47 protein-coding genes and 1 pseudogene are annotated in these 57671 nt (G+C 64.8%); 30 read left to right on the top strand and 18 right to left on the bottom strand.

Translation table 11 applies throughout. The annotated features are described in order from the left end of the window. Window positions 1-181 precede the first annotated feature (181 nt). On the bottom strand, window positions 182-2881 hold the full coding sequence (locus tag IB273_RS31210; RefSeq protein ID WP_192225858.1) for a LuxR C-terminal-related transcriptional regulator: 2700 nt from the start codon (window positions 2879-2881) through the stop codon (window positions 182-184). Window positions 2882-3136: 255 nt separating this feature from the next. Here IB273_RS31210 and IB273_RS31205 point away from each other — a divergent pair, with 255 nt between their 5' ends. Continuing rightward, on the top strand, window positions 3137-3883 hold the full coding sequence (locus IB273_RS31205; RefSeq protein WP_192225857.1) for an SDR family NAD(P)-dependent oxidoreductase: 747 nt from the start codon (window positions 3137-3139) through the stop codon (window positions 3881-3883). A 216-nt stretch (window positions 3884-4099) separates the two neighbouring features. Here IB273_RS31205 and IB273_RS31200 read toward each other — a convergent pair whose 3' ends face one another. Further along, entirely contained in the window at window positions 4100-5206 is a 1107-nt protein-coding gene (locus IB273_RS31200) for an MBL fold metallo-hydrolase (RefSeq protein ID WP_192225856.1), read from the bottom strand. A 201-nt stretch (window positions 5207-5407) separates the two neighbouring features. Here IB273_RS31200 and IB273_RS31195 point away from each other — a divergent pair, with 201 nt between their 5' ends. The 11 genes from IB273_RS31195 (at window position 5408) to IB273_RS31145 (ending at window position 20745) form a co-directional block, all read left to right on the top strand. After that, a complete protein-coding gene (locus tag IB273_RS31195) occupies window positions 5408-7099 on the top strand; it encodes a DUF1302 domain-containing protein (RefSeq protein WP_192225855.1) in 1692 nt (563 codons plus the stop codon). Between the two features lie 169 nt (window positions 7100-7268). Beyond that, window positions 7269-8330 carry a WD40/YVTN/BNR-like repeat-containing protein gene (locus IB273_RS31190; RefSeq protein ID WP_192225854.1) on the top strand — a complete coding sequence of 354 codons (1062 nt, stop codon included), beginning with the start codon at window positions 7269-7271 and terminating at the stop codon, window positions 8328-8330. A gap of 25 nt (window positions 8331-8355) precedes the next feature. Continuing rightward, window positions 8356-10815 (top strand): efflux RND transporter permease subunit, encoded by a 2460-nt coding sequence (locus IB273_RS31185; RefSeq protein ID WP_192225853.1) that lies wholly within the window; start codon window positions 8356-8358, stop codon window positions 10813-10815. Window positions 10816-10884: 69 nt separating this feature from the next. Next, a complete protein-coding gene (locus IB273_RS31180; protein ID WP_192225852.1) occupies window positions 10885-12033 on the top strand; it encodes an acyl-CoA dehydrogenase family protein in 1149 nt (382 codons plus the stop codon). 109 nt (window positions 12034-12142) lie between these two features. Beyond that, window positions 12143-13264, top strand: coding sequence for an acyl-CoA dehydrogenase family protein (locus IB273_RS31175; protein WP_138212000.1), 1122 nt, complete (start codon window positions 12143-12145; stop codon window positions 13262-13264). Continuing rightward, the gene (locus tag IB273_RS31170) at window positions 13261-13983 is read left to right on the top strand and encodes a TetR/AcrR family transcriptional regulator (RefSeq protein WP_151187134.1); all 723 of its coding nucleotides are present in this window, start codon (window positions 13261-13263) and stop codon (window positions 13981-13983) included. Before IB273_RS31175 ends, IB273_RS31170 begins: the two co-directional genes overlap by 4 nt. A 170-nt stretch (window positions 13984-14153) precedes the next feature. Then, window positions 14154-15584 (top strand): hypothetical protein, encoded by a 1431-nt coding sequence (locus IB273_RS31165; RefSeq protein WP_192225851.1) that lies wholly within the window; start codon window positions 14154-14156, stop codon window positions 15582-15584. Window positions 15585-15587: 3 nt separating this feature from the next. Further along, entirely contained in the window at window positions 15588-17045 is a 1458-nt protein-coding gene (locus tag IB273_RS31160; RefSeq protein WP_192225850.1) for an acyl-CoA reductase, read from the top strand. 139 nt (window positions 17046-17184) lie between these two features. Next, a complete protein-coding gene (locus IB273_RS31155; protein WP_192225849.1) occupies window positions 17185-18234 on the top strand; it encodes an NAD(P)-dependent alcohol dehydrogenase in 1050 nt (349 codons plus the stop codon). 79 nt (window positions 18235-18313) lie between these two features. After that, window positions 18314-19639, top strand: coding sequence for a DUF1214 domain-containing protein (locus IB273_RS31150; protein WP_192225848.1), 1326 nt, complete (start codon window positions 18314-18316; stop codon window positions 19637-19639). Between the two features lie 68 nt (window positions 19640-19707). Then, complete coding sequence (locus IB273_RS31145) at window positions 19708-20745, top strand: DUF1254 domain-containing protein (RefSeq protein WP_192225847.1); 1038 nt, start codon at window positions 19708-19710, stop codon at window positions 20743-20745. Between the two features lie 384 nt (window positions 20746-21129). On the opposite strand, the gene IB273_RS31140 is transcribed toward IB273_RS31145, so the two are convergent. The 4 genes from IB273_RS31140 to IB273_RS31125 all read right to left on the bottom strand — a co-directional run bounded on the left by IB273_RS31140 (window position 21130) and on the right by IB273_RS31125 (window position 25921). Further along, complete coding sequence (locus tag IB273_RS31140; protein ID WP_192225846.1) at window positions 21130-22692, bottom strand: AMP-binding protein; 1563 nt, start codon at window positions 22690-22692, stop codon at window positions 21130-21132. 187 nt (window positions 22693-22879) lie between these two features. Continuing rightward, on the bottom strand, window positions 22880-23791 hold the full coding sequence (locus IB273_RS31135) for an SDR family NAD(P)-dependent oxidoreductase (RefSeq protein ID WP_192225845.1): 912 nt from the start codon (window positions 23789-23791) through the stop codon (window positions 22880-22882). Between the two features lie 82 nt (window positions 23792-23873). After that, window positions 23874-25118, bottom strand: a complete 1245-nt coding sequence (locus IB273_RS31130) for a thiolase family protein (protein ID WP_192225844.1) — start codon at window positions 25116-25118, stop codon at window positions 23874-23876. A gap of 29 nt (window positions 25119-25147) precedes the next feature. Then, complete coding sequence (locus tag IB273_RS31125; protein ID WP_138212010.1) at window positions 25148-25921, bottom strand: enoyl-CoA hydratase/isomerase family protein; 774 nt, start codon at window positions 25919-25921, stop codon at window positions 25148-25150. Window positions 25922-26167: 246 nt separating this feature from the next. Between IB273_RS31125 and IB273_RS31120 the strand changes: the two genes are divergently transcribed. The 8 genes from IB273_RS31120 (at window position 26168) to IB273_RS31085 (ending at window position 37104) form a co-directional block, all read left to right on the top strand. Continuing rightward, window positions 26168-28873 carry a LuxR C-terminal-related transcriptional regulator gene (locus IB273_RS31120; protein ID WP_192225843.1) on the top strand — a complete coding sequence of 902 codons (2706 nt, stop codon included), beginning with the start codon at window positions 26168-26170 and terminating at the stop codon, window positions 28871-28873. A gap of 161 nt (window positions 28874-29034) precedes the next feature. After that, window positions 29035-30183: an acyl-CoA dehydrogenase family protein gene (locus IB273_RS31115; protein WP_192225842.1), complete on the top strand. Its 1149-nt coding sequence runs from the start codon at window positions 29035-29037 to the stop codon at window positions 30181-30183. Between the two features lie 56 nt (window positions 30184-30239). Continuing rightward, window positions 30240-31040: an enoyl-CoA hydratase/isomerase family protein gene (locus IB273_RS31110; protein WP_192225841.1), complete on the top strand. Its 801-nt coding sequence runs from the start codon at window positions 30240-30242 to the stop codon at window positions 31038-31040. 273 nt (window positions 31041-31313) lie between these two features. After that, window positions 31314-32501 (top strand): lipid-transfer protein, encoded by a 1188-nt coding sequence (locus tag IB273_RS31105; protein WP_138212014.1) that lies wholly within the window; start codon window positions 31314-31316, stop codon window positions 32499-32501. 12 nt (window positions 32502-32513) lie between these two features. Continuing rightward, the gene (locus IB273_RS31100) at window positions 32514-33707 is read left to right on the top strand and encodes an acyl-CoA dehydrogenase family protein (RefSeq protein ID WP_138212015.1); all 1194 of its coding nucleotides are present in this window, start codon (window positions 32514-32516) and stop codon (window positions 33705-33707) included. Between the two features lie 14 nt (window positions 33708-33721). Beyond that, complete coding sequence (locus IB273_RS31095) at window positions 33722-34861, top strand: acyl-CoA dehydrogenase family protein (RefSeq protein ID WP_192225840.1); 1140 nt, start codon at window positions 33722-33724, stop codon at window positions 34859-34861. Between the two features lie 31 nt (window positions 34862-34892). Then, entirely contained in the window at window positions 34893-35348 is a 456-nt protein-coding gene (locus IB273_RS31090) for a MaoC family dehydratase (protein ID WP_192225839.1), read from the top strand. A gap of 403 nt (window positions 35349-35751) precedes the next feature. Further along, window positions 35752-37104, top strand: coding sequence for a DUF1329 domain-containing protein (locus tag IB273_RS31085; RefSeq protein WP_192225838.1), 1353 nt, complete (start codon window positions 35752-35754; stop codon window positions 37102-37104). Window positions 37105-37204: 100 nt separating this feature from the next. Here IB273_RS31085 and IB273_RS31080 read toward each other — a convergent pair whose 3' ends face one another. The 5 genes from IB273_RS31080 to IB273_RS31060 all read right to left on the bottom strand — a co-directional run bounded on the left by IB273_RS31080 (window position 37205) and on the right by IB273_RS31060 (window position 44844). Beyond that, window positions 37205-38782, bottom strand: coding sequence for a class I adenylate-forming enzyme family protein (locus tag IB273_RS31080; protein ID WP_138212019.1), 1578 nt, complete (start codon window positions 38780-38782; stop codon window positions 37205-37207). A gap of 112 nt (window positions 38783-38894) precedes the next feature. Further along, window positions 38895-39668 carry an SDR family NAD(P)-dependent oxidoreductase gene (locus tag IB273_RS31075; protein ID WP_138212020.1) on the bottom strand — a complete coding sequence of 258 codons (774 nt, stop codon included), beginning with the start codon at window positions 39666-39668 and terminating at the stop codon, window positions 38895-38897. Further along, complete coding sequence (locus IB273_RS31070) at window positions 39668-40852, bottom strand: acetyl-CoA C-acyltransferase (RefSeq protein WP_192225837.1); 1185 nt, start codon at window positions 40850-40852, stop codon at window positions 39668-39670. Before IB273_RS31070 ends, IB273_RS31075 begins: the two co-directional genes overlap by 1 nt. Window positions 40853-40901: 49 nt before the next feature. Then, window positions 40902-43013 (bottom strand): 3-hydroxyacyl-CoA dehydrogenase NAD-binding domain-containing protein, encoded by a 2112-nt coding sequence (locus tag IB273_RS31065; RefSeq protein WP_192225836.1) that lies wholly within the window; start codon window positions 43011-43013, stop codon window positions 40902-40904. 28 nt (window positions 43014-43041) lie between these two features. Beyond that, window positions 43042-44844, bottom strand: a complete 1803-nt coding sequence (locus tag IB273_RS31060; RefSeq protein WP_192225835.1) for an acyl-CoA dehydrogenase — start codon at window positions 44842-44844, stop codon at window positions 43042-43044. A 430-nt stretch (window positions 44845-45274) separates the two neighbouring features. Here IB273_RS31060 and IB273_RS31055 point away from each other — a divergent pair. The 3 genes and pseudogenes from IB273_RS31055 to IB273_RS31045 form a co-directional block, all read left to right on the top strand. Further along, window positions 45275-45472, top strand: a pseudogene (locus IB273_RS31055) (sulfatase-like hydrolase/transferase); the annotation flags it as partial. Window positions 45473-45662: 190 nt separating this feature from the next. Then, a complete protein-coding gene (locus tag IB273_RS31050) occupies window positions 45663-46412 on the top strand; it encodes an electron transfer flavoprotein subunit beta/FixA family protein (RefSeq protein ID WP_138212024.1) in 750 nt (249 codons plus the stop codon). Further along, window positions 46412-47341: an electron transfer flavoprotein subunit alpha/FixB family protein gene (locus IB273_RS31045; protein WP_192225834.1), complete on the top strand. Its 930-nt coding sequence runs from the start codon at window positions 46412-46414 to the stop codon at window positions 47339-47341. Before IB273_RS31050 ends, IB273_RS31045 begins: the two co-directional genes overlap by 1 nt. A gap of 720 nt (window positions 47342-48061) precedes the next feature. Here the strand turns inward: IB273_RS31045 and IB273_RS31040 are convergent. Continuing rightward, complete coding sequence (locus IB273_RS31040) at window positions 48062-49069, bottom strand: nucleotidyl transferase AbiEii/AbiGii toxin family protein (protein ID WP_192225833.1); 1008 nt, start codon at window positions 49067-49069, stop codon at window positions 48062-48064. Beyond that, on the bottom strand, window positions 49062-49652 hold the full coding sequence (locus IB273_RS31035; RefSeq protein ID WP_192225832.1) for a DUF6088 family protein: 591 nt from the start codon (window positions 49650-49652) through the stop codon (window positions 49062-49064). The genes IB273_RS31040 and IB273_RS31035 overlap by 8 nt, the downstream gene beginning before the upstream one ends. A gap of 311 nt (window positions 49653-49963) precedes the next feature. On the opposite strand from IB273_RS31035, the gene IB273_RS31030 reads away from it, so the two are divergent. The 4 genes from IB273_RS31030 (at window position 49964) to IB273_RS31015 (ending at window position 53252) form a co-directional block, all read left to right on the top strand. Beyond that, window positions 49964-50281 (top strand): hypothetical protein, encoded by a 318-nt coding sequence (locus IB273_RS31030; RefSeq protein WP_192225831.1) that lies wholly within the window; start codon window positions 49964-49966, stop codon window positions 50279-50281. 484 nt (window positions 50282-50765) lie between these two features. After that, on the top strand, window positions 50766-52271 hold the full coding sequence (locus IB273_RS31025) for a UvrD-helicase domain-containing protein (RefSeq protein ID WP_192225830.1): 1506 nt from the start codon (window positions 50766-50768) through the stop codon (window positions 52269-52271). A gap of 63 nt (window positions 52272-52334) precedes the next feature. After that, window positions 52335-52595, top strand: a complete 261-nt coding sequence (locus tag IB273_RS31020) for a hypothetical protein (protein WP_192225829.1) — start codon at window positions 52335-52337, stop codon at window positions 52593-52595. Window positions 52596-52706: 111 nt separating this feature from the next. Next, window positions 52707-53252 (top strand): hypothetical protein, encoded by a 546-nt coding sequence (locus IB273_RS31015; RefSeq protein ID WP_192225828.1) that lies wholly within the window; start codon window positions 52707-52709, stop codon window positions 53250-53252. A gap of 79 nt (window positions 53253-53331) precedes the next feature. On the opposite strand, the gene IB273_RS31010 is transcribed toward IB273_RS31015, so the two are convergent. Next, entirely contained in the window at window positions 53332-53601 is a 270-nt protein-coding gene (locus IB273_RS31010; protein ID WP_192225827.1) for a helix-turn-helix domain-containing protein, read from the bottom strand. 121 nt (window positions 53602-53722) lie between these two features. Here IB273_RS31010 and IB273_RS31005 point away from each other — a divergent pair, with 121 nt between their 5' ends. Further along, on the top strand, window positions 53723-54142 hold the full coding sequence (locus tag IB273_RS31005) for a hypothetical protein (RefSeq protein ID WP_192225826.1): 420 nt from the start codon (window positions 53723-53725) through the stop codon (window positions 54140-54142). Between the two features lie 120 nt (window positions 54143-54262). Here the strand turns inward: IB273_RS31005 and IB273_RS31000 are convergent, their stop codons facing one another. Both IB273_RS31000 and IB273_RS30995 read right to left on the bottom strand, forming a co-directional pair. After that, a complete protein-coding gene (locus IB273_RS31000) occupies window positions 54263-54565 on the bottom strand; it encodes a hypothetical protein (protein ID WP_192225825.1) in 303 nt (100 codons plus the stop codon). Between the two features lie 65 nt (window positions 54566-54630). Then, window positions 54631-55170, bottom strand: a complete 540-nt coding sequence (locus tag IB273_RS30995; protein ID WP_225610353.1) for a phospholipase D family protein — start codon at window positions 55168-55170, stop codon at window positions 54631-54633. 208 nt (window positions 55171-55378) lie between these two features. Between IB273_RS30995 and IB273_RS30990 the strand changes: the two genes are divergently transcribed. Next, window positions 55379-55876 carry a hypothetical protein gene (locus IB273_RS30990; protein WP_192225823.1) on the top strand — a complete coding sequence of 166 codons (498 nt, stop codon included), beginning with the start codon at window positions 55379-55381 and terminating at the stop codon, window positions 55874-55876. A 63-nt stretch (window positions 55877-55939) separates the two neighbouring features. On the opposite strand, the gene IB273_RS30985 is transcribed toward IB273_RS30990, so the two are convergent. Next, on the bottom strand, window positions 55940-56323 hold the full coding sequence (locus IB273_RS30985; protein ID WP_318652519.1) for a hypothetical protein: 384 nt from the start codon (window positions 56321-56323) through the stop codon (window positions 55940-55942). A gap of 115 nt (window positions 56324-56438) precedes the next feature. On the opposite strand from IB273_RS30985, the gene IB273_RS30980 reads away from it, so the two are divergent. Beyond that, window positions 56439-57125, top strand: a complete 687-nt coding sequence (locus IB273_RS30980) for a DUF5677 domain-containing protein (protein WP_225610352.1) — start codon at window positions 56439-56441, stop codon at window positions 57123-57125. A 207-nt stretch (window positions 57126-57332) separates the two neighbouring features. Here IB273_RS30980 and IB273_RS30975 read toward each other — a convergent pair whose 3' ends face one another. Next, window positions 57333-57596, bottom strand: coding sequence for a hypothetical protein (locus IB273_RS30975; RefSeq protein WP_225610351.1), 264 nt, complete (start codon window positions 57594-57596; stop codon window positions 57333-57335). Between the last annotated feature and the right edge of the window lie 75 nt (window positions 57597-57671).

Here is a 57671-nt window from a genome sequence, read left to right as displayed (position 1 = left end):
ACCTCGTCTATTGGCTCATCCCACATCGGACGGTCATGCCGTGTGGCCCGCCAGCAGAGCGGATGCCAGGAGCCTCGACGCAATTTGAATGGAGTGGGGGTACGGGGATGCGAGCGTGGTTGGGCGTATTGGCATCAGGAGCGTCGCACCCATCATGGCACGACGCAGGCGAGAGGCGGCGCTAGTCGATTAGGTTGTGGTTCTTCGCCCAGACCATGGCGTCGTAGCGGCTGGAGACGCCAAGCTTGGCGAAGATGTTGCGCAGGTTCCACTTCACCGTTTCCAGGGTGATGTCCAGGGTAAGTGCGATGCGTTTGCTCGACATGGCCTGGGCCACCAGAGCGAGGATCTCGATCTCGCGCTTGGTCAGCACCGCCTGGGTCTTAGCCGGCTGGACGCGGCGCGTGCGCGGCTGGCTGGCGTTGACGGCGAACGGATCGTTGAGCTTGCCGAGCAGCTCCTCGGCGTAGGCCAGCACTTCGCCCTCGACGGCCTGTTCTTCGACCAGGCGAGCGAGCAGCTTCTCCGACAGTGCGCCTTCGTCGATGAAGGTCCGGACTAGGCCGAAGCGTTGTCCGGCGGTTACCGCCTGGCGCAGGTGCTGCATTGCTTCCTCTGGACGCTTGAGGTCGTCTAGGGCGGAGGCGGTGAGCAGCTCGACGAGTGTCAGCAGGCGGCCGCGGTCGAACGCTTGCGCATACGCTCGGACGATCTGCAGCTGGGCAAGCGTCTGTGTCGAATCCTCTGTCTTCAGGTAGCGGGCGCGGGCGAGCGCGGCGATCGCCGGCAACTCGGCGCGGGCGCCACGCTCGCTCGCGTGCCGGCGCACCAGGTCATCGAGGGTTTCCAGCAGTTCGCCGGCGCGGTTGCGGCTACCCTTGAGCAGCAGCACGCGAATCTGTTCGGCCACTAGGTGGGCCACAGGGCGGACCTGGCCGAGGCAGCGCAGATGGGCGATCTGCTGTTCGAGGAAGCTCAGTGCGGCCTCGGTGCCTTTCTGCAACAAGTCGAGGCGGACGCGGGTGAGGTTGGTGCGCACTATCACGTCCGGCACCGAGGAGTGCAGCAGGCCGAAACGGTTGGCGATGGTCTCGCGGGAGTCGTCGATGCGGTCGAGTTCGTAGAAGGCCTCGGTCAGGGCGCTGGCGCACAGGTTCGCGCAGATGGAGCGGCTGCCGCCCTCGCGGGTGGCATGTTCGAGCAACTGCGAGGCGACCGTCGCGAACTCGCGGACATAGCCGGCGGCGATCAGGTTGGTGGTGTTGGTGAACTCGGCAACCATCGCCGTGTCGTTACCGCGGTCCTCCGGCGGAATGGGGTATTGGTCGTGCAGGCGGCGGGCATCGGCGTAGCGCCCGGCAGCTGTGTAGGCGACCGTCAGGGCGAGCAGCAGCACATAGCGCAGGAATGGGTTTTCCAGGCTGGCATCGCGTACCGGTTCGAGCACTTCAATGGCCAGTTCGGTGTCGTCGTCCTGCACGGCGATTGCGCCACGAATCAGCGGGAGGCCGCTGGCGATGTCCGGATGGGCTCGCAGGTCGCTGTTCTGTAGATGCTGCAGCCAGGCCTTCGCCCGCGCCGGACGGGATGTCAGTGACACAGTCAGGCAGGCAAGGAAGAGCAGGCGCTGGTGGCGGAACAGCACGTCCTCTGGCAGGCGCTCCAGCAAGTGCAGCGTCGGGCTCAGGTATTCCAGGCTCCAGGTGGCTGGCGCGGAACGCTCAATGACCTGGGTGGCGAAGTCGATGTCCTCGCCCAGGCTGGCGTGGCGTAGCGCCTCGGTCAGGCAGCGATGCTCGGCAAACCAGCGCGCGCCGCGCCGGTGCAACTGCTGCAGGTCGCCACCGTGGCGTGCCAGGCGGCTGGTGAGAAATTCGCCGAACAGCGGGTGGAAGCGGTACCAGGGCAGGCGATCATCCGAGTCGACCCGGTAGATCAGCAGGTTTTCGTCTTCCATGCGCTTGATCAGCCTGCCGGCCTCTTCGCTGTCAGTGACCGCTTTGGCCATGGGGGCGTTGAAGCGGCGGAAGATCGAAAGCGCCTCGGCGAACGCAACGAGTTCGGCCGGTAAGTGCTCCACCACTTCCTCGCTAAGGTAGGTCTGCAGGTCGCTGGAACGCCAGACCAAGTCGTGGAGGATGGCGCGAGAGTCCGGGCGGTTCTTCAGCATGATCACGATTAGCTGCAGGCAGGACGGCCAGCCGCTGGTCAGCTCATGGATCAGACTCAGTTCGTCGGCGTTGAGCTTGTCTCGCCCCAGGTTCTCCTCGATGAAGGCGCGGGTTTCGGTGGCGTCGAACGGCAGGGTGACACTCTCGATCTCCACAACCTGTTGCATCACCCGCAGCCGCGACAGGCTCAGCGGCGGTGCTACCCGAGAGGCGATCACCAGGTGCAGGTTGCCCGGCCCATGGTCGAGCAGTTTCTGGATCAGCTTGTGGGCCAGCGGTACCTCGACGTGGTGGTAGTCGTCGAGGATCAGGTAGAGCTCCTTCGACAGGTTTTCCGCGCCCTCGACAACGGCGGCGACCATGGCGTCCATTGCCGAGGCCGTGCCGTCCTCCTGCAGCAGGTCGAAGTCCAGGGCGATGCCCAGGCGGCGCAGGGCCTCGATGAGCGCCGTGCAGAACGGAGCATAGCCCTTGTCGTCGCTCGTCAGCGATATCCAGGCGACTTCCGCGCCGGCCTTCAGGCGGTCCTGACGCCATTGCGCGAGCAGGGTCGTCTTGCCGTAGCCGGCGGCGCCGGTGATCAGCGCGAGCCGGCATTCGTGCATCTGGTCCAGCTGAGCGATCAAGTTGTTGCGCGGCACGTGCTTGGTACCGATGCGCGGCGGCGAAAACTTGGTCGAAGCCAGGTGGCGGGCGGGATTAATTGTCATTTTTTCCCTGGAAATACTAGTGGCCGGGAGCGCGAACGGAACTCGGCGGCATTCGCGGGCAGGCATGAAAACGGCTATTCGAGTGACCGTACTGGAGTGCCAAAAGTGCGTCAAGAACCTCTAATACAGCGCACTTCCGAGGCGTTGGCAGGCGTCCGCAAGGGGAGGGGACGCGCCGAAAACACCCTGCTTATGCTCGTTGATCCGCGCCCATTGGGCGCCCATTCAATGGGTAAGCGTAGGAGAAACAAGCGCATGAAGCTGGACAACAAGGTAGCGATCGTCACTGGGGCTGCTTCTGGGCTCGGGCTGGCCACCTGCAGGGCGTTGGCCACTGCAGGTGCACGTGTGGTGGGCCTGGATCTCGACCAGGCTCGCCTGAACGAGGCGCTGGGAGAGGGCGTCCGCGGCATCAGTGTGGACGTTTCCAGCGAGGAGAGCGTCAAGTCGGCGATCGACACCGTGGTCGCCGAGTTTGGCGCCATCCATGTCGCGGTCAACTGCGCCGGCATCCTCGGCCCGTGCAAAACCCTCTCCAAGGGCCAGCCGTTCCCCAGCGACCTGTGGAGCCGCGTGCTGGCGGTCAATTTGACCGGCACCTTCAACATCATTCGCTACGCTGCCCTAGCGATGACCGCCAACCAGCCCGAGGACACTGGCGAGCGTGGGGTGATCATCAACACCGCATCCGGCGCTGCCCGCGAAGGGCAGATGGGCCAGGCGGCCTACAGTGCGAGCAAGGCTGGGGTGATCGGCATGACCCTTCCGATCGCCCGCGACCTGGCCGAGCACGGCATCCGCGTGGTGACGTTGGCGCCGGGGCTGTTCGAGTCCGGCATGTCGGCCGGTATGCCGGCGAAGGTCTCCGAGAGCATTGTCAGCAGTCTGCTGTTCCCGCGGCGCATGGGGCAGCCGAGCGAGTTCGCCGCGTTGGTCCGTCACGTGGCCGAGAACCCCTACTTGAACGCGCTGACCCTCGATATCCAGTGCGGCACCCGCTGACACAGGCCTGAATGGCCTGTATCCCGATGTTCTGGGGGCGGGCTGTTTCGCCCGGACGGCGCCGCGAGGCGCCGTTTTCGTTGGCCTAGGTAGGCTCTATTGCAGCAGACAGTTTCCTTAGCGCCTGGAGCAATGCCGGTGGCATCGTCATCGGGCGGCGCGTCGGGATCGCCTGGGCGTAGGCAGAGGTGTCGAGAGACCCGGGTTCGGGGTTGCTCATCCTTGTTCGTTATCTCGAACCAGCGATTCGGTGACCCGGGGAGTCAATCGATACCAGACGACGCCGTGCTGATCGGTTTCCGTACATAGTTCGCCGCGCTGCTGCAGGTGATTCAGATGCGCGAGGCTTTCGCCGGTGGCGAGGCCCATCAGGCCGATGTCGTTGGCTGGGATCTGCCGGGCGAAGAGCAGCTCGAAGACATCTACCGCTCGCCTTGGACGATCCAGTCCTCGACGCACCCGATCGAGCGCGCGTTGCAGGCTGGACTCCAGCTGGGCCAGGCGCGCATGCAGGCCGCGGAAGGGTTCGCCATGTGCCGGTAGCACCAGCACCTCGTCGCTGACGCGTTCGCGCAGCATGGCCAGCGAATCGAGCCAATCGCTGATGGGGTCGGCATCCGGCTCGCCGGGATGTACCGAAATATTGGAGGAGATCTGCGGCAGCACTTGGTCGCCGGATATCAGCAGCTTGCGTTTGGCTTCGTAAAGACAAGCGTGTTCCGGCGAATGGCCTGCCCCAACCACGACTTCCCATTCGTGCTCACCAATACGCAGGCGCTCGCCATCGCTCACGCGGCGGAAGCTCTCCGGAAGCGGCCAGAGCATATGGCCGAAAGTGTTGGCGCGCTCCCGGTTCAGCGCAAGCGCGGCTTCGCTCCAGCCGGCGCGCTGGAGGAACGCCTGGGTTTCCTTGGAGGGGCCGAGGCCGCTATCGCCTGCAAGCATCCGGCATTGCAGGTACTCCAGGCGCGTCATCCATAGACGGCAGGCGAAGCGCTCGCCAAGCCAGCCAGCCAGACCGATGTGATCCAGGTGCATATGCGTTCCTAGCACGCGAGTCACCGGCCTGCCACGTAGTACTCCGTCGAACAATCGCTCCCAGGCCTGGCGGGTGTCGTTGCTGTTGATTCCGGTGTCCACCACGGCGACGCCAGGGCCGTCTTCGAGCAGCCACAGATTGATGGTCGGAACGTAGATTGGCAGCGGCATGCAGGTCCAGTGCACGCCCGGAGCCACCTCACACCACTCGCCGATGGCGGGCGGGCTGCCACAGGGAAAGCACAGTGCGTCATCGGCGGCAAGCGGGGCGAACTCTTTGTTCATTGCGGATCCTCCAAAGCGGGCTGGCAAGCCGGCCATGTGACGAGTTTCGCCCGGTAGGGAGGGGGGGACGCCCCCATTTAATAGGGGGGAGAGAATCGGGTCGTCGCTGCACCCTTGCCCCACTCGATCACTGATTGAGCTTCTTCCTGGTTCGGTGCCGTCGGCCCGAGCCTTGGTTAATCGAGGGGAGAGAGGAAAAAAATGGCGAACAAGAAGAACAAGATGAAGCAGAGTCGACCCGTTCCACACAAGCTGAGCACGAGCATCCTGATGGTGTGCGCAATGAGTTGGAGCACCGCGCATGCCGTCGAGATCGACACCGGTAACGACGATCTGAAGCTACGCTTCGACAACACCTTCCGCTACAACCTGGGCAAGCGGGTCGAGAACCAGAGCACTCCGATCCTGAAGAACCCGAACTACGACGACGGCGATCGCAACTTCAAGAAGAACAGCATCGTCAACAACCGCCTGGACATCCTCAGCGAGTCCGACCTGGTCTACAAGGACAAGTACGGTGCCCGCATGAGTGCCGCGCTCTGGTACGACGACGCCTATTCCGGTGGGCTGGACAACGACAGCCTGGCGACGTCGAACCACCTGGGCAGCGACGGCAAGCCGGCCCTGGGCCTGAGCCGCTACGCCAACCGCTACTACGAAGGTCCGTCGGGCGAGATCCTCGACGCCTTCGTCTTCGGCACCTTCAACCTGGGTGACTCGCCGCTGCAGCTGCGTGCCGGTCGGCATACCGTGAACTGGGGCGAGTCGTTGCTGGGCAGCGGCGCGATCAATGGCATTTCCTATGGCCAGGCCCCGCTCGACCAGGGCAAGGCGCTGGCCCTGCCGGGTATCGAGGCGAAGGAACTGTACATCCCGCGCACGCAGCTTTCGGCGCAGTTCCAGGCCACGCCCGAGTGGTCCTTCGGTGCGCAGTACTTCCTCGAATGGCGCCCCACGCGCGTGCCGGAGTCGGGTTCCTACCTGGGCTTCTCCGACATCTATCTGCAGGGCGGCGAGTCCTACATCCTCAGCCCGAAACTGCGTGCCACGCATGGCGACGACATCGAGCCCAAGGATGTCGGCGACTGGGGCCTGATGGCGCGCTGGAGCCCGGAATGGCTCGACGGCACTCTCGGCTTCTACGTGCGCAACTTCTCCGACACCGTCCCGCAGGTCATTCTGTTGCAGGCCAAGCAGCCGCAGTACTTCATGAACTACGCCTCGGACATCGACATGTACGGCATCAGCCTGTCGAAAGAGGTGGCCGGCATCAGCTTCGGCGCGGACCTGAACTACCGCCACAACATGCCGCTGGCCAGCAGTGCGGCGGTGGTCACTTCCTCCAAGGCGCTGCCGGATGACGGCGACATCCTCGGCGCCCGTGGTGACACCCTGCACGGTGTGGTCAACGCCCTCGGCTCGATCAGCTCCAACCCGCTGTTCGATTCCGCGACCTGGGCCACCGAACTGACCTGGAGCCACTGGGTCTCGGTGAGCTCCGACCCGATGAACCTGTTCAAGGGCAGCTCTAAGTACCGTTCGGTGTCCACCAACATCGATGCCGTCGACCGCAACGCCTACACCATGGCGGTGAACTTCACGCCAACCTGGTACCAGGTGTTCCCCGGCGGCGACCTGTCGATGCCGGTCAGTTACTCGGTAGGTCTGAACGGCAACTCAGCAGTCGCCCTAGGCGGCAGCGAGGACGCCGGCAGCTACGCCGCGGGCTTGGGCCTGGACCTATACAGCCGCTACCGCTTCGACCTGAAGTATGTCGACTACTTCGGCGACTACTCGAAGAACGCCAGCGGTGCGGCGCTCACCCCCAACGGCAGCCAGGCGCTGCTCGAGGACCGCGGCGCCGTCTACTTCACCTTCAAAACCAGCATCTAAGCGCTGGTCCGGGCCGCGTGGCGACGCAAGGCTTTCGTCGCCACACGCTGCGCCCGGATGGCGAAGGAGGCGGACACACGCCTCCTTTCGCTATTGCCAACCTCGGCATTCCCGCCGTCCTGCCATGAGCTGGCCGGCAGCCGAGGCGAATTCGATGTGAGGGCAATCGATGTTCAGAATCACTTTCGCGGCGCCGCTGGCGCTCGGCCTGGCCGTCCTGGCAGGCCAGGTGCAGGCGCAGCCGACCTTCGTTCCGCCGCTCGCGCAGCCGGCCGTGCAGTCGCCGATGGCCGCTCGCGTACCGCTCAACGCCCTGGTGCTGGCCGGCCAGCGCCTGGTTGCCGCTGGTCAGCGTGGCCACATCCTGTATTCGGACGACGGCCAACACTGGAACCAAGCACAGGTGCCGGTGAGCTCGGACCTGACCGCTCTGGCCTTTCCCAGTTCCAGCCAGGGCTGGGCGGTAGGCCACGAGGGCGTGATCCTGCACAGCGACGATGGCGGCCGCACTTGGAGCCGGCAGTTGGACGGTCCACAGATCGCCGATCTGCTGATGCGCCAGTACGGCCACCCAGCCGATCCCGCCGATCCGGAGGCCGCGCGCCTGCAGCGTGACGCCGAGGCCGCCGTGGCGCAGGGCGCCGACAAGCCGCTGCTCGACGTGTGGTTCGAGGACGAGCGCAACGGCTATGCCCTAGGCGCCTTCAACCTGATCCTGCGCACAAGCGATGGCGGCCAGCACTGGACGCCTTGGCTAGAGTACGTCGCCAACCCTCGCGGCATGCACCTGTACGCCATGCGCCCGGCGATGGGCACGCTGTTCGTGGTCGGCGAGCAGGGCCTAGTGCTGAAGTTCGACGCCGCGACGCAACGCTTCCTACCGCTGGAGTTTCCCTACCAGGGCACGCTCTTCGGCCTGGTCGGCAGTGCCGATGCGGTGCTGGTCTACGGCTTGCGCGGCAACGCCTACCGCAGCATCGACGGCGGTGCTAGCTGGCACAAGGTCGAGACCGGCACCGACGCCGGCCTCACCAGTGGCGCGGTGCTCGCCGACGGCACCATCGTGCTAGCCAGCCAGGCCGGCGAACTGCTGCACTCCCGCGATGGCGGAGCAACCTTCCAGCGCGTGAAGCTGGCCCGCGTCGCGCCGAACTTCGCGGTGGCGCCGGCGCCGCAGGCGGGCGTCGCGTTGGCTGGCATCGGTGGTGTGCGCCTAGAGCGCGCGCAGTGAGAACAAAGGTATTCGGGGTAACGTGATGACTGCGACCAATTCCACCGACAAGCTGCTGAGAATCAGCGACCTGCGGGATTTCGACCACGCTTCGGGCAGCCGCCTGGAGCGCCTGATCTTCAACAATCGACTGCTGGTCGTGCTGCTTTGCGTGCTCGTCAGCGGGCTGCTCGGCTGGCAAACGCGCGGGCTGACGCTCAACGCCGCCTTCGAGAAGACCATCCCGCACAACCAGCAGTACATCCGCAACTTCCTGGCTAACCGCGACGAGCTCAAGGGCCTGGGCAACGCGGTGCGGGTGGTGGTCGAGAATCGCAAGGGCGACATCTTCGACCCGGCTTACCTGCAGGTGCTCAAGCACATAAATGACGACCTTTTCCTGACCCCGGGCGTCGACCGTGCCAACGTGAAATCGTTGTGGATGCCGGTGGTGCGCTGGAACGAGGTCACCGAAGAGGGGTTCGCCGGCGGCCCGGTGATGCCGGACAACTATTCCGGCTCGCCCGCCAACATCGAGCAACTGCGGCAGAACATAGGCCGCGCGCAGCTGCTGGGCAACCTGATCGGCAGCGACTACCGCTCGAGCATGGTGTTCGTCCCGCTGCTGGACAGGGATGCCGAGAGCGGCAAGGCCATCGACTACTGGGAACTGTCCAAGCGCCTCGAAGCGATTCGCGCCAAGTACGCCGGCGCCCAAGGCAGCGCCGACATCCAGGTGCACATTGTCGGCTTCTCCAAGGTAGTCGGCGACCTGCTCGACGGCCTCAGCCAGATGATCCTCTACTTCGCTGTGGCTGCGGCCATCGCCGCGGCGATCATCTTCGCCTGGACCCGCTGCCTGCGCAGCACGCTGCTGGTGCTGGGCTGCTCGTGCGCCGCGGTGCTCTGGCAGCTGGGGCTGATCGCGCTGCTGGGCTACGAGCTGGACCCGTATTCGATCCTGGTGCCGTTCCTGGTCTTCGCCATCGGCGTGTCGCACGGCGCGCAGAAGATGAACGGCATCATGCAGGACATCGGTCGCGGCACTCACCGCCTGGTGGCGGCGCGCTATACGTTCCGCCGCCTGTTCCTTGCCGGTCTGACCGCGCTGGCCGCCGACGCCGTGGGCTTCGCCGTGCTCATGCTGATCGATATTCCGGTGATCAAGGACCTGGCGATCACCGCGTCCATCGGCGTCGCGCTGCTGGTGTTCACCAACCTGATCCTGCTGCCGGTGATGTTGTCCTACACCGGCGTCAGCCCCCACGCCGCCGCACGCAGCCTGCGTGCCGAGCAGCGCGAGATCGGCGGTGTCTGGACACTGCTGGAGCGCTTAACCGAGCGGCGCTGGGCCACGCTGCTGCTGGCCGGTGCGGCCGTGCTGGCGGCGGGCGGCTTCGCGGTGAGCACGCACCTGAAGATCGGCGACCTGGACGCCGGCGCTTCCGAGTTGCGCCCGCATTCGCGCTACAACCTGGACAACGCCTACATCACCGGCAAGTACACACTCTCCAGCGACCAGTTCGCGGTGATCGTCAAGACGCCCGCCGAGGGCTGCCTGGACTACAGGACGCTGATCGAGGTCGACCGTCTGGGCTGGACCCTGCAGCAGGTGCCGGGCGTGCAGAGCACCGTTTCGCTGGCCGACGCCGTGCGCAAGATCACCGCCGGTTCCTACGAGGGCAGCAACAAGTGGCTGACCCTGTCGCCGAACCAGGACGTGCTCAACTACGCAGCGCGTACCGCGAGCACCACCAACCCCGAGCTGTTCAACACTGAGTGCTCGATCATGCCGGTGGTGGCCTACCTCGCCGACCACAAGGCCGACACGCTGGAGCGGGTGGTCGATGCGGCCTCGCGCTTCGCCGACGAGCACAGCACGCCGGAGCGCCAGTTCCTTCTCGCTGCCGGCACCGCCGGCATAGAGGCGGCGACCAACATCGTGGTGGAGAAGGCCAACTTCAGCATGTTGCTGTACGTCTACGCGGCTGTGGTGGTGCTGTGCTTCATCACCTTCCGCAGCTGGCGCGCGGTGATAGTCGCGGTCGTGCCGCTGGTGATCACTTCGGTGCTTTGCGAGGCGCTGATGGTACTGCTGGGCATCGGCGTGAAAGTCGCCACACTGCCGGTGATCGCGCTGGGCGTCGGCATTGGCGTCGACTACGCGCTCTACCTGCTGAGCATCCAGCTGGCCAGCCAGCGCAACGGTGCGAGCCTGGCCGAAGCCTACCGCGAAGCCCTGCGCTTCACCGGCAAGGTGGTGGCGCTGGTCGGCGTCACCCTGGCCGCCGGTGTCGTCACCTGGGCCTGGTCGCCGATCAAGTTCCAGGCCGACATGGGCATCCTGCTGACCTTCATGTTCGTCTGGAACATGCTCGGCGCCCTGGTTCTGATCCCCGCGCTCTCGCACTTCCTGCTGCGCGGCCGCGGCGAGCCCGGCCGCCGCGTCGCGGCCTCGCCGGTGCAGGCTGAACGGCACGATCAACCGATAGCCCGTTGCGTTTGACCATCCTGCCGGCGGCGCCCTTGCGCGCCGGCATTCCTGACGATTCACGCTGATTTCGAGGTAAGCACCATGACCGATACATCCGCTGTCTTCCTGAGCGAGCAGGAACTGCTGATCCGCGACTCGGCGCGCAAGGTCGCCGCCGAAGTGGTGGCACCCACCGCCGCCGAGCGCGACCGCACCGCCGCCTGGCCGCGCGCCGAACTGCAAGCCGTGGCCGAGCAGGGCTTCCTGGGCATGCTGGTGCCCGAAGAGTACGGCGGCTCGGGCACCAGCTTCGTCGAGTACTGCCTGGCCATCGAGGAATTCGCTGCCGCCGACACCGGCTTCGCCACCCTGATCCACGTGCACAACTCGGTGGGCATGGCCATCGCCCGCCTGGGTAACGAGGAACAGAAGCGCAAATACCTTCCGGGCATCGCCGACGGCAGCCGCATCGGCGCCTTCCTGCTCAGCGAGCCGCATGCTGGCTCGGACACCGGCGCCTTCCGGACCAGCGCGCGCCGCGACGGCGACAGCTACGTGCTCAACGGCAGCAAGCAATTCATCTCCAACGGCAGCGAGGCCGGGGTCGGCCTGGTGCTGGCGGTGACCGACAAGAATGCCGGCAAGCGCGGCAGCAGCCTGCTGATCGTCGACCCGCAGGAGCATCCTGGCTACGTGGTGGCCTGCGTGGAGCACAAGATGGGCCAGCGCTCGGCGCACGTTGCGCAGATCCAGCTGGACGACTGCCGGATCCCGGCCAATAACCTGCTGGGCGAGGAGGGCAGCGGCTACCGCGCCGTGATGGGTTCGCTGTCCGAAGGGCGCGTGGCCATCGCCGCAGTGGCTACCGGTACGGCCCGAGCCGCGCTGGATGCCGCGGTGAAGTACGCCAAGGAGCGTGAAGCCTACGGCGCGCCGATCATCCAGCTGCAAGGCGTGGCCTTCGACCTGGCTGACATGGCGACCCGCGTGGAGCTTTCGCGCCAGTTCCTGCTGCACGCCGCGCGCCTGTGCGAGGCCGAGGTGCCATGCGCCAAGGAAGCCTCGATGGCCAAGCTGTTCGCCAGCGAGATGGCCGAGCAGGTGTGCTCCGACGCGCTGCAGGTCCACGGCGGCTATGGCTACCTCGCCGATTTCCCGGTGGAGCGCTACTGCCGCGATGTGCGGGTGACCAAGATCTATGAAGGCACCAGCCACATCCAGAAGCTCATCATCTCGCGCAACCTGGCATAAGGCTTACCCCTCCCCGTGGGGGGAGGCGCTCTGCCGCGTGCGCGGCATAGGCTTGCACGATCGCCGCTGCTACGAGTGGCTCCGGCGTAACGGGGACGGGAGAAAGGACATGCACAACGACATGCCGAACGACGCGCAGCGCCTGGCGGTAGCGAGCTTTCGCACCTTCCTCCAGCGCGAGGTGCTGCCGGTGGTCCGGGAATCCCGTGATCGGCCGATCCCCAAGGGGCATATGCGCGAGCTGACCCAGGGTCTTGCCGAGTTCGGACTGCCCGGCGCCAGCCTCAGCGAGGAGCAGGGCGGCCTGGGCCTGGCGCGGCATACTGAGGCGATGCTCTTCGAGGAGCTGGCCAGGGTTTCGGCGGACGTCGCCTTGTGCGTGAAGACCAACAAGGCCATCGCCGCTTTCCTGGCCGCACTGCCGCCTCAACAGGCGGCAGCCGGTGAGCGATATCTGCCCGACATCCTCAGCGGACGGGGCTTCGGCGCCTTCTGCCTCGATGAGGCGGAGACTGCTGGCACGGTGACCGCTCGCCGGGAAGGCGACGAGTTCGTCCTCGATGGTGAGCAGGCCTGGGTGGCCAATGGGCGCTACGCCGACTTTGTCGTGCTTGCGGCTCGTATCGAGGACGGCAGCTGCATTCACCTGCTGGTGGAGCGCCGTGCCCACGGGTTCGTGGCGCGCAACAGCGAGCGGATCGCGTTGAACTCGCATTCCACTGCGCAAATTTGCTTTAGCGGCACGCGGGTGCCGGCCAGCCAGTTGCTGGGCGCCGAGCTGCGGGACAGCCTGCGGGCGCTGACGGCGGCACGCATCGACACCGGCCTGCTTGGCGTCGGCCTGATGCGCGCGGCGCTGGATCTATGTCTGGAGTGCGCCGGACGCCGCGAGGACGCCTCAATGACTTTGGCGGCGCCGCTGGCTCAGATGGCTACGCTGGTGGACGCGGCGCGGCTGCTCTGCCTGCGCGCCTATGAGCTGCTGGATGACGGCCAGGCCTGCGACCTGCAGGTTGCCATGGCGAAGTGGTACGCCGGGGAGATGGCCGTGCGGGTCTGCCGCGACGCCGTGCAATTGCACGGTGCCGATGGCCTGGCCAGGGCCTTCGACGTGGAGCGCCTGGCGCGGGAAGCCATCGCGTTGCCGCTTTGCGAAGGCAGCACCGAATGGCACCAGCGACTGATCGCCCAGTCGCTGCTGGGTGACGCCGCCTCGCTCCAAACACCATGACCCGCAAGTCCGGCAGCAAGCCGCCGCGGGACGTCCCCGGCCCTGCACCGGCGGAAGAGCCGTTGCTGTGCGTCGAATTGCCGGCGCGTCAGCGCAAGCGGCCGCGCCAGGCGCGTTCGGTGGCTCTGGTGGAAGCACTGATGCTCACCGGCCGGCAGATTCTCGAACGCGAGGGCAGGGCGGCGCTCAGCGTGCACCGCCTCGCCGAGCACGCCGGGGTCGCCATCAGCTCCATCTACGAGTACTTCCCGACCATCGAATCGCTGGTCGCGGCGATCTTCGAGGACTACCGTCGCGAGGCGCGCCGCGAGGTGATCACCAGCCTGGAGAAGCTGCCGGTCTCGGCGACCCTGCTGGACGGCATCGAAATGCTCCTGCAGTCCGGCCTCGCCAACCTGCATCGCTGGCTGCAGCTGGACTCCGACCTGAGCGTCAAGGCCGCCTACCACGCGGAGCTGATGCGTCTGGAAATGGTGCGCTCGGAAGGCTTCTGGACCTCCGAGGCGATTCCGGCGCTGGTACGGCGTTTCTCCTCGCAGGTGCTGGTGCGCGACCGCGAGAAGGCGGGGTTCCTGGCCTACCACGCGGTGACCGCGCTGCCGCGGGCGCTGGTCATCGAGCGACCGAACTACCTGGTTGAAGCCGACACCCTGCGACTGCTGGCGCGCATGCTCCATGCGCTGCTCACCGCGGAAGATTTGGAAGCCAAATCAAGTTAGATTAAAAAATCCTTTTAAAACAGATATTTAATCTGAATTTGCAGGTGCCGGAATCCGGAACAGCGCAACCTCTTGCGCCCCTAGACTGGCTGCACCAAGAAGGCAGCCCGCGACGGGCGGCCGGTCCTCCGCGCCTTGGCGCGGACGGGTGAATCGAGGACCCATGCGCCATGACAAGAACAATCGACCAACGGGTGGAGCTGCTGCTCAGCGATCCCGAAGCCCTCGCCAACCACTGCCGCCAGACCTGGGAGCAAATGCCCCGCGCCGAGATCGACGCGCTCCAGCTCGCCGGCCTCCAGCGCCGTTTCGCCGAACTGCGCGAGCGCATCCCGGTGCTGAAGAAGCTCGCCGACGGCGAAGGCGTGGAGCGCATCGAGCAACTCGACGACTTGGTCCCGCTGCTGTTCGAGCACACCGTGTTCAAGTCCTATCCGCCGTCGCTGCTGGAGAAGAACAACTTCACCGCGATCAACAAATGGCTGGCCAAACTGGTCACCCCGGAGGTCGGCGAGGCGATACTCGCGGCTGACGTCAGCGCTTGCAAGGGGCTCGACGACTGGTTCGAGACCATGGATCGCGAGGTGCCGCAGCTGATCATCAGCCATACCTCCGGCACCTCCGGCACCCTGTCGTTCCTGCCATGCAGTGCCCGCGAGTTCGAAAAGGCGGCTCAAGTGCGCCGGCTGTTCGCCTGGAACATGCGAGGCCCGCAGACGCCGCAGCCGGAAATGCACACGGCCTATCCGTACTATGGCAAGGGCTATCTCAGCCACCTGCGCGGCGTGACCGCGATCACCCGCGTACTGCTGCCGGATGCCTCGCACTTCCATCCGGCCTATCCCTCGACCTTGTCCAGCGATGTCCTGCACCTGGGCGCCAAGCTGCGCGCCGCCCATGCCAAGGGCACCCTCGACCGCCTGGTGGTGGCACCGGAGATGCTGGCCAAGAAAGAGGCCTTCGACCGTCAGCAGGCCGAGATGCCGCAGCACCTCGCGACCTTCTTCGAGGACATCGCCACCCGCTTGAAGGGCAAGCGGGTCTACATCGGCGGCACCTGGAACCTGCTCCACAACATGGCCAAGGCGGGCTTGGAGCGCGGATTGGAAGGGGTGTTCGACCGCGAGTCGTACATCATCACCACCGGCGGCGCCAAGGGCGTGGTCCAGCCCGAGGGCTGGCGCGAGGAGGTGATGCGCTTCACCGGCGTGAAGGCGCTGTACGAGTCTTACGCAATGTCCGAGGTGGTCAGTGGTTCGCACCTGCGTTGCGAGCACGGCCACTACCACTTCGCGCATACCGCGATTCCGTGCCTGCTCGACCCCGAAACCAGCAAGCCGCTGCCGCGCAAGGGGCGGCAGACTGGCCGCGCGGCCTTCTTCGACCTGGGCGCTGACGTGCACTGGGGCGGTTTCATCACCGGTGACGAAGTCACCGTCGAGTGGGATGCGCCCTGCGCCTGTGGCCGCCCGAGCCGCTACGTCGTCGGCGCCATCCAGCGCTACAGCGAGAAGAATGGCGGCGACGACAAGATCACCTGCGCCGCGTCCGAACAGTCCCATCGCGAGGCGATGGACTTCCTCAACACCCTGGAGGGCTGAGCCATGACCAATCCCATCGCGCCCCTGGTCATCCGTGGCGAAGTCATCACCGACCACCTGATCGAAGTGGGCGGCCGCGGCGGCGACCTGACCTTCCTCACGCCCGACGCGCATCGCTACATCGACCGCCTGCCACTGGGCAACCCGGCGAAGCTGGCTGACCTGTACAGCCTGAGCTTCGAGGACATCCTCGACTACTGCGTCGCCCTCGGCGAGCGCCTGGACTTCGCCAGCAACCGCTACCTGCAGGAAGCCTGCGAGCTGTCCTACCTGACCGCGCCGACCACTCCGAGCATCGTCCGCGGCTCCTACATGGGCTTGCGTAACCTGCTGACCCGCGAGTCGATCCGCGAGATGGCGGAAGCCACGGTGGGCGTGAACTACCTGGAAGGCTGGGTGAAGCAGCGCCTGCTCGACGGTACCGAACTGGAAGTGCGCTGTTTCGGCGCGCGCACCCTGCACATCGTTGCCGGCAACGCAGTGGCGCTGTCGCTGTGGACCATCATCCGCAACATGGTTCTGCGCAGCGACGCCATCATCAAGGCACCGTCCAACGACCCCTTCACCGCCCTGGCCATCGCCCGCACCATGATCGATATGGAGCCGGACCACCCGCTGACCCTGCACCTGACCGTGGCCTACTGGAAGGGCGGCGACGAGGACTTCGAGCAACGCCTGTACCAGCCGCAGAACCTGGAGAAGATCGTCGCCTGGGGCGGCTTCGCCTCGATGAAGCACGTCACCCGCTATATCCAGCCAGGCCTGGAACTGATCTCGCTAGACCCCAAGCGCAGCGCCAGCATCATCGGCCAGGACACCTTCGCCAGCGAGGCGAGCATGCGCGAGGCAGCGGTGCGCCTAGCCTCCGACATCGGCGCGATCAACCAGAAGGGCTGCGTCTGCGCGCGCACCGTCTACGTGCAGTCGGGCACCGACGAGGCGGGTCTGGAGCGGCTGAATACCTTCGGTAGCTACGTCTACGACGCGATGCTCAAGCTGCCCAATACCCTGAGCACCCACCCCAAGCGCTACGACCAGGGCCTCAAGGCGCACGTCGACGCGTTGCGCCTGGATGACGAGTGGTATCGCGTCATCGGTGGCAAGGACGGCGAAGGCGCGATCATCTGCTCGCAGATTCCCGAGCCAGTGTCCTTCTCGACGCTGCTCGACGACCGCACCGCCAACCTGGTGCCGGTCGACGAACTGGACGAAGTGATGGGCGCGGTGGACGCCTACACCCAGACCGTTGGCATCTACCCGGAAAGCATCAAGGACCAGCTCAAGGACGTACTGCCGCTGTATGGCGCGCAGCGCATCGTCTCGCTGGGCTATGCCGCGGCCATGAAATTCGCCGCCCCGCAGGACTCCATCGAACCCATGCGGCGCATGGGCAAGTGGATCTCCAACCAGATAGCCGCGCCCGAGACTACCCCGGCTCCCTGGCTGCGCCCGTCGATCTGAGGTTTCACCTTCGCGCACGCCAGGAGCGGGCGGACGTCCCGCTGGGGTCCGGTGGCCGCAGCGGCATGAACGACTGCCTGGCGGCGCGAGGGACTTGGCCAGTGCTCCCTGGCCTTTTTCCATTTATCGAGAACCGATCATGACCCACTGCCTTGCCTATGCCGCCCATGAAGCCCGCGCCGAACTGGCGCCGCTGAGCATCGAGCGCCGTGCCCTGCGCGACGACGACGTCGCCATCGAAATCGCCTATTGCGGCGTGTGCCATACCGATGTGCATTACGCGCACAACGACTGGAACAGCACCGTCTTCCCCTGCGTGCCTGGCCACGAGATCGTCGGCCACGTCACTGCTGTCGGTCCGGCGGTCAGCCGCTACAAGGTCGGCGACCGGGTGGCGGTCGGTTGCATGGTGGACAGCTGTCAGCACTGTGCCGCCTGCGAGAGCCACGAGGAACCGCACTGCGAACACGGCATCACCGCGACTTACAATGGCCGCGACCGCGCCACCGGCGAGGTCACCCAGGGCGGCTACGCACAGCACATAGTGGTGCGCGATGCCTTCGTCCTGCGGGTTCCCGAGGCCCTGGACCTGCGTTTCGCCGGCCCGCTGCTGTGCGCCGGTATCACCGTGTGGACCCCGCTGAGCGAGCACAACATCGGCCAGGGCCACCGGGTCGCGGTGGTTGGCCTGGGCGGCCTGGGGCACATGGCGGTCAAACTGGCGGTCGCCCTGGGCGCCGAAGTCACGGTGATTACCACCTCGCCGGGCAAGGCTGACGATGCGCGGGCGCTGGGTGCGCACCACGTGCTGCTGTCCACCGACGCGCAGGCGATGAAGGCCGCGGCCAACCGCTTCGATTTCATCCTCGACACCATCCCGCGCAAGCACAACGTCAACCCCTACCTGATGCTGCTGGGCCGCCACGGCAAGCTGGTCCTGGTCGGCGCGCTGGAGCCGCTGGAGCCGATCCACGGCGCGCTGCTGGCGCTGAACAACCGCTCGATCTCCGGTTCGCTGATCGGCGGCCTGGAGCAGACCCAGGAGCTGCTGGACTTCTGCACCGAGCACAAGGTGCTGCCGATGTGCGAACTGATCGCCATGCAGGACATCAACACGGCATTCGAGCGCCTGGAACGCAACGACGTGAAGTACCGCTTCGTCATCGACATGGCGACGTTGCGCGACTGATCCCCCCACTAAAAAGGGGGCCGGCGCAAGGGAAGGGCGGACTACGCTAGCCCTTTCCTTCCTGCTGGAGAAAAGCGTCATGCGTATACCCCATGCCCTCAGCGCCGTCGCGACGGGGGTGCTGTTGTCGGCCTGTGCCACGGCGGGCGCCGGCGAAACGCCCGCGGCCATCGCCGACCAGGATGTCAGCGATGCCTATGTCTATCTGCTCGGCCGCGCGCTGGTACTGCGCCAGCAGCAACTCGACCTGCAGGAGGGCATGGGCTGGAACCAGCTGCTGCACCGCAAGCCCGGTGCGGTGGACTGGCCCAACCCGAACCTCGACGTCGCCTATTCCGAGGCCTGGCTGGCACTCGACGAGAACAGCTGCACGCTGCTCGGCGTACCGAAGATCCAGGGCCGCTACTACACCGTGCAAGTGCTCAACGGTTGGGGCGAAACGCTGGCCAACGTCAACGAGCGCACCTACGCCGCGCATCCCGCCGGCCCGTTCGCCTTCTGCCTGAAGGATGCGCACGTCAGGTTGCCGGCCGCGACCCAGCGTATTGACCTGCCGGTGCGTTCGGCACGCCTGCTCACGCGCGTCGAGCTGGGCGCCGATCCGCAGCAGGCCGAACGCCTGCAGCAAGCCTTCACCCTGAAGGCGACCGGTTCGCCCCGGCTTCCCGAGGTGCCGCAGACAGCGCCCATCGCCTGGCCGAAGCTGCCGGGCGTGGAGCTCTTCGACACGGCGTCGGCGGCGCTGGCGGAACCCGACCTGAACCCCGGGATGACCGAGGTCCAGGCCAAGGTGCGCGCCATCGCGGCCGTCGTCGGCGATGCGCAGCAGCGCCAGCGCATCGACGCGTTGATCCATTCCCGAGCGTTTGCCGACATCGTCAAGGCCAGCCCCAGCATTGGCGGCGGGACGGTGCGCAACGGCTGGGCGCGTCCGCCGGCGACAGGCACCTACGGCAGCAACTACCTGACCCGCACGCTGGTGGACTACGGCGGCATCTGGGCGAACACCCGCAACGAGGTGAACTACTTCAGGGGCGCCCTCGATGCCGACGGTGTGCCGCTGGATGGCGCCAAGACCTACAGCCTGACCTTTCCGAAGGCGCAGTTGCCGGCGAGCCAGGTGCACTACTTCTGGTCGATCACCGCGACCGACTCGAAGACTTTCCATGTGCTGCCCAATGAGCTGAACCGCTTTCTGCTTAACAACCATTCGAAGCTGACCTACGGCGCGGATGGTTCGCTGACGCTGTACTTCGGCCCGCAGAAACCGGCTGATGCACCGGAGGGCAATTGGCTGCCGACCCGCCCGGGCCTGCCATACCGCCTGATCTTCCGCTACTACGGCGCCCAAGGCGCGGTGGCGGACGGCAGCTACTTCCCGCCGGTGCTGGTCAAGCGTTCCTGAGACCGCCTGGCGGGCCGGGCGCAGTCAGACGGCGCCCGGCCCGCCGGCAATTACCCCGAGGTCCCCTCATGCTCAAGAGTTCCCTTACGCCCCTGGCGTCCGTCCTTTGCCTGCTGCTTGCCGGCGCGGCCCACTCCGAGACCGCGTCCACGACGCCGGTGGCGGTCACTGTCGACAACTTCAGCCGTGCCGAATCCGATCGCTACTTCGGCCTCACGGTGATGCGTGGCGGTTTCGGCCAGTTCACCCATTGGCGCGAGTTGATGCCGGTAGGAACCAAGACTGTGGTCAGGCCCAACCGCGATACCTTGTACTCCACCGCCGTGTTCGACCTGGACGCTGGCCCGGTCACCGTCGAGCTGCCCGACGCCGGCCAGCGCTACCGCTCGCTGGCGATCATCGACGAAGACAACCATGTGCTCGCGATGCATTACCAGGCGGGCCACTACCTCATCAGTCGCCAGATGGCCGGTACCCGCTACGTCCTGGTCGGCGTCCGCACCCTGGTCGATCCGGCCAACCCGCAGGACATGGCGCAGGCCCATGGGCTGCAGGATCGCATAGGTGTCAGCCAGCCCAGCGGGCCGGGGCGCTTCGAGGTGCCGAACTGGGACAAGCAGGGGCAAGAGCGGCTGCGCGCCGCGCTGGTCACGCTCGGCCAGACCATCGGCGACTCCCGCGGCATGTTCGGCAAGCCCGCGGAAGTCGACCCGCTGCGCCACCTGATCGGCAGCGCCATCGCCTGGGGCGGCAACCCCGAGAAGGATGCCTTCTACCAGATCGTCCGTCCGCCCCGCGACGACGGCACCACGGCCTATCGTCTGGATGTGCCGCCGGTACCGGTGGGGGCCTTCTGGTCGATCAGCGTCTACGACGCCGAGGGGAGCTTCCAGCCCAACTCGCTGAATGCCTACACCTTGAACAACCTGACGGCGAAGAAGGGGATGGGCGGCGAGGTCAGCATCCGCTTCGGCGGCTGCACGGCCGACAGCGTCAACTGCCTGCCGATCATGCCGGGTTGGAACTACATGGTGCGCTACTACCTGCCGCAACCGGCGATCCTCGACGGTGGCTGGAAGATGCCGGGGCTGCGTCCGCTGTCCTGAAGCCTAGGGGGCGAATCGCGGCCATGGGCCGCTCCTACGAGTCCGGATTTGCCTCGCGCTACCCTCCCGGGTCGTAGGAGCGGACCCAGTCCGCGAATCGTGGGCATGGCCCGCGCCCACAGGGGCGCCGGTGTGGGGATTCTCGCGGATGAGATCCGCTGCTACAGGATGGTGTCGCCATCTGCGCTCGCGCCGAACAGCACCTGCTACCGTTTGCGGGAGAGGGTGTGGAGTCAACCACCAGCACAGCGGCTCGGGCAGAAATGCCGCTCTTCGTAGGAGCGAGCCTGCTCGCGAACTTCGCTTTGAATGCCCTGAAAGACAAAGCGCCCGGTGCAGGGCACCGGGCGCTTCGGGGGCTTGGAGCTGTTCTTCGCCTGGGGGTCAGGACACCCGGCGCTCACGGTCCTTCCAGTACTTCTCGCGTACCTGGCGGCGCAGGACCTTGCCGACCACGCTGACCGGCAGAGTTTCCACGAAGAGAATTGACTTGGGCACCTTGAAGCGCCCGAGCCGGCCCTTCACATGTGCCTGCAACTCCTCGACGGACACTTGGGCGCCGGCCTTGAGGACCACCTCGGCGTGCACGGCCTCGCCCCATTCCTCGTGGGGGATGCCGACTACCGCGGAGTTGGACACCGCTGGATGGGCGTTCAGGGCTGCCTCGACCTCGACGGCATACACGTTGAAGCCGCCGCTGATGATCATGTCTTTCTTGCGGTCGACCAGGAACAGGAAGCCCTGCTCGTCGATGTAGCCAAGGTCGCCGGATTTCCAGAAGCCGTCGGTGAACTCGGCGACGCTGGCCTCGGGATTGGCGAAGTAGTCGGACACGGTACCGCGCGTGCGGATCCACAGCTCGCCGGTGTTGCCCTGGGCGAGCTCCTGGCCGTGCTCGTCGACGATCATGATCTCCGCAGCCGCGACTATCCGGCCGGCGGAGCCGATCTGCCGGTCGCTGGCCTCCAGGTGGTCGGCCTTGTTCATCAGCGCTACCGCGTGCAGGCATTCGGTGGCGCCATAGATCTGCATGAAGATGTTGCCGAAGCGTTCCTGGGCCTGGCGCAGCTTCGCCGGGCTCATGGGCGCGGCACCGTAGACCAGGGTGCGCAACGACGACAGGTCGATGTCGGGCATCTCCAGCAGGCGGTAGATCATGGTCGGCACCAGCAGGGTCATGGTGACCTTTTCGGCCGCAATGTTGCGACACAGCTGGGCGAGATCGGGAATGTTCTGGGTCAGGGTGCAGCCGCCGCGGAACAAGGTCGGCAGCAAGCCGAGGCTGGACCCATGGCTGATCGGCGCCATGTGCAGGAAACGGGTGTCGGCCTGGTAGGGCTGCTCACCGTCCATGTACATGGAGTCGCGCAGCGACATCCAGTTGTCGGTGGTGTAGGGCACGCACTTGCTGGCGCCGGTGGTGCCGCCGGTGAAGCGGTAGGAGACCACTTCGTTACGGGTGTCGCGGACTACGTCGGGGGTCTGCTCGGAAACGCCTTCGAGCAGGTCCCAGAAGTACAGCAGGCCGTCCTGCGGCTGTGCCGGCGGGTCCATGCAGACCACACGGATGTCCTGGGTGCGAAGCACGTCGAAGTAGTGCTCCAGCAGGGCGTTCTCGAGGAACACCACTTTCGGCCGGATCAGCGTGATCTGCGCGCAATGCTCCTCGAGGGAGTCGCGGAAGTTGGCGTAGGCGCCGGCCGCCTGGCATTTCATGGCGGTCCAGGCGTGCAGCAGGGACAGGTTGTCGTTGTCGAGGATGCACAGGTAGGCGTCGCCGCGCTCCAGCTGCAACTTGTCGTGCAGCATGTTGGCGATGCGGTTGGTCAGTGCGTGCAGTTCACGAAAGGTGTAGCGGCGCTTGCGCTCGATGTTGACCAGCGCCTCGCGCTCGGCGAAGCGGACGGCAAGGTTGCCGAACGTCCGGCCGAAGTTCATCAGTGTCATTCTTGTTCTCCTGCCGTTGACCCAGGCGACGGGCGTTCCAGGTGACGGGCTATCCAGGTGAGCGCGCATGCCGATCAGCATAGGCCGGTCAGGGACGGCAGCGGCTCCGGGCGGGCAGCCGGCATGCCGGCCCAGCAGTTGGGCCGGCATTCTCCGCGATGTGCGGGCGTAGCGGAATCCGCGGCCGTCAGGCGCCCTTGAGGGCCTGCATGGCGGTCTCGATGAAGATCTGCACCTGCTGGTTGGCATCGTTGCGCGGACCGGCGGTGTTCCAGTCGGTGATCTGCGCCAGATGCGCCTGGACGTCTTCGGGCGTCACGTTGGCGCCGACGAACACCGGCGCGGTCTCTTCCATGCGCACGGCGGAGAACACGCCGGCACCGGCGCCCAGCACCAGCTTGGTCGGCGCATCTTCGCTGACCAGGAACAGCGCACCCGGGCTGACCTGCTCGGGACGGCTGGCCTTGAGCAACTCCTCGGGCATCACGTCCTCGGTCATGCGGGTGGCCGCCATCGGAGCCAGGGTGTTGACGTGGATGTTGTTCTTGCGGCCTTCGATGGCGAGCATGTTCATCAGCCCCACCAGCGCCATCTTCGCCGCGCCGTAGTTGGCCTGGCCGAAGTTGCCGAACAGGCCGGCGGCGGAGGTGGTCATCAGGATGCGCCCGTAGTTCTGTTCCTTCATCAGGTCCCAGACAGCCTTGGTGCAGTACAGCGAGCCCATCAGGTGGACATCGAGCACCGCGCGGAAGTCGGCGATCTCCATTTTCGGGAAGGACTTGTCGCGCAGGATGCCGGCGTTGTTGATGAGGACATCGACGCGGCCGAACTCGGCGACGGTCTGCGCCACCAGGGCCTGGACCTGCTCGTAGTCGGCGACGTTGGCGCCGTTGGCGATGGCGCTGCCACCGGCACGACGGATTTCCTCTACCACCGCCAGGGCGGCCTCGGAGGAGCTGCCGCTACCGTCACGGCTGCCGCCGAAATCGTTGATCACCAGCTTGGCGCCACGCTCGGCCAGTTGCAGTGCATGGATGCGGCCCAGGCCATTGCCGGCGCCGGTGACGATGGCCACGCGGCCGTCGAAGCCAATTGTCATTGTTGTTCACCTACGGGTACTAAGGGAAAAAGGTGGAAGTGTCGCCGGGGCGGCACCTCCGCGAAAGTCTCTCCGACCGGCCTCAGGCGCGGGCGAAGATGCCGACGTGCTCGGTGGACTCTTCGACGCGCCAGAGGCCGCCGCCATTGCCTTGCAGGGCAATGCGCGCGCCTTCGACCTGGCGCAGGCCGCAGTTGCCGCGCAGCTGCTCGACCAGCTCGAAGATCTGCCCGATGCCGGTTGCGCCGATCGGGTGGCCCTTGGATTCCAGGCCGCCGGACGGGTTGACCGGCAGACGGCCGCCGAGGGCGCTGTCGCCGCGCTCGGCCATCACGCCGCTCATGCCCGGCTCGCACAGGCCCAGGGCCTCGATGGCGAGCAGCTCGCCGATGGCGGTGGCGTCATGCACCTCGGCCACGTCGACGTCCTGCGGGGAGATGCCGGCCTGCTCGAAGGCGGCCTTGCCCGCCAGGTGCGTGCAGCCCTTGTCGAAGTCCTCGGCGGCGCGAGCGGAGGCCGAGCGCACGACGCTGGCCAGCACCTTGATCGCGCGGCTCTTGTCGAAACCATACTTCTTCAGCGCCGACTCGGTGCAGAGAATCGCTGCCGCCGCGCCGTCGGAGATCGGCGAGCACATCGGCAGGGTGATCGGGTAGGTGATCGGCGGCGCGGCGAGGATTTCCTCGATGCTCATGGCGTTGCGGTACTGAGAACGCACGTTGTGCACCGAGTGGCCGTGGTTCTTCGAGGACACGGCGGCCAGCTGGCGCTGGGTGATGCCGTAGCGCTCCATCAGGCCGCCACGGCCGAGGGCGGCGTAGACGTCCATGAACGGGCTGTAGGGCTTCTCGGACTGCGAGCCGGGCGGCGGCACGATGTTCTTGCCCATGGCGGCCAGGTAGTTCTTGTTCTCCTCGAAGGTCTCGATGTCCCAGGCGGACTCGAAGGCGGAGAACATCTTCATCTTGTCGCTGTAGAACATCTTCTCCGCGCCCACGGCGATTGCGACGTCAGCGGCGCCGGCCTGCAGCTGGGTGACCGCCAGGTTGAAGGCGTGGCTGGAGGAGGCGCAGGCGCCTTCGATGTTGAAGATCGGGATGCCGTCCAGGCCCAGCGGCAGCAGGGCGACCTGGCCGCGGATCATGTGCTGGCCGTCGAAATGGCCCTGGGTGCAGTTGCCGAAGAAGCCGACCTGGATCCACTTGCGGTCGCAGCCCGCATCGTCCAGGGCGTCCTCGACGGCCCAGGCGGTGAGTTGCTTGATGGTCTTGTCGGTGTGGCGGCCGAACGCGGTCATGCCGACGCCGACGATGTATACGTTTTCCATCTGAATTCGCTCTCGGAAAGGGGGCGGGATCAATAGCCCTTGAAGTCGGGCTTGCGCTTCTCGGCGAAGGCGCGCACGCCCTCGGCCATGTCGTAGGAGCGCTGGTGGTTGCGCAGCTCCAGCAGCTCGTGGCGCAGGGCGTCGGCGCGGCTCTTGTCGGTGGCCTCGTCGGCGACCTTCTTCATCTTGCGCAGCACCAGCGGGCTCTTCTCGGCCAGCTTGTCGCCGATGGCCTGGACCCGGCCGACCAGCTCGGCGTCGGCCACCACTTCGCTGACCAGGCCATAGAGCTTCATGTCCTGGGCCGGCAGGGCGTCACCGGTGAACAGCATGTACTTGGCGATGTTCTCCGGAATCTTGCGCGGCAGCACGGCAGCGCCGCCGCCACCGGGGAAGACGCCGAAGTTGGAGTGGGCATCGCCGAAGCGCGCGGTCTCGGCGGCGATCACGAAGTCGCAGCACAGCACCGTTTCCAGGCCGCCGGCCAGGGCCAGGCCGTTGACCGCGGCGATCACCGGCTTGGGGAAGGCGCGCAGGCGGTCGAAGAAGGCGACGATGGTGTCCAGCAGGTCCATCTCGCCGGGCTGGGCACTGCCCGTGGCCTTCAGGTCGGCGCCGGCGCAGAACGCAGTGCCGGTGGCGGTGAGGGCGACGACGCGCACGCCGGCATCGCCTTCCCAGGCCTTCAGGGTCTCGATCATGGCATCGAGCATCTCGCGATTCAGCGCGTTCATCGCCTTCGGACGGGTGAGGGTGATCCAGCCCACCTGGCCTTTCACTTCAAAAGAAACCGACTCGCTCATTTCTGCTCCTCGCTCGTTCACAGCGGTCAATCCAGTCGCAATCGAACTTACGCCAGGGTTTCCCTGGCGCACCCCCCCCCTTGCGGACGGGGCGGGCGGAGATGTGGCTGTTGCAGCATGGCCCTGGCCGTCCAGGCAGCCGAGCGGTCGCAAAGCCGCTCGCCGGGGCTGGCCATTCGTTTAAAGAGCGTTGCAGCGGGGTGTCCTGTGGACTCCGCATGCGCCAGAGCAAGAGTGAACGACAACATGCAAACGTCACTAATGAACGCCGACGACCTGCTGGTCGCGACCAAGTTTTCCCCGCCGCGCCTGAACACCCGGCACATTCCCCGCACGCACCTGCTGGAGCGGCTGCAGGAGGGGCGCCTGGGCTGCGTCACGCTGATCACCGGCGGCGCCGGTTTCGGCAAGACCCTGCTGCTCGCCCAGTGGCGCCAGGCGCTGCTCAAGGATGGCCTGGACGTCGCCTGGCTATCGCTCAGCCACGACGACCGACTGTTTCCCAGCTTCCTGACCTATCTGCTGGCGGCGTTGCGGCGCCTGGACATCGCCATCGAGGCGGAACTGCTGCACGGCGACAGCGGCGAGGCCGCGTTCAATGCGCTGGTCGCGCAGGTCACGCGCATCGCCGAACAACTGGGCCGCGAGCTGTACTTGCTGATCGACGACTACCAGCACGTTGAGGCGCCGCTGGCGCATCGGCTGATGCAGAAGCTGCTCGACCATTGTCCGCCCAACCTGCACCTGGTGATCGCCTCGCGCAGCTCGCCGCCGCTGAGCCTCGGCCGTTTGCGCATGCAGGGCCAGGTGGCGGAAATCGACTTTGCCGAACTGCCGTTCGACCTGGAGGAGACTCGCGTTTTCTTCGAGCACAACCTCGGCAATCTCAAGCTCACCGCCGACGAGGAACAGCTGATTCACGAGCTGACCAGCGGCTGGCCGGCGAGCCTGCAACCCATTGCCACCCTGCTGCGCAACCGCCCGGCCAAGCGTCCCAAGCTGCGCTCGCTGCTGTGGAAGTCGGCGGACCTGCAGGCCTACCTGGCCGAGGACGTGGTGGCGTGCCTGGCGCCCGAACTGCTCGGCCTGATGGAGCAGGTGTCGCCGTTCCGTCGCTTCAACGCCGATCTCGCGGCCTTCGTCACCGGCAATCCGCACGCGGCGGACCTGATCAAGCGCGTCGAGGACGAGAACCTGCTGATCTACCGGGTCGATTCCGACGACCAGACGCCCTGGTACCGATTCCACCCGCTGTTCGGCGAATTTCTCGGCCAGCGCCTGGCACAGCAGGGCTCGGCGGCAGTGGAGGCGTTGCATCGGCGCGCCAGCCAGTGGTTCGCCGAGCATGAGCTGCTAGTCGAATCGGTGCGCCATGCCAACCTCGGCGGCGACCTGGACTTCGCCGTCGCCGCCATGGAGCAGGCCGCCAGCGCCACCTGGAGCATGGCCTACATCAGCCCGATGCTGCACTTGCTCGAACGCCTGCCACAGGAAACCCTGTTCGCTCACCCGCGACTGTTCATCCTGGGTTGCCTGACCTACGCCTTCACCGCCCGTCCGGAGAAGGCCGCGCGCTGGCTGGAGCAGATCCGCCGTACCGAAGCGGCGCGCAATCCTGCGCTGTCGTCGCGCTTCGCCCTGGCCGATGCAGCCATCGCCCTGCAGCTGGACAACCCGCGGCGGGTCATCGGCCTGCTCGAGCCGATGCACCAGGCGCCGCTGGAAAACCGCTCGCTGCGCTACATCAGTCTCTCGGCGCTGGCCAGCGCCTACCTGGCGTTGGGGCGCATCGACGCCGCGCGTCGTCTGCACGACGAAAATCCCATCGATCCGGGCGACCGCGACAACGACATGGCGATGGTCTTCGAGAACACCCAGGCCCAGGCCTGGCTGCGTATCGGCGATGCCCGCGAGGCTGCGCGCCTGGGGGCCAGCCTGCTGGCGCGGGCAGAAGAAGACTACGGGCGCGGTTCGGTCTCGGCGAACCTGTGCGCGGCGAACCTGTGCGACGCCTACTACGAGCTCGATCGCATCGACGAGGCCCTGGCCGTGCTGGCCAATCGCAGCGGCATCCTGCAGTCGTCGATGCCCGATGTGATGGCTCGCGCCTCGATGTGCCGGGCGCGCCTCACCGCGTTGCGCGATACGCCGCAGGCGTTGTTGGAGTTCCTCGAGGCGCAGGCCGCGCATTTCCATGCGCTGGGTCTGGATCGCCTGCTCGCCCTGATGCTCGCCGAACAGGTCAAGGTTCTGCTGGCGCAGGGCGATGCGCGCCGCGCCGGCGAGCGCCTGGGACGTCTCGAAGAACTGCTGGCGCAATACCGTGGCGATTGCCAGGACGAGATTGCCACCATGGTTGCCTTCGCCCGCGCCCGCGTGGCCCTGGCTGGGCACGAGCCGGCGGCGGCGCTGGAGTCGCTGGCCCTGATCGGATGCTTCGCAGAAGGCTACGGTCGCGGTCGCACGCGGGTGAAGGCCTTGCTGCTCTGCGCAGTTGCCCACGATGACCTCGGGCAGGACGAGCAACACCGCGAACGCCTGCGCGAGGCCCTCCGGCTTGGTGCGTGCCTCGGCCTGGTACGCACGCTGCTCGACGAGGGGCCTCGCCTGCTGGATCGGCTCAGGGCACTGCGCGAGGACGAGGGGCTGGACGAGGCCGGGCATGGCTATCTCGACGTGTTGCTGGCGTATGTGGCGCCTGCAGAGAGCGCCGCCGAGCCGGTGCCGGCTCGGCGGGCGGCGGGCGGCGAGCAACGCGCCAGCCTGACCCCGCGCGAGGTGGAAATCCTCGGCCTGATCGCCCAGGCAATGTCCAACAAGCGGATTGCGCTGACCCTGAACATCACCTTCGGCACGGTGAAATGGAACGTGAAGAACATCCTCGCCAAGCTCGGTGTTTCCAGCCGCTACGCCGCCATCAGCCTGGCGCGACAGCATGGGCTGATCCGTTGAGGACGTCGGAGCGGAGGTGCCCGGCAGGGCGCTCCCCTACCAAGAGGGGAGGCGCGCCCCCCTGAAGCGCGTCGGCATCCTGCGGACATTGCGAAGTGCGCCGCCAAGGCCGCGTCGCACGGCAAAGCATCGGCAACCCGATCCCATTCGTGAGGAAGAAAATGAGCGATACATCCGCAGTGTTCCTGAGTGAACAGGAAGTCATGATCCGCGATACCGCCCGCAAGGTGGCTCAGGACGTGGTGGCGGCGACCGCCGCAGAGCGCGACCGTACGGGCGCATGGCCGCGCAATGAGCTGGCGGCGGTAGCGGAGCTGGGCTTCCTTGGCATACACCTGCCGGAAGAGTACGGCGGTTCGGCGATGTCCTTCCCGGAGTATGTGCTGGCCATCGAGGAATTTGCCGCAGCAGATGCCGGTTTCGCCACCATCCTTCACGTACACAATGGCCTGGCCGACATGCTGTGCCGCTACGGCACCCAGGCGCAGAAGAACAAGTACCTGCAGCGCATGGCCTCGGGCGAGCTGATCGCCGCCGGCTTGCTGACCGAGCCGCAGGCCGGCTCGGATACCGGCGCCTTCCGCACCACCGCGCGCCGTGAAGGCGATGGCTACGTGCTCAACGGCAGTAAGCAGTTCATCTCCAACGGCAACGAAGCCGGAATCGCCTTCGCCATTGCCGCTCACACCGATACCCCGGAAGGCCGCAAGGGCGCGAGCATGTTCATCGTCGATCCGCGCGGCCCTGGCTACAACGTGGCGCGCGTCGAGGAAAAGATGGGCCAGCGTTCCGCCCAGGTAGCGGCTATCCAGTTGGACAACTGCCGGGTTCCGGCGGAGAACCTGCTGGGGGAGGAGGGCACTGCCTACAAGCGCTTGATGGGCACCCTGTCCGAAGGTCGCATCGGTATCGCTGCGGTGGCCGTCGGTGCCGCCCGAGCTGCACTGGATGCCGCGGTGAAGTACGCCAAGGAGCGTGAAGCCTACGGCGCGCCGATCATTCAGCTGCAGGGCGTGGCCTTCGACCTGGCCGACATGGCCACCCAGGTGGAGGTGGCGCACCAGTTCACCCTGCATGCCGCGCGTCTGCACGCGGCCGGCGTGTCCTGCACCAAGGAAGCCTCGATGGCCAAGCTGTACGCCAGCGAGATGGCCGAGAAAGTCTGCTCCGAAGCCCTGCAGATTCACGGCGGCTACGGTTATCTCGCCGACTTCCCGGTGGAGCGCTACTGCCGCGACGTGCGGGTGACCAAGATCTACGAAGGCACCAGCCACATCCAGAAGATGATCATCGCCCGCAACCTGGGCTGAGCCAGCGGCCGGCGCCCCGCGTTCCGTGCGGCGTCTGGCGAAGAGGAGAGACGCAGGTGACAGACGACGCAGTAGTGTTCGAGAAGGTCGGGCGGACGGCGATCATCACGCTGAACCGGCCGCAGAAACGCAACGCCCTGTGCGAGGCCATCAGCGAGGCGATGCCGGCGGCACTGCGGGCCGCCCGCGAGGACCGCGAAGTCCGTTCGGTGGTGCTCACTGGCGCCGGCGGCAGCTTCTGTTCCGGCTTCGACCTGGGCAGCCTGGACCCGGGCGATGAGCCGGCGTTCGCCGGGCGTGAGCTGGTGTTGGGCTTCCACCGCTGGTTTGGCGAGCTGCAGGATCTGGAGAAGCCGGTGATCGCGGCGGTGGACGGCGTAGCCGTGGGCGCGGGCTTCTCCCTGGCGCTGGCGGCGGACTTCGTCTTCGTCACCCCGCGCACCCGCCTGTTGCCGACCTTCCTCGGCCTGGGCCTGGTGCCGGACCTGTCGATGCTCTACGTGCTGCCGCGCCTGATCGGCCTGGCGCGGGCCAAGGAGATCGTGTTCTCTGCTCGCGCGCTGGGCGCCGAGGAAGCTATCGGCCTGGGCCTGGCGCAGACGGTGGTGGCGCCCGAGCAGTTGCGCGATAGCGTGCTGGAATACGCCCGGCAGTTCGACGAGGCGCCGACCCATGCCCTGGGCCTGGTGAAGACGCTGCTCAACCGCAGCTTCGAAACCGATCGCCACGCCATGAACCAGTTCGAGGCGCTGGCGCAGTCGCTGTGCGGCGACAGCAACTACCACGCCGAGGCGGTACGCCGTTTCCTAGCCAAGGAAGGCTTGCCGTACCGCGGCGCAGCGCGCCTCGCACCTTGAGCGGCGCTCGACCTGCCGTCGTACTGGCCGATGCCGATACGACGACGTGAGAGACTGGGCGTGGGCCCGATGAAACATCCGCGTTGTGCCACGGGGCGCGCGCGACGAATAAACATGAGGATCGGCCGCTCCCGACGGCCGCGGACCCATCCCATTCGGGAGGGGCGACGGGGCGAACGGTCTGCCTATCCTTGAGACTCATGACGCCCATCCGCGTCGGCCGCGTAGCGGCGCCGCGCTCCCGGTGGGCTTGGCAATTCTGAGGAGAAGCAAATGGCGCAGAAAGTCGTTGTCGCCGGGGTCGGCATGATCCCGTTCGTGAAACCGGGCCAGAACGAGACCTACGTGGCCATGGGCGAGCAGGCCGTACGCATCGCCCTGGCAGATGCCGGCGTTGGCTACGAGTCGGTCCAGCAGGCCTATGCCAGCTTCGTCTTCGGTGATTCCACCTGCGGCCAGCGTGTGCTCTACAACGTGGGCATGACCGGTATCCCGGTGATCAACGTCAACAACAACTGCGCCAGCGGCTCCACCGCGCTGTACCTGGCCAACCAGGCGATCGCCAGCGGCATGGTCGACATCGTCCTGGCCGTAGGCTTCGAGCAAATGGTCCCGGGGGCCATTCCCAGCGCCTTCGCCGACCGTCCCAGCCCGCTGGAGCTGTTCCTCGACCAGTGCGACGCGGCCATCCCCGGCGCCTCGGAAATCCCCGCGGCGTTGCGCATCTTCGGCAGCGCCGGGGTGGAGCACATGAAGCGCTTCGGCACGCCCCTGGAGACCTTCGCCAAGATTCGCGCCAAGGCCAGCCGCCACGCCGCGAACAACCCCAAGGCAGTGTTCCGCAAGGTCGTGAGCAGCGAAGACGTGCTCGCCGACCAGGTGGTCTGGCCGGAAGTCATGACCCGCCTGATGGCCTGCCCGCCGACCTGCGGCGCGGCGGCGGCGGTGCTGTGCAGCGAGGCCTACGCCAAGAAGCACGGCCTGGATTCGCGCGTGTGGATCGCCGGCCAGGCGCTGACCACCGATGGCGCCGAGACCTTCAAGTCCGGCGACATGCGTGATGTGGCGGGTTACTCGATGTCCCGCGCGGCGGCGCAGAAGGTCTACGAGCAGGCCGGTATCGGCGCAGAAGCGGTGAACGTCGTCGAACTGCACGACTGCTTCGCGCAGAACGAGCTGCTGACATACGAATCCCTGGGCCTGTGCCCGGAAGGCGGCGCTCAGAAGTTCGTCGACGACGGCGACAACACCTACGGCGGCCGCTACGTGGTCAACCCGTCCGGCGGCCTGCTGTCCAAGGGCCACCCGATCGGCGCCACCGGCCTCGCGCAGTGCACCGAACTGGTCCAGCAGCTGCGCGGCCAGGCCGAGCAGCGCCAGGTCGAAGGCGCGCGTATCGCGCTGCAGCACAACATCGGTATCGGTGGCGCCTGTGTAGTCACCATGTACCGCAAAGACTGACGAGGAACGGCCATGGACTTTCAACCTGACGCCGGACTCGCGGCGTTCCGCCAGGAGGTCCGCGACTTCCTGGCCCAGGTGCCGGCCGAGCTCAAGGGGCTGCAGCGCTGCACGCGCTCGCCCCGCGAGCAGATCATGCGCTGGCAGAAGCTGCTGCAGGCGCGCGGCTGGGGGGCGCCCTACTGGGCGAAGGAGCACGGCGGCACCGGCTGGTCGGTACCGCAGATCCTGGTATTCGACGATGAGTGCAGCGCGGCCGGAACCCCAACCCAGGACGCCTTCGTGCACAAGATGCTCGGCCCGGTGCTCAATGCCTTCGCCACGCCGGAACAGAAGGCCGAGCACCTGCCGGCCATCTTCAACGGCGAGCGCCTGTGGTGCCAGGGCTTCTCCGAGCCGGGCGCCGGCTCCGACCTCGCCGCGCTGCGCACCCGCGCCGAGCGCGACGGCGACCACTACGTGATCAACGGCCAGAAGATCTGGACCAGCTACGCCCATCATGCCGACTGGATCTTCCTGCTGGTGCGCACCGATTTCGAGGTGAAGAAGCAGGCCGGGATCAGCTTCCTGCTGGTGGACATGAATACCCCGGGCGTGACCGTGCGGCCGATCCGCAGCATCGACGACGCCCATCACCTGAACGAGACCTTCTTCGACAACGTGCGGGTGCCGGTGGGCAACCTGATCGGCGCCGAAGGGCAAGGCTGGAACATCACCAAGTTCCTGCTCAACAACGAGCACGCGACCACCGCCGACCTCCCCGAGCTCAAGCGCTACATGCGTGAGCTGCGCCTGTTCGCCACCGCCATTCCGGCCGGCGAGGGGCGGCTGATCGAGCGTACGGAGTTCGCCCTGAAACTGGCGCGCCTGGATGCCGAGCTGCAGGCCATCGGCATGCTGGTACAGCGCGTCGCGCAGATGGAGCAGCGGCACGACCCGGCTTCGCACGTGCTGGGCTCGATGCTGAAGATCCGAGCGACCGAGCTGCAGCAACGCATCACCGAGGTGCAGCTGGAGGCGCTGGGCGACTACGGTGCGGTGGCTTACGCGCATCCCCACGAGGCGGCGCCGGCGCAGGCGTACCCATTGCAGGAGCTGGCCCGTGGCATTGCCAACGACATGTTCCTGCGCCGCGCCTCGACCATCTACGGCGGCACCAGCGAGGTGCAGCGCGGCATCATCGCCAAGATGCTGTTCCAACTTTGAGTCAGGACACGGGTATGGATTTCGATCTGAATTCGGAACAACAGCTGCTGCAGGACAGCGTGCGCCGTTATGTCGACAAGGCTTACGGCTTCGAGACACGCAACGCGCTGCTCAAGGGCGGCCGCAACGGCAGCGCCGACAATTGGCAAGTGTTCGCCGACAACGGCTGGCTCATGGCGGCCCTGCCCGAGGCTTATGGTGGCCTCGGCGGCTCGCTGCAGGAGACCGTGATCATCGCCCAGCAGCTGGGCCGTGCCCTGGTGCTGGAGCCCTACCTGGGCTGCGCGGTGCTGGCGGCACAGACGCTGGTAGCCGGCGGCAGCGAGGCGCAGAAGGCGCGTCTGCTGCCGCAACTGGCCGACGGTTCGCTGCGCCTGGCGCTGGCCTACAGCGAACCGGCTTCGCGCGGCATGCCGCTGCCGGTTGCGCTGCGGGGCGAACGCCACGGCGGGGGTTACCGACTGCACGGTCGCAAGAGCCTGGTGCTCGGCGCTCCCGGCGCCGATGCGCTGCTGGTGTCGGTACAGCTGGACGACGTGCCCGGCCTGAGCCTGGTGCTGCTCGAAGGCGAGTTCCCCGGACTGGACCGCCAGGCGTTGCCGCTGCATGACGGCAGCTGGGTCGAGGAACTGCACTTCGATGGCGTGGCTATCGGCCGCGAGGCGCTGCTCGGTGAGCCCGGCCAGGGCCTGGAGGCGCTGCAGGAAGGCCTGGCCCACGCCACCGTGGCGCTGTGCGCCGAGCTGATCGGGGTGATGGAGAAGACCCTCGAGGTCACCGCCGAATACCTGAAGGTGCGCCAACAGTTCGGTGTCGCCATCGGTAGCTTCCAGTCCCTGCAGCACCGCATGGCCGACATGGCCGCGGAGCTGGAGGTGGCTCGCTCGATGCTGCACGCGGCGCTCGCCTCGGTGGCCAATGACGCCCCGCAGGAGCGCAGCCGCACTCTGTCGGCGACGAAGATGCTGATCAGCCGCGCCGCCAAGTTCATCTGCGGGCAGGGTATCCAACTGCACGGCGGCATCGGCATGACCGAGGAATACCTGATCGGCCACTACTACAAGCGCGCCATCGTCGCCGACCTGCAACTGGGCAGCGCCGACAGCCATGAGGCGGCCTGCGCCGCGGCGCTGCAGGCTGAGCTGGGCGCCTGATACTCGCTTTCATCCCCTTTGAGTGAAAACAATGAAAAGCTACGAAACCATCGCGGAACTGCAGGGTCTGGTCGGCCAGGTCGTCGGCACTAGCGACTGGCTGACCATCGACCAAAAGCGAATCGACACCTTCGCCGAGGCCACCGGCGACTCGCAGTGGATCCATGTCGATCCCGAACGCGCGGCCAAGGGCCCGTTCGGCACCACCATCGCCCATGGCTTCCTGACCCTCAGCCTGCTGCCGCCCTTCATGACCGACGCCTTCGAGATCCGCAACGTCAAGATGGGCCTGAACTACGGGCTGAACAAGGTGCGCTTCGTCCAGCCGGTGCCAGTCGGCAGCCGCCTGCGCGGGCACTTCAAGGTGCTGGCCTGGGAGCCGCTGGAAGGCAATGGCGCGCAGATCACCTACGAAATGACCGTTGAGGTGGAAGGCGCGAGCAAGCCTGCCTGCGTGGCGGAAACTATCCTCCGCGTGTTCGCCTGAGGCCGTGCAGGACGGGCCGCTGCGCCCTCCCGCCTGGGCAGCAATGACGCCGCAATCCGCGAGGGTTGCGGCGTCATTGCATTTGCGTCGGGAGTTTTCCGATCGTCCGCTCGACTGCACGGCAGTGGCGCCCGCCCGTCCCCTCCCACCCCATGCCTATCGGGGGGGGCGGGGGAAGCGGAGCCTTGGATAAAACATAAGCCAGGAATCGGGCTCGACCCAACCGCGTCGAGGCGCGTGCTGTCGCGCTGCCACTGCGCCGGCGGCTTATCGACAGCCGGTTCCTGCCCGGTCTACGTAGCCGCCCATGGTGGTGCCGGCCGGGGGCGATGGTGGTGGCTCCCGGAAGCTGTGTGGCGCGCTGTACGCGACGTTCAAAAATACAAGATGAGAAGGTGGAGACATGAATAGACTGACAAGAACCCTGATCGCGGCCAGCATCCTGGCCGCGCATGCAGGCGTGCTCCATGCGGCCGTTTCGGCCGACGAGGCCAAGGCACTAGGCAGCAACCTGACGGCCATCGGCGCCGAAAAAGCGGGCAGCTCGGATGGCAGCATCCCGGCCTATGCTGGCGGCCTGACCACCCCGCCAGCGGGGTTCGACGCGGCGTCGGGCATTCGCCCCGATCCCTTCGCCAGCGAGAAACCGCTGTTCACCATCGACGCGAAGAACGTGGACACCTATGCAGCCAAGATGAGCGAGGGCGCGAAGGCCCTGGTGAAGAAGCTGCCGGGCTTCCGCATGGACGTATATCCCACCCATCGAACGGTCGCTTACCCGCAGGCGGTGCTCGACAAGACCATCAAGAACGCCACCGGCGCCAAGCTGGCCGCCGACGGCTACACGCCGGTCGATGCCGCCGGCGGGATTCCCTTCCCGATCCCGAAAAGCGGTATTGAGGTGATGCTCAACCACATCGCACGTTACCAGGGCATCTCCTTCGTGATGCCGAAGTACTCGGCATTCAACATCGACGCGGCCGGCAAGCGCGTGCTCTCCACCCAGGGCGTATGGACCATCGAGAGTCCGTTCTATGACCACAAGGAGGAGTCGCCGGTGATCTACAACCGGGCCCGCGCCAACTACACTGGCCCGGCCCGTCGCGCCGGCGAGGCGATCATGACCTTCGAGAACGTCGATGGCCTGAAGGGCCGCCGCGCCTACCAGTACCTGCCGGGACAGCGCCGCGTACGTCTGGCGCCGGACCTGGCCTACGACACCCCGAACCCCAGTACCTCGGGCATGTCCACGGTCGACGACGTCAACCTGTTCAACGGTCGCATGGATCGCTACGACTGGAAGCTGGCCGGCAAGAAGGAGCTGTACGTTCCGTACAACACCTATCGCTTCAACTACGCAGCCAACGCCGATCAGGTGTTCGGCAACAAGTTCATAAACCCCGATTTCGTGCGCTGGGAACTGCACCGCGTGTGGGTAGTGGAAGCGACCCTGAAGCCGAGCGAGCGGCACATCTATGCCAAGCGCACCTTCTACGTCGACGAGGACAGCTGGGCCGTGCTCGCCAATGACCAGTACGACGGTCATGGCCAGCTGTGGCGTCCGGGCTTCGCCTACCTGACCCCGCTCTACGATGCGTCGGCGATCAACACTACCACCACCGGTCATTACGACCTGATCGCAGGCAGCTACTACATCAACCAGTGGCCGAGCCTGGGCGGCCTGAAAGTGTCGCCGACCATGAGCTCCGACAACATGTGGACCCCGGACAGCCTGGCGGGTAGCGGTATCCGCTGAGGCATTCGTTTCCCCCATTGAAGACGGACCCGCGTAATGCGGGTCTGTCTTTTTTTGCTGTCGCCGCGGAGCCTCTGTAGGCTCCGTGGCGCGCTACCGATCAGCTGACCCGGCGCACCTGGTCCTTCCAGTACTTCTCGCGGACCTGGCGACGCAAGACCTTGCCGACCGCGCTCAGCGGCAAGGCCTCGACGAAGGTCAGAGTCTTGGGCGCCTTCAGGCTACCCAGGCGCTCCCTGACATGCTCGATCAGTTCATCCTGAGTGACTCTGGCACCTTCCTTGAGCACCACTTCGGCATGCACCGACTCGCCCCAGTGGCCATGAGGTACCCCTACCACGGCAGAGAGCGATACGGCCGGATGCGCGTTGAGGCTGGACTCCACTTCCACCGCGTAGACGTTGAAGCCGCCGCTGATGATGACGTCCTTCTTGCGATCGACGATGAACAGGTAACCGGCTTCGTCCAGGTAACCCAGGTCGCCGGATTTCCAGAAACCGTCGACGAACTCCGCCGCCGTGCCCTGTGGGTTCCGGAAGTAGCCGCAGATGGTGCCGCGACCGCGCAGCAGGATCTCGCCGGTGACGCCCGGGGGCAGGCACTGGCCGGTGTCGTCGACCACCCTCAGTTCGATCCCGGTGGTCGGCCGGCCGGCCGAGGCGAGGCGGCCGGTCGCGATGGCCGTCAGGTGATCGGCCTTGGTCAGGGTGCAGACCGCCTGGGCGCATTCGGTCGAGCCATACAGCTGGTAGAAGATGTTGCCGAAGCGCGCCTGCGCCCGTTCCAGCTTGGCCGGGCTCATGGGCGCTGCGCCGTAGTACAGGGTGCTCAGGCTGGAGAGGTCGTGCTGCGTCGCTTCCGGGAGCTCCAGCAGGCCGTTGACTAGGGTCGGCACCATCAGACTGGTGGTGACCCGCTCGCGCTCGACGTTGTGGCACCAGGCCTTCAGGTCGGTGGTGTTCTGCGTCAGGGTGCAGCCGCCGCGGAACAGCGTGGGCAGCAGCGAGAGTCCGGCGCCATGGCTGATGGGGGCGATCTGCAGGTAGCGGGTGGTCGCGTTGAGCGCCTCGCTCTGCTCGCTGTCGGCGTACATGGAGTCGCGCGCGGCCAGCCAGTTGTCGATGCTGTACTGGGCGCATTTGCTGCGGCCGGTGGTGCCGCCGGTGAAGCGGTAGAGGAGGATGTCGTCTCGGTCATCGGACTCGACGTCCGGCTCGCTGTCCGGCAGGCCTTCGAGCAGGTCCCAGAAGTACAGAGCGGCGCTTTGGTCGGCCGGCGGCGGGTCCATGCACACCACGCAGGCTTCGCTCGCTCGCAGCAGCTCGGCGTAGCGTTCCAGCAGCACGGTCTCGATGAAGATCACCCGTGGGCGGAGGAACTCGATCTGCCAGCGGTGCTCGTCGAGGGCGTCGCGGAAGTTGGTGTGCGCCAGGGCTGCCTCGCCCTTGAACGCGGTCCAGGCGTGCAGCAGCGAGAGGTTGTCGTTCTCCAGGATGCACAGGGCGACGTCGCCGCGCCCCAGGCCCAGTCGGACATGCAGCAGGTGGCTGATGCGGTTGGTCAGGCCGTGCAGCTCCTCGAAGCTGTAGCGCCGGTTGCGCTCGATGTTCACGAGGGCTTCCTGGTCGGCATGGCGCTGCGCGACCTGGCCCATGATCCGGGCGAAGTTGATCTTCATGATGGCCTCCGGTGGTGGTGGGATTACAACCGGAGGAAGCATTGCAAGGAGCCGCACCGACCCGTCCCCCCGCAAAGGGAGGGGCGGGCCCGTGCACGAGCGGCGCGTGAGGTCAGAGGCTGCCGACCAGATGGCCGCCGTCGACCGCCAGCACACTGCCGGTCATGAAGGCGCCGGCAGCGCTGGCCAGGAGCAGGAAGGGACCTTCCAGCTCCTCGAGTTGGCCCAGGCGGCGCAGGGGCACGGCGGCGCGGATGTAAGCCTGGCCCTTCTCGCTGTCGAAGAAGGCGTCGGTCATCTCGGTCTTGAAGTAGCCCGGGGCAATGGCGTTCACGCGGATATGCTCGCGCGCCAGTTCCAGTGCCAGCGACTTGGTCAGCTGCACCACGCCGGCCTTGGCAGCACAGTAATGGCTGTAGCCGGTGCCCACGCGCAGGCCGAGCATCGAGGCGATATTGACGATGCTGCCCGGCGCGCCGGCGCGGACCATGCGCTGGGCGGCCACCTGGGCCACGCGCCAGACGCCGTCGAGGTTGGTGGCCAGCATATGGCGCCATTCTTCCTCGCTGACCTCAAGAGCGCGCTGGCCGTTGCCGACGCCGGCGTTGTTGAGCACCACGTGGACCACGCCGAAGGCCTCCTCGGCGGCGTTGAAGGCAGCCTCGACGCTTTGCCGGCAGGTCACGTCCATGGGGACTGCCAGCGCGGTGCCGCCGTCCCAGCCGATGTCGGCGGCCAGCTGGTTGAGGCGTTCCACGCGGCGCGCGGCGAGCACCACGCGGGCGCCGGCGCGGCTGGCGACGCGCCCCAGGTGCGCACCGATGCCGCTGGAGGCGCCGGTGATGAGTACGGTCTTGCCGGCGAGGGAAAAGAGTTCGTTGCTCATCAGAACACCTCGAACAGGCCGGCCGCGCCCATGCCGCCGCCGACGCACATGGTCACCACCACGTACTTCACGCCCCGGCGCTTACCTTCCAGCAAGGCATGGCCGACCATGCGTGCGCCGCTCATGCCGTAGGGGTGGCCGATGGCGATGGCACCGCCATTGACGTTGAGCTTGTCGTTGTCGATGCCCAGTTTGTCGCGGCAATAAAGCACTTGGCAGGCGAATGCTTCGTTGAGCTCCCACAGGCCGATCTCGTCGACCTTCAGGCCGTGTTGCTTGAGCAGCTTGGGCACCGCCAGGACCGGGCCGATGCCCATTTCCTCGGGTGCTAGGCCGGCCACCGCTATGCCGCGATAGGCGCCCAGCGGTTCGAGATTGCGCTGCTCGGCCAGGCGGCCATCCATCAGCACGCAGGCGGCGGCGCCGTCGGAGAGCTGGCTGGCATTGCCGGCGGTGATGCAGCCGCCTTCGATGACCGGCTTGAGCTTCTGCAGGTCGGCGAGTGCGGTTTGCGGGCGATTGCCTTCGTCGAGCGACAGGCTGACTTTCTCGTAGCCGGTGGCGCCGGTGGCCTTGTCGACCACTTGCTTGATCACACTGACCGGCACGATCTCGCCCTCGAACAGGCCGGCACGTTGCGCGGCCGCCGTGCGCAGCTGCGACTGCAGGGCGTATTCGTCCTGGGCCTCGCGGCTGATGCTGTAACGTTCGGCGACCCGTTCGGCGGTCTGCAGCATCGGCATATAGGCGTTTGGCTCGTTCTGCAGCACCAGGCGATCGTGGAACTCGCCAACCCATTCCATGTGGCGGTTCTGCACCAGGGAGATGTGCTCCTGGCCGGCGCCGATAGTGACCTGCATGCCATCGACCATGATCTGCTTGGCGGCGGTGGCCACCGCCATCAGGCCGGAAGCGCACTGGCGGTCCAGGGTCTGGCCGCTGACCGACAGTGGCAGGCCGGACGCAAGCACGCTCATGCGGCCGAGGTTCCAGCCGGCGGTGCCGGCCGGCATGCCGGTGCCCATCACCAGGTCTTCGATCTCGGCGGCGTCGATGCCGGCGCGCTCGACCGCGGCGCGGATGGCGAAGGAGGCCATGCTCGGCGACGGAGTGTGGTTGAAGGCACCGCGGAAGGCCTTGGAAATCGGCGTGCGGGCGGTGGAGAGGATGACGGCTTCTTTCATGGAATTGTCCTTGTAACGGGGCCGCCACCTGGAGGTGGCGGCGGGAAAGTCAGAATTTCTCGATGCGGGTGCGGCCGGCGGCGACCAGGCGCTTGAGCAGGGGCGCGGGCTTGAACCAGCGCTGCCCGTGGCTGCCCAGGCTCGCCTGCAGGCGCAGGATGCCGTCGAGCACCTGGTCCAGGCCCAGTTGCTCGGCGTAGTGCATCGGGCCGCCCAGGTGCGCCGGGAAGCCGTATCCGTTGATCCACACCAGGTCGATGTCGCTGGCGCGCAGGGCGATCCCTTCGTCGAGCAGCTGGATGCCTTCGTTGATCAGCATGAACAGGCAGCGGTCGTGGATTTCCTGGGGGGCGAGCGAGCGCCGCGGGATCTGCAGCTCGCCGGCGAGACGCTCGGCGACCTTCTCCACAGTAGGGTCGTCCAGGCGCTGGCGACCTTCGTAGTGGTAGAAGCCAAAGCTGCTCTTCTGGCCGTAGCAACCCATGGCGTAGAGCTCGTCGCCCAGGCGGCAATAGCTGGGGTCGTCGGCGAAAGCGGCCTTGTTGGCCTGGCGCACCAGGTAGTTCACGTCGATGCCGGCGAGGTCGAGCATGCTCAACACGCCCATGTTCAGGTCGATCCCGGTCAGCACGCCGTCGACCTGCGCCGGCGAGGCGCCTTCCAGCACCATGCGCATCGCCTCGCGGGCGTAGGGTTCGAGCATGCGGTTGCCGATGAAGCCGAAGCACACCCCGGAAACCACCGGCAACTTGCCTATCCGCCGCGCCAGCTTGAGCGTGGTGGCCAGCACGTCCGGCGCGGTTCGGCGGGCGCGCACCACTTCCAGCAGGCGCATGACGTTGGCCGGACTGAAGAAGTGTAGGCCGATGACGTCCTGCGGGCGTGAGGTCACCGCGGCGATGGCATCGACGTCGAGGCTGGAGGTGTTGGTCGCAAGGATCGCCCCTGGTTTGCACACCTCGTCGAGGGTGCGGAACACCTGCTGCTTGATCTCGAGCTTCTCGAACACCGCTTCGATCACCAGGTCGGCATCGGCGATGTCGGCATATTCAAGGCTGCCTTGCAGCAGGCGCATGCGTTTCTCCAGCTCGGCCTGGCTCAGCTTGCCGCGCTTGACGCTGATCTCGTAGTTGCGCTGCACATTGGACAGGCCGCGTTCTAGGGCGTCGGACTTCTGTTCCAGCACCACCACCGGGATGCCGGCATTGGTGAAGTTCATGGCGATACCGCCGCCCATGGTGCCCGCGCCGATTACCGCGACCTTGGCGATGGGGCGCATGTCGAGCGCAGGGTCGATGCCGGGAATACGCCCGGCCTCGCGTTCGGCGAAGAACACATGGCGCAGCGCAGCCGACTGGCGCGAAGCCTCGGCTTGCCGGAACAGGTCCTGCTCGCGCGCCAGGCCTTCCTCGAGCGGCAACAGACAGGCGGCCTCTATCGCTGCGAGCACCAGGCGCGGCGCCAGACGGCTTTTCCAGCGTGCCTCCTGTTCGGCGCGGAAGCCGGCGAAGAAGCCCTCTGGCAAATCGACGGCGGGGCTGGGGTAGCGGGCGGCTGGTTGTGCCGGGGCGCCTTGCGCGAGCAGCTCGCGGGCATAGGCGCAGGCTTGTTCGATGAGTGTTTCGGGGTTATCCGCCAGGCGGTCGATGATGCCCATCAGGTGTGCGTGCTGGACATCCACCTGCTTGCCGGAAAGGATCATGTTCAGCGCCGACTCGGCGCCGATCAGCCGTGGCAGGCGCTGGGTGCCGCCGGCGCCGGGCAGCAGGCCGAGGTTGATCTCCGGCAGGCCGAGTCGGGCCTGCGGCTCGCCGATGCGGTAGCCGCAGGCCAGGGCCAACTCGAGGCCGCCGCCCAGGGCCAGCTTGCCAATGGCGGCGACCAGCGGCTTGTCGATGCGGGTGAGGCGAACCAGCAGGCCGGGCAGATCGGGTGCGGCCGACGACGCTTCGCTGCCGAATTCGCTGATGTCGGCGCCGGCACTGAACAGGCCGTTGGTGCCGTGCACCACTATTGCCGCCACCGCGGGATCGGCGGCGGCGCGCTCGCAGGCTTCCAGCAGGGCCGCGCGCAGCGGTTGGCCGAGGGCGTTGACCGGGGGGCGGGACAGGCCGATCAGGGCCAGCTGGCCGTCCAATCGGTAGTGAACAAGGGCAGTCATGAGGTTTTCTCTCCTGATGGGGCCGGGGTCAGAACCAGCGGTCCTGCATGTCGAAACTCACCCGGTTGCCCTGGATGAGCAGGCGCGTCAGCGCCTGGGTCGGCGCCAGCTCCCAGTCCATGAAGTAGCGGGCGGCCTGCAGCTTGCCGTGGTAGAAGTCGGCCTCGCTGCCGGTGGCGCCGGCCTGCAGAGCGCGGCTGGCGATGCCGGCCATGCGCAGCCACAGCCAGCCGACGACCACGCGGCCGAACAGGTCGAGGTAGCTGGTCGCGTTGGCCAGACCGAGGTTGGCATCGGCGGCCACCTGCTCACGCAGCGCGGTGGTCGCCTGTTGCAGATGATTCAGCGCGACGCCCAGCGCCGCGCCGAGGTCGGCACAACGGGCATCGGTATGTGAGGCCTCGATGGCTGAATGGGTGAGGGCGAGGAACTGGCGGAAGCCGGCGCCGTCACGCTGGCCCAGCTTGCGCCCCAGCAGGTCGAGGCCGTGAATGCCCTCGGTGCCTTCGTGGATCGGGTTCAGGCGGTTGTCGCGGTAGAACTGTTCCAGCGGGTATTCGCGGATGTAGCCGGAGCCGCCGAGGACCTGGATGCCGATGTCCGAGGCGATTACGCCGTAGCGCGAGGGGTAGGACTTGACCATCGGGATCAGCAGGTCGAGCAGCTCGCCGGCGTCCTGGCGCTCCTCGGCAGTGGGCGCGGTATGCGCATCCTCGAACAGGCTGCTGGCGTACAGGCAGAGGGCGAGGCTGCCTTCGGCGTAGACCTTCTGCTGCAGCAGCATGCGTCGCACGTCGGCGTGCTCGACGATGCGCACCTGTGGGGCCAGCGGATCCTTGGCGCCTGGCAGGCGTCCCTGCGGGCGCTCGCGGGCGTAGTCGAGCGCGTACACGAAACTTTGGTAAGCGAGCACCGAGGCGCCCAGGGCGACCCCGATGCGCGCTTCGTTCATCATCTGGAACATGTAGGACAGGCCCTTGTTGGCCTCGCCCACCAGGTAGCCGATGGCGCCGTCCTGCTCGCCGAAGTTGAGCACCGTCGAAGTGGTGTTGCGGTAGCCCATCTTGTGCAGCAGGCCGGCGAGAGCCACATCGTTGCGCTCGCTCGGATTGCCGTCGGCATCGACCAGGAACTTGGGCACGAGGAACAGCGAGATGCCCTTGGTGCCGGCCGGTGCGCCTTCGATGCGGGCGAGGACCATGTGCACGATGTTCTCGGTCAGGTCGTGGTCGCCGCCGGAAATGAACATCTTCTGGCCGAAGATCCGGTAACTGCCGTCGGCGGCGGGACGCGCGGTGGTGCGCAGGTCGCCCAGGGCCGAGCCCTGGCCGGGTTCGGTCAGCGCCATGGTGCCGCTGCTGCGGCCGTCGAGCATGGCCGGCAGGAAGCGCTCGCGCAGGTTGTTGCTGGCGAAGCTCTTCACCAGGTTGGCCGCGCCTATGGTCAGGAAGGAGTAGGCGACGGTCGCGATGTTGGCGGCATTGAAGTACGCCATGCTGGCCCGCAGGATCACCTCTGGCAGTTGTAGGCCGCCGTCGGCGCCGTCGTGGTGCGCGGCGAGGAAGCCGGCCTCGGCGAAGGCGTCCCAGGCGCGCTTGGTTTCCGGGATTAGGCGGACCTGTTCGCCATCGAAAGTCGGCTCCTCATGGTCTCCCTTCTGGTTGTGCGGAGCGAAGTATTCGGCTGCGATGCCGTGCGCCGTTTGCAGGGTCGCGTCGAAGACGGCCCGATCATGTTCGGCGTAGCGCGAGCGTTCGAGCAGCGCGGTGGTGTCGAGCAGCTCGTAGAGCAGAAAGTCCAGCTCGCGTTCGTTGAGCAGTTGATCGGTCATCTGTCCCTCGTCGGTCTTGGTGCGGCAGGCGCGAATGGCGGGTTGGCGGCGCGGGGCCGGCCGGTGTGGCAGTGAATCAGGAATGCCACCCGCGGCGGTCCTCCCTTTATGAGAGGGGGGGATGCTCGGGGGGAGGGCGGTAGGCGAGGGATGGCCCGCCGACGGGAAGGTGCCTTGCGTGGAGCGCCCTCACGCCGACCGGCCATGTGGCGGGCAGGGTAAGGCGCGGCGCGCTGTCCCCCGCCCCCCGTGGCGAGGGGGCGCACGGGCGTCAGGGGCTGCCCCCTCCAATAGCGGGGCTCTCGCGGGACAGCCGGAAACTAGTATCGCCGGCGAGCGGCCAGCTCCGGCCCGGTGGGCGGGTGGCCGCACCCCCCACCTGCCGAGAAGACGCACGAAAACAAGCGGAAAACGCTTTGCCAGGCTTGCCCTGGCGGCCGCGCTGGCGGACGCGGTTTGTCTTGTCCACGCCACCGACAAACCGAACATCTTGGTGATCTTCGGCGACGATATCGGCTACTTCAATCTGAGCGCCTACAACCAGGGGATGATGGGCTACGAGACGCCGAACATCGACCGTATCGCCAAGGAAGGGGCGCTCTTCACCCATGCCTATGGCGAGCAATCCTCGCGACTGAGTCCATGGCGTATCTGTGCGGTCGCCCCTTGCGGCGTCCGCCACCGCCTCCCTTAGGGGGAGGGGAGAACCTGCCGAAGCCAGTCCTACAGTGCGGCGGCTGGTTTGGGCCGGTTCACCTTGGAATCTGTCCATATATGTTTCCGGGCCACTAGGTCCGGTTTTTTTAGGGAGTCCCCAGATGAAAGTCCTCGTTGCCGTCAAGCGCGTGGTCGACTTCAACGTCAAGGTTCGCGTCAAGGCGGACCAATCCGGCGTCGACCTGGCCAACGTGAAAATGGCCCTCAATCCCTTCTGCGAGATCGCCGTGGAAGAGGCGGTGCGCCTGAAAGAGCAGGGCATCGCCGGTGAAGTGGTGGTGGTCACCGTCGGTTCGAGCGCAGCCCAGGAACAATTGCGTACCGCGTTAGCCCTGGGTGCCGACCGCGCCACACTAGTGGAGAGTGAGGCGGAGCTAGGTTCGCTGGCCATCGCCAAGGCGTTGAAGGCGCTGCTGGACCGGGAGCAGCCGCAACTGATCATCCTCGGCAAGCAGGCCATCGACAGCGACAACAACCAGACCGGCCAGATGCTGGCTGCGCTGACCGGCTACGCCCAGGGCACCTTCGCCTCCAAGGTCGAAGTGGCTGGCGACAAGGTCAACGTCACCCGTGAAATCGACGGCGGCCTGCAGACCGTTGCCCTGAACCTGCCGGCAATCGTCACCACCGACCTGCGCCTGAACGAGCCGCGCTACGCGTCGCTGCCCAACATCATGAAGGCGAAGAAGAAGCCGCTGGACGTGGTGACCCCGGACGCCCTGGGCGTTTCCACCGCTTCCACCGTGAAGACCGTGAAAGTCGAAGCTCCGGCTGCCCGTAGCGCCGGCATCAAGGTCAAGTCCGTTGCCGAACTGGTCGAGAAACTGAAGAACGAGGCGAAAGTAATCTGATGGCTATCCTGGTAATCGCTGAGCACAACAACGGCGCACTGGGCGCTGCCACTCTGAACACTGTTGCTGCTGCGCAGAAGATCGGTGGTGACATCGCCGTGCTGGTCGCTGGCCAGAACGTCGGTGGCGTGGCTGAAGCCGCTGTCAAGATCGCTGGTGTTGCCAAGGTGCTTGTCGCCGACAACGCTGCCTACGCTCACCAGCTGCCGGAGAACGTCGCTCCGCTGGTCGCTGAGCTTGGCAACGGTTACAGCCACGTGCTGGCTCCGGCCACCACCAACGGCAAGAACTTCCTGCCGCGCGTAGCTGCCCTGCTGGACGTCGACCAGATCTCCGAGATCATCGAAGTCGTCAGCGCCGACACCTTCAAGCGCCCGATCTACGCCGGTAACGCCATCGCTACCGTGCAGTCCTCGGCCGCCGTGAAAGTGATCACCGTACGTGGCACCGGCTTTGACGCCGTTGCTGCCGAAGGTGGCTCTGCCGCTGTTGAAGCTGTTTCCGGCCCGGCCGATGCCGGCAAGTCTGCCTTCGTTGGCGAAGAGCTGGCCAAGTCCGACCGTCCGGAACTGACCGCTGCCAAGATCGTCGTTTCCGGCGGCCGTGGCATGGGCAATGGCGACAACTTCAGCATCCTCTACTCCCTGGCTGACAAGCTGGGCGCTGCCGTCGGCGCTTCCCGCGCTGCCGTTGACGCCGGCTTCGTGCCCAACGACATGCAGGTCGGCCAGACCGGCAAGATCGTTGCTCCGCAGCTGTACGTGGCTGTCGGTATCTCCGGCGCCATCCAGCACCTGGCGGGCATGAAGGACTCGAAAGTGATCGTTGCGATCAACAAGGACGAAGAGGCGCCGATCTTTCAGGTTGCCGACTACGGCTTGGTTGGCGATCTGTTCGAGCTGATACCAGAGCTGGAAAAGGCGATCTGAGTTTCCAACGCGAGGCTCCGCTGGCCGGAGCCTCGCTGTTCATCCTCTTGTGGGGCATCAATCGCTACCTGGGTGCTTATTCTCGCTGAGTGAATAGATCCGTCTCGTTTGTCATGGGCTCGCTTATTTTGGGGCGCAAGTTGCGCATGAGAGGAGCAACGCTTGAGTAGAAGGCCAGAGGGCGAACGGGCCATGGTTCGTTTGCTAAGGACGAACCTTGATCATTAGCAGTAACACGGCTGCTACCGACCCATCGCGGACATCGATGAAGCGAGAGGAGTAAATCTACTTGTCAGTCAATGATGACGAACGAAAATTCGGTTTCAGGGTGCAGCTCTTTCCATTCGTCCAACCACTTTGACAGCATTCGAGATTCGTTCGGGAAGCGCAGACTCAGCCGACAGCTCCCGAGCACCGTTAGCCGCTTCGGTAGGGGTAGATCAATGCGAGTACGTAAACAGTGGCTAAAGAAGTCCCAATTGAACTCGCGATCAAGCGGTAGCCCGATCAAGAGCGCTATTGCCTGCCGCAAATACAGTGGCGAGGTTACGTAGTTAAGGTCGAGTACTACTCCATCGTCCCGCATGTTGATCCGTCCCTTCTCTTGGAATTGCGAGCGTACCCTGAGCAATAGAGATGGGGCCTTGCCTGAGGCCAGATTTACGCCCGCTTCTGGCCGGTAGCTGCCGGTCGTCCCTTCGGTACATTCAAGCGCTTGCTTCAACTCTCGGCCGCCGCGTTCAGGCGTGCTTCCAGGGCAGCGCATGCCGACATCAACTCGGCGAAGGAGGGGGGCGTCGACTCGAACATGCCGCCATCAGTCATCCTGAGATAGTCCTCTTCCAGGCTTGAAAGGGCACCGCCGGTTGGTACGAGCTGCAGGTTCCCCTCTACAGCGTGTCGGTAGTCCACCACCGAGTCATCTGCAGCTTTCTCCCTGAAAAACCAGGACTTGTGCTCAGCGACTTTCCTTGCAATGTCCCGCTGGGAAATTACGTCGGCGAACTCGGCGTTGCTGGCAATCGAGACCAAGTCGTGCCAGTGGCGGGCAAACCGCTCAGATTTAAGGCGCTCTTGCACACAGTAAACATGGGCAGCCGTAGCCTTCTCCCAGAAGGTGCGGGCAACATCCATCACGACAGGGTTCGCATCGGGGAAGCTGACACCCTCCATCTCTGCCCGGGCCAGATCGCAGGTTACGATGCGACGCGCATGTGGCTCCCCGGTGGACCTGGCCCCGAACTCAAGCAAGACTCGTGGCTGGATGTAAGAGCTCGCGGGTGTGCGGGGAGGGTAGTGGAGGTAGAGCTTGTCACCTTCCTGCTGCAGATCCAGTTGGATGCCGGCGTTAGCGATCGCTTCCCCAAGCAGGGGGGCGACGGCCTGCTCGATCCAAATTGGTAACTGCTTGCGTACTTCCTCAGTCCAGCGACCGGCCTGAGTGCGGCTCTTTGGAATTTCGGTCTCCGCCGCAGGAAGCATCTGACGGACGTCGTACGTCAGATCAATATCCTCCGAGAAGCGATCGATCAGCCGATATACCTTCGACAAGGAGGTGCCGCCCTTGAAGGTGAGATGATCACCAAACGGGGTAGAGAAAATCCTCCCCAGTGTCCACACGACGTAGATGTCCTTCTCCAGGACATAGGCTGGCCGGCCAAGCATCTGCGCCGCTGTTTCCAGAACCTCGGATTGGTCATCTGCGCTGAGTTCGAAGAAATCAGGCATTCATAGCCTCCTTACCGAGGAGTGTGGCCATCCATGAGGGCAGGGTAGAGCGGCGCGCGAGCAGCATGGCCCACTCGGAGGCAGGCAGCTTGCTATGCAGCTGCTTGATTGCCGAATAAGCGTGATGCTCACCCAACCAGGCCAGAGCACGAATTGCTTCGCCGGCGGCCGACACCCCCAGCATCCAACGGGGCGCATGCCTCACCTGAATTTCGGTTTTGCCGAGCTGCAGGGTTCGCGGCCGGCCACTCGTTAGAAACATCTCGCGAACAGGCACCTGTTGCGTTAGACCGAGTGCGTTCGCCGCTCGAGCGCCAGTCGAGGTCACAGTTTCATTGTTCCTCTCGGCGAGCGCCTGGACGATTTTCTCCGCGGCCGGCGCGCGGGTACCGAATCGACTTTTCACAGGCACCACATACGTACCGCGGCAGATGCGCAAAAGCTTCCCGGCCTTCGCCAAACGAGAGAACGCTTGGTCAATGGCAGCACGTGATCCCACACCCAGAAATTCTTTCGGTGCAAGCACGCCACCTTCCGGCAAGGTCTGGCTGCGCTCCAGGATGAGTTGAGGAAGCTTCTTCATATCGCCACCACTCGGTGATCTGATGCAATGTCATAACTCTATCAATGTTTCTGACATTTGGTCAATTTTCAACCGAATACGCCGCCATGGAGCAGCTTCCAGCGCGCTAAAGGGAATATCAACAGCCTTAGCTATTCCTTCGCATAATAAGCATTATGTTAAACGACGTTTGCGCGCTAAATTTTTGCGAACCACCTATGCTGCGACGATTGCCGTACAGCATGCCTATTCCGACAGCATCGGGACTCCACGACCACTGACGAAATGGTGTAAAAACTAAGCCGCAGCGAGTCATTTTCACTGGAGGAAACATGCTGAAAGTCGGAAGCTTCTTCGACCTGGGGCAAGCCGAGAAGGTCGGCGATATCTGCATTCGCAACGCCGGCGACGAAATTGCTTTCGACCTCGCGCATAGTGATGGGTATCGATACACAGTCACTATCCGTCGAGTGCAGGACAACCTATTCAAAGGGGTTGCAGAGAATCAGCCTGGTGGCGATCTTGCCGAGGTTACGTGTCGGGTATTCCAAGGTGAGCCAGACGACACAATCCTGCTTGTTGGATCCGGCTGGCGATACCCAGGTGACCCGACAAACTATCCCTGGTTCGTGCAACTCCAGACCGAATGAAGTCAGATAGGGCAATTTGAGCTCAACACCGAAAACGCCCGTACCCCGGGCGTTTTTTCGTTCTTCGCGCTGATCGACCGAAATGCCGCCTGCGCCATTTCCAAAGATTATCGTCGCTCAAAATGACATACAGGCCTCCCTGGTTAGCTCCACGCCTGCCGGGATACTTCTGCTAGCGCGAGGCAACCACGCGCTTGGGTTTCCCTCCCGCTCTCATAGCCTGGACTCAACCTATTAGGAGCCCAGTGCATGAACATCAAACTGATCCCCATGATACTGCTGCCAATGTGCGCGCTGTGCAGTTGCGCAGCGGATAAACCCTCTGTGGTAGGCCAGCCCCAACCAGGGCACGAACTGCAGGGAACCGTTCCGAGGCCAGCTCCTCAGATAGCGCCGAACTGTGCAGTGATCGCCGGGGTGCTCCGATGCCAGTGGGTCGAACCGGCAGGTTCCACTCGAACCCTCATGCTTTGAGGTAGTCCCCATGAACTACACACACGAGCAGCTACCGGCCATCAACTCGCTTGCGCGGTTGGTAAAGCTTGTTGCCTTCGCAGGCACAGGCAAAACCACCACGCTAATCGGCTACGCCTTGGCGCGGCCGCAGAGCCGCATCCTTTATCTCTGCTACAACAAGAGCGTCGAGCAGGCGGCAAAGCAGCGGTTCCCGAACAACGTCGTATGCAAGACGTCTCACGGCCTCGCTTTCGGTGCCGTCGGCACGCGCTACAAGCACAAGCTCACACAAAACCTCCGACTGACCGACGCAGCAAAAGCCATCAACAGTCAGAACTGGGACTTGGTCAGGACGGTGCTGGAAACGCTGAACAGTTACCTCGCCAGCGCGGATGCCGGCATTGAGATTGAGATCGACCACTGCCCTCCCGAAAAAATGAAGAACGAGCGGATGCGCCGCGCCGGCACCGGAGTCGTGGCCGCAGCACGTCTACTGTGGGCCAGGATGCAGGACGTTGAAGACCGGGCGATAGGAATGACGCACGACGGCTACCTGAAGCTATGGGCCCTGTCCAGGCCCAACCTGCGGAGCCGGTTCGATATTGTCCTCGGTGACGAGTTCCAGGACATCAATCCAGTGGTTGCCGGCGTACTTGCAGATCAAGCCAGCTATGGCTTAGGGGTGGTGGTGTGCGGTGATGGCCACCAGATGCTCTACCGGTTCCGTGGCGCTGTGGATGCGCTGAACGCTTCGTGGCTCAATCGCGCCGAGGTGCATTACCTCACACAGTCCTTCCGCTTCGGCAGCGCCGTTGCGCACGTCGGGAACATGATCCTTTCGTTCAAAGGTGAACAGCGCCAGCTGGTAGGGCTTGGTCTGGCAACCCGAGTGACCAAAAAGATCCCCGAGGGCCTGGAGCACCGCGCCATCCTTTGCCGAACCGTGGTCGGAGTAATCGAAAGCGCGCTGCGCTTGGCGGACCAAGGAGAAAAAATCTTCTGGGTCGGGGGGATTGAGGGATACAACCTGCAGGCCTTGGAGGATCTCCATGCGCTGTCGATTGGTCAGTACGACCGAGTAAAAGGGAAGAAGCTGCTGCAGGAGTATCCGCAGTACACCTTCTACAAGGAAGTGGCGAGCGACAGCCAGGATCCGGAAATGCTGCGATCCATCCAGATCGTCGAGCAATACGCAAAAGACCTCCCTGCTCTCTTTGCCAAGCTGCGGTTAAACGCCGTCGCTGACGAGCTCGAGGCGAGTGTCACGCTAAGCACCGCCCACAGAGCCAAGGGATTGGAGTGGGATGTCGTACAGCTGGCAGAGGATTTTTCGTTCGAACCGTTCAACCCCAACAATTCCCGCGAAGCGTGGGAGGACGAAATGAACCTCCTGTACGTCGCCTGCACCAGGGCTATGCAGGTTCTCGCGGTCAATGCCCCTGTTCTCGCGATCATGGCGGAATTCGTCGGACGCCGAGATGGCGTCAGGCCGGCCACGCCGCTCGTATTCAAACAGGATCGCCTTGCAGCGTGAATCTGCCTTGGGATTGCTCAGGATGGGCATAGCGTGGTGATTCCCAAGAAATGGAGAACGCCCATGCCCCACCCTTCCCTCATGATCCAGACCAGTGCTGGAGAGAGGCTCACGCTAAACCTCTCGCCCATGCTGCCGAAACAAAACACCGAGGCCCCCGAAGAGGCTGAGCCGCGTCGCCACTGGCAATTCACAAACACGAGCGCTGCGCGCATCAGGGAGTTTCTCAGCAAGCATGATGCCGGCTCGCTGTACCTGCGCCAGCAGCTGCTCATCCTGGTTGGGAACACTCTGGTCGACGCTGCTGCCAGCGCGCACGCGTAAACCTGACCGAAGGCTCAATGATGGCTCTTCGCCACAAGACCAAAGCCGTGGATAATGGCAGATTGCATGCGGACTGGATGCTTTGCCGCAGATCGTATCGAGGACTGAAAGATGCAAAACAAATCGGGGACGCCAAACAGCCTGTTGGACATCTGGCGCGAACTTGAAGAAGTGCGCCAGGCTGCCCGCTCCAAGGCACAAGGAGGCGATAAGGCCTCGGACACGCTGCTTGGTTATGTGTCCAGCATGATGGACCTCGCGCTGTACCCTATTGATTCGACCATCTACAGCAAGGTCGACGAGCGCGACGGTACTGCTGTAACGCCGGCGGGATACCCGTGGCAGGTATCGGCGACCGAAGGGAATGTGCGGCAGCTGGTGTGCATGGCTACCGGTGCCGTAGTACTGAAGACGATCGAGCAACTCACCGCGGAGCTCTCGCTCGTGCCGGTATCGCTCCCCGAGATCTATCGCCCGGACGTTCGTCTTTCCCCTGCTCAGCTCGATGACAAGTACAGCGACGGTTCTGCCCCCACGCATCCGTTTTTCACCAGCTTGCAGTGGCGCCACCATGTTGCCCAGAACCGTACCATCTACGGCTACTGGGAGTGGCTCAGCCAGCAGCTGCACTTCCTGAGCGCGGCCGAGGCCGCGTAAAGAAAAGGCCCGCCATATGCGGGCCTTTTTCGTTATCGGGCTCAAGAAGATCGGCGCGCCAGAGCGGGGCAGCCTCAGTTCACTTAGCACCCAGGTCGCGCTGAAGTTGCGCGATCAACAGCGCCGGCGTCATGCCCGGGTTTTGTAGAAGAACCGCGCGCGCGATCAGTGTCACCAGGTCAACGCCCAGCGCGTCCGCGATCTCCTGAGCCTTCACAAGGGAAGGCGTTTTGAGGCCGCGCTCCACCTCGCTGATGTAACTCTGGCTGGGACCAACCGCTTCTTGCTGTACACCCCTCTCCTTCCTTGTTTGGCGAACGGCTTTGCCAAACGCTTCGCTCATATCCATTTTGCGTCTCTGGCAAAAGGGACGATGAAGCCTTCTGAGATGGCAAACAGCTATACTTGATAGCGTATATTTTTCGCCCCAGGATAGAGACTTGACCGGCAGTGACGCCCTTGGAGTCGGCATGAAAAACACCTACCCCGTAGAGTCAGTCCTCTACAGCAAGCAGGACGTCCGGACGGAGGCTGCTGGTGGCATGAACAGCATTGTGCCGGCAGGACATGCCTGGCTCGTAGTCGCCGCATCGGCGTCGACGCGCACGCTGAAGAGCACCACGACCGGCATAGAAATAGGGAGAGTTGTGGACGAGATTCGTGCTGCTTTTGCGCCAGCCCCGCTGACTGTTCCCGAGGCCTACCGGCAGGATCTCCAACTATCGCCGGTAGAACTAAGCGCCAGGTACGCCAGCAACTCCGTAGACACCCACCCGCTCCTACCTGTTCAGCTGTGGCGCCAGCACGTACAACAGCAACAGACCATGACGGGATACTGGGATTGGGTCAGCCAACAACTGGCCATGCTGGCGGGCGTAGATCGAAGCTAACGGCAGACAAACAAAAACGCCCGCTAAGCGGGCGTTTTTGCGTTTGGAGGGCTGCTCCAACAATTCTGCAGCCAGGGTATGGGAATGGATTAGCGCCTCGTAGCGAGCCTTGAAGGAGCCCTACTCGCCGGGCAGGTGAAATCGGGTGGTGTGGTGACCCACTTCGGTGGTCAGCATCATCAGGATCGGCAGATCGTCCTCTCTCAAAGAAACGAGATAGATGGACCTGATCTCGCCCTCATGAGCTAGCACGGCGAGGTTGGTTTCCACGATCTCCTCACCAGCCACACCGAAGTCCCCACAGCAATGGCGCTCGAGCAGTGGAGCGAAAATTTCGTGTGCTGCAGCCGGCGAGCCGCACAGATGGACGATGCCCTTGGATACGAAAACCGCGCCGCAGTCGAAAAGGTGGTTCTGGGCCATGCCAAGGTCCTTGGAGAGTGAGTAGTCGCAACCAGGATGAGCTACCTCTGCAGGAACCCAAGCCGTCAGTACTTGGCTGGCAGGTCCACTCCTCCCTCCCATAGGACTCGCCACTCCTCAGCGTACTGGCGCGCCAGCTTCGGCACGTCGCGGAGCAACAGCACATTCTCGGCATTCTGGGAGTGTGCTGCTGCGGAGTAGTTGAAGCTGCCCAGCTGGACGCTACGGCCGTCGATCACCATGAACTTGTCATGCAGGATCGCGTATTGGCTGCTCAGCCGTACGGCAACGTTCTTATTGGCAAGAAACTGCGCCGCGGAGTAGCGCCGGCCAGTCCGGCTATTCGGGTCGTTCGCCTTCGCATCGGCGACTACTGCGACTTGGACACCTCGGTTGGCAGCCTTGAGCAGGGCCATGGCCACCGGCTTGCTTGTGAACGAATACGCCGCTACCAGGATTTCTGATTGAGCCGATTGAATCCCTTGAAGCACCACGTCCTGGGCGCCAGCTCGGGGAGAAAACCCAACCAGGTAAGAGGCCTCAGGGATCGGCGTGGTGGCGCCGGCGGTACTCGCCCCCAGAGCAAGGACGAAGGAGATGAGCAAGGCCTTTCTTTGCATAGTGAACCTCAGCGGAACGTGATGTTGCCGATGAGGTTATTGGCCTGGCCACCCTAGGAGAGGCGTTTTCTGGGCAAGAACACGACGGAAAGAACTGCTCAGTTTGCTCGTTCTGAAGCCCTGCCTTCAGCAACTTGGGATTGCTTGATGACTGCGTAGTGTGGGTGCCAGAACCAATCACACGAGATCGAGCATGTACCAGAGCACCCGCGCCTCCAAAGCCGTTGGCCTTGAACTGAAAAACCTGCGCTCCTGCGCTAGCACCGACGGTGACGCATGGAGCGCCTCGGTTTATCTCGTCGGCAAGCGCATCGGCACCGCAATGTACGGTGGCACCGGTGGCCCCGTTGAAGTCGAAGTCAATGATCAGACGCTGGCCAGCATTCGAAAATTGGTCGAAGACGCTGGATATCAGATGCTGGATTTCAACGGCAGCCCTTACGTAAAGCCCGCCACTCTCCACGGCTTTGCAGAGTTTTTCTTCCACGAGTTGGCCGAGGAATCCATGATCCTGAAGAAGCTTCGGCCCAAGCTACGGAAATCGACTTACGTCCATCTAAAGGGGGCACCAGAAGGTCAGTTCGTCGTTTACAGCTGCTCTTTCACGCCTGATACGAAGCGTGAAATCCAGAAGGAGGAAGGCTCCAAGCTGGAGTACTTCTTGAACGAGAAGATCGCCGACCTGCTGTAACTGCGCTGCACTCTGGGCCTGAGTTTTGGATGCCTTCTTCAGTGGCGGCCTAGGGCCGCCACACTAGGGAGCTCCGCCTGAGAGAGTCTCGGCTACAGCAGCGGAATGCTTCGCCCTCCCCTTTGTCGCCGTGAGCTTTTGGGTCGTGGTAACCACCTCGACATTAAGGAAATAGTCACTCGCGTATGGACGGCGCTGAAAAGCCTGGTGGAGGTACGCTACAAACCGTTCGGCGAGCTCAACACTGTCCAGGTAAAGCGTCTTGTAGGAAAGCCGGCCTGTTGGGGTCGCGTAAAGCCCATCGACGATATCATCATCCCTGTAGTACGGATTCTGAAGATTCGATGGGATAAGGCGATGAGGAATCAGTACCCGAATGGTCGCGTACTCCACCGCCGATTTGTTGGGGAAATCTCCAGCACTGCGCAGTTTTTTGGGTTCAATCACGACGTTAATCCCTTACTGTCCGTTGTGCCAGACGGTACCACCGCCGTGATCCGTTGGCATCACCGGCCCGCGACAGTGACCAGCACTAACCCTAGATCTGAGGTGTCAGAACCGCATGAGCACTCCATCAGTACTGAACGAGCTTGTTAAGGCGTTAGAAACGCAAGCTTCGATGCTGATTATATCCTCCGAGATGGAAGCAACAGGGCCAACGGATCCTCGCGACGACTTTGTTCGTAAGCAGCTGAGGCGAGCAGCTGAGTTCGTAAGCGGAGCGGCGGTTTTGGGCTCTGCGGCAAACCCCGCCTGCCTAGGAGTCCTGAGTCGATGCCTACTGGAGCAGCTGATCACGGTTTTGTGGGGCATCCGATCCATTGAAAATGCGGAGTCGCAAAGCAGTGCGGGCACCGCTCAATTGGCAAAGGCGTTCAAATCAAACCTAGAAGCAGGAACCATGCAGGTCTTCGACCGGAGCACTCGCGAGGATGTTACGGCTCGCTACCTAGAGCAGGAACAACTAAAGCGACGTTCTCCGCCCAGTATTCAGCAGCAAGCCAAGGAGGCGGACGTTGCCGACCTGTACACCGCTGTCTACAGATTCTTGTCGCTTGAGACGCACGGACACAGTGAAAGTCCCAGCGAGAAATCACAAATCGCAGATCTGTGCAGTATCCACCTTCAAGGCATTGGCGCCGTAAGCAACGCCATTGGTCAGGGCGGTGTCTGGTGGCTGATTAATCGTCACTGGCCTGACAACGAGTCGCTACGTGAAGTGCTGGGGCTGAACCAGAAGAAGCAGTAGCGCTACGCGTTTTAGAGTGCGGTTTAAAAGCCCCGCAGAGATGCGCTGGGCCTCATACATTCACGTTCAAAGAGGCACTCTCTCGAAGCATCGGCAGCCGAGCGATTGAGGCAGCGTTATGAGGGAAAGCGAAACTGGGCCAACTGGAAAGACACCATCACCAGGCGCAAACGCCGTTCTGAATCAGTTGACGTCGATAGCACTCACTCAGGGTTCGACCACGTCAAGCAACGCCCAAGGCCTGTAGCCAGCTGCACGAGCTGTCTTTTCCGCATCGAGAATGGCCTCTGTCCTACTGATTGACCGCGAGCGATGTTCGTACCTGAAGGCCGGCCCACCGTCGCCGCGCACGCTCAAAATGACCAAATAACCACGCATTGGATTGCTGGCTTCGATGGTGCGTTTATCCTTTTTCGGAGCAACACCCAGAGCTTCTCGCATCTGCCGTTCGAGGTCATCAGTTGGGTTCATTCAAGCTCATCCAGAGTGGGGAGTTCAAAGTCTATCTGAATCCCAGGCAGTCGCGTTCACCCGCTCTTTCCGTGC

It is taken from the genome of Pseudomonas sp. PDM19, assembly GCF_014852215.1.
Classification (GTDB): domain Bacteria; phylum Pseudomonadota; class Gammaproteobacteria; order Pseudomonadales; family Pseudomonadaceae; genus Pseudomonas.
The sequence above is the reverse complement of the archived record's forward strand: the minus strand, read 5'-3'. Positions and strand labels throughout refer to the sequence as shown.

Excerpts from the sequence above, each read along its gene's own strand:
- IB273_RS31210 (WP_192225858.1), bottom strand. The coding sequence starts at position 2,881 with ATGACAATTAATCCCGCCCGCCACCTGGCTTCGACCAAGTTTTCGCCG.
- IB273_RS31205 (WP_192225857.1), top strand. The coding sequence starts at position 3,137 with ATGAAGCTGGACAACAAGGTAGCGATCGTCACTGGGGCTGCTTCTGGG.
- IB273_RS31200 (WP_192225856.1), bottom strand. The coding sequence starts at position 5,206 with ATGAACAAAGAGTTCGCCCCGCTTGCCGCCGATGACGCACTGTGCTTT.
- IB273_RS31195 (WP_192225855.1), top strand. The coding sequence starts at position 5,408 with ATGGCGAACAAGAAGAACAAGATGAAGCAGAGTCGACCCGTTCCACAC.
- IB273_RS31190 (WP_192225854.1), top strand. The coding sequence starts at position 7,269 with ATGTTCAGAATCACTTTCGCGGCGCCGCTGGCGCTCGGCCTGGCCGTC.
- IB273_RS31185 (WP_192225853.1), top strand. The coding sequence starts at position 8,356 with ATGACTGCGACCAATTCCACCGACAAGCTGCTGAGAATCAGCGACCTG.
- IB273_RS31180 (WP_192225852.1), top strand. The coding sequence starts at position 10,885 with ATGACCGATACATCCGCTGTCTTCCTGAGCGAGCAGGAACTGCTGATC.
- IB273_RS31175 (WP_138212000.1), top strand. The coding sequence starts at position 12,143 with ATGCACAACGACATGCCGAACGACGCGCAGCGCCTGGCGGTAGCGAGC.
- IB273_RS31170 (WP_151187134.1), top strand. The coding sequence starts at position 13,261 with ATGACCCGCAAGTCCGGCAGCAAGCCGCCGCGGGACGTCCCCGGCCCT.
- IB273_RS31165 (WP_192225851.1), top strand. The coding sequence starts at position 14,154 with ATGACAAGAACAATCGACCAACGGGTGGAGCTGCTGCTCAGCGATCCC.
- IB273_RS31160 (WP_192225850.1), top strand. The coding sequence starts at position 15,588 with ATGACCAATCCCATCGCGCCCCTGGTCATCCGTGGCGAAGTCATCACC.
- IB273_RS31155 (WP_192225849.1), top strand. The coding sequence starts at position 17,185 with ATGACCCACTGCCTTGCCTATGCCGCCCATGAAGCCCGCGCCGAACTG.
- IB273_RS31150 (WP_192225848.1), top strand. The coding sequence starts at position 18,314 with ATGCGTATACCCCATGCCCTCAGCGCCGTCGCGACGGGGGTGCTGTTG.
- IB273_RS31145 (WP_192225847.1), top strand. The coding sequence starts at position 19,708 with ATGCTCAAGAGTTCCCTTACGCCCCTGGCGTCCGTCCTTTGCCTGCTG.
- IB273_RS31140 (WP_192225846.1), bottom strand. The coding sequence starts at position 22,692 with ATGACACTGATGAACTTCGGCCGGACGTTCGGCAACCTTGCCGTCCGC.
- IB273_RS31135 (WP_192225845.1), bottom strand. The coding sequence starts at position 23,791 with ATGACAATTGGCTTCGACGGCCGCGTGGCCATCGTCACCGGCGCCGGC.
- IB273_RS31130 (WP_192225844.1), bottom strand. The coding sequence starts at position 25,118 with ATGGAAAACGTATACATCGTCGGCGTCGGCATGACCGCGTTCGGCCGC.
- IB273_RS31125 (WP_138212010.1), bottom strand. The coding sequence starts at position 25,921 with ATGAGCGAGTCGGTTTCTTTTGAAGTGAAAGGCCAGGTGGGCTGGATC.
- IB273_RS31120 (WP_192225843.1), top strand. The coding sequence starts at position 26,168 with ATGCAAACGTCACTAATGAACGCCGACGACCTGCTGGTCGCGACCAAG.
- IB273_RS31115 (WP_192225842.1), top strand. The coding sequence starts at position 29,035 with ATGAGCGATACATCCGCAGTGTTCCTGAGTGAACAGGAAGTCATGATC.
- IB273_RS31105 (WP_138212014.1), top strand. The coding sequence starts at position 31,314 with ATGGCGCAGAAAGTCGTTGTCGCCGGGGTCGGCATGATCCCGTTCGTG.
- IB273_RS31100 (WP_138212015.1), top strand. The coding sequence starts at position 32,514 with ATGGACTTTCAACCTGACGCCGGACTCGCGGCGTTCCGCCAGGAGGTC.
- IB273_RS31095 (WP_192225840.1), top strand. The coding sequence starts at position 33,722 with ATGGATTTCGATCTGAATTCGGAACAACAGCTGCTGCAGGACAGCGTG.
- IB273_RS31090 (WP_192225839.1), top strand. The coding sequence starts at position 34,893 with ATGAAAAGCTACGAAACCATCGCGGAACTGCAGGGTCTGGTCGGCCAG.
- IB273_RS31085 (WP_192225838.1), top strand. The coding sequence starts at position 35,752 with ATGAATAGACTGACAAGAACCCTGATCGCGGCCAGCATCCTGGCCGCG.
- IB273_RS31080 (WP_138212019.1), bottom strand. The coding sequence starts at position 38,782 with ATGAAGATCAACTTCGCCCGGATCATGGGCCAGGTCGCGCAGCGCCAT.
- IB273_RS31075 (WP_138212020.1), bottom strand. The coding sequence starts at position 39,668 with ATGAGCAACGAACTCTTTTCCCTCGCCGGCAAGACCGTACTCATCACC.
- IB273_RS31070 (WP_192225837.1), bottom strand. The coding sequence starts at position 40,852 with ATGAAAGAAGCCGTCATCCTCTCCACCGCCCGCACGCCGATTTCCAAG.
- IB273_RS31065 (WP_192225836.1), bottom strand. The coding sequence starts at position 43,013 with ATGACTGCCCTTGTTCACTACCGATTGGACGGCCAGCTGGCCCTGATC.
- IB273_RS31060 (WP_192225835.1), bottom strand. The coding sequence starts at position 44,844 with ATGACCGATCAACTGCTCAACGAACGCGAGCTGGACTTTCTGCTCTAC.
- IB273_RS31050 (WP_138212024.1), top strand. The coding sequence starts at position 45,663 with ATGAAAGTCCTCGTTGCCGTCAAGCGCGTGGTCGACTTCAACGTCAAG.
- IB273_RS31045 (WP_192225834.1), top strand. The coding sequence starts at position 46,412 with ATGGCTATCCTGGTAATCGCTGAGCACAACAACGGCGCACTGGGCGCT.
- IB273_RS31040 (WP_192225833.1), bottom strand. The coding sequence starts at position 49,069 with ATGCCTGATTTCTTCGAACTCAGCGCAGATGACCAATCCGAGGTTCTG.
- IB273_RS31035 (WP_192225832.1), bottom strand. The coding sequence starts at position 49,652 with ATGAAGAAGCTTCCTCAACTCATCCTGGAGCGCAGCCAGACCTTGCCG.
- IB273_RS31030 (WP_192225831.1), top strand. The coding sequence starts at position 49,964 with ATGCTGAAAGTCGGAAGCTTCTTCGACCTGGGGCAAGCCGAGAAGGTC.
- IB273_RS31025 (WP_192225830.1), top strand. The coding sequence starts at position 50,766 with ATGAACTACACACACGAGCAGCTACCGGCCATCAACTCGCTTGCGCGG.
- IB273_RS31020 (WP_192225829.1), top strand. The coding sequence starts at position 52,335 with ATGCCCCACCCTTCCCTCATGATCCAGACCAGTGCTGGAGAGAGGCTC.
- IB273_RS31015 (WP_192225828.1), top strand. The coding sequence starts at position 52,707 with ATGCAAAACAAATCGGGGACGCCAAACAGCCTGTTGGACATCTGGCGC.
- IB273_RS31010 (WP_192225827.1), bottom strand. The coding sequence starts at position 53,601 with ATGGATATGAGCGAAGCGTTTGGCAAAGCCGTTCGCCAAACAAGGAAG.
- IB273_RS31005 (WP_192225826.1), top strand. The coding sequence starts at position 53,723 with ATGAAAAACACCTACCCCGTAGAGTCAGTCCTCTACAGCAAGCAGGAC.
- IB273_RS31000 (WP_192225825.1), bottom strand. The coding sequence starts at position 54,565 with ATGGCCCAGAACCACCTTTTCGACTGCGGCGCGGTTTTCGTATCCAAG.
- IB273_RS30990 (WP_192225823.1), top strand. The coding sequence starts at position 55,379 with ATGTACCAGAGCACCCGCGCCTCCAAAGCCGTTGGCCTTGAACTGAAA.
- IB273_RS30980 (WP_225610352.1), top strand. The coding sequence starts at position 56,439 with ATGAGCACTCCATCAGTACTGAACGAGCTTGTTAAGGCGTTAGAAACG.
- IB273_RS30975 (WP_225610351.1), bottom strand. The coding sequence starts at position 57,596 with ATGAACCCAACTGATGACCTCGAACGGCAGATGCGAGAAGCTCTGGGT.